Source organism: Leisingera sp. M527 (genome assembly GCF_025141525.1).
GTDB lineage: Bacteria > Pseudomonadota > Alphaproteobacteria > Rhodobacterales > Rhodobacteraceae > Leisingera.
Genome location: NZ_CP081038.1, coordinates 57,672 through 115,342, shown reverse-complemented (window position 1 = coordinate 115,342; position 57,671 = coordinate 57,672). Strand labels below are relative to the sequence as shown.

Genomic DNA, 57,671 nt, shown 5'->3' with positions numbered 1-57,671 from the left:
CGGAGCAACTGGAAGGGTTGGGCTGCAGCCGGAGCCGGGTTCAAGGCTGGGGGCAGGACCGTTTCGCGGCTTACGCCTGTGCGCAGCGGCAGCTGGCAGAGCTGTTTTGCAACCCCGCGCTTTGGCTGGCTGAGCGTAAGCGGCTGGGGGCGGCGGTGAAATCCGCTTTGACCGGTGTTCTGGACGGGCAGGGTGAACAGTATCCGGGCAGCGGCACGGCTGCCTAATTTATCGTCAGAGGCTCAAGCTGCCGGAAGGTTGCCTGGAACTGCGCGGTTTGAAAGAACAGATTGAACTCACAGCCGCTGCTGCGGGCGAGCAGGCTTGGATCCACAGGGATATGCGACAGCTGCTCCAGCGCGCCGCCGGCCGCGACAACAGGGGCGGCTGCAGTCTCGGCAAAGCCGCCGCTGCTCAGATAATAACGCAGGGTGGGGGTATAGATCAGCAAGTCTTTGCTTTCGGCTGCGGCGAGCAGGCCCAGATAGCGGGCGGTGCGTAATTGAGCCGGTTCCAGCCGGAATCCCAGACTGGCCCACAGGCCGCTGTCTCCGTCTTCCAGCGTCAGTGTGAAACCCTCTGCGGCAGGGGCACACGTCAATTTTGCCTGGCCTTCGGGGTCGGTGGACAGCCACAGTTTTGCGTCGGGGGCAAGCGGGCGATGCCCGGCTGCAGCGGTTTGCGCGGGGGCATTGTGCAGGGCTTGGAGCTGCGCAGTAAGGGACGCAAAAACTGATTTTGTCACGGTCTGGCTTTCCAGTCGTCTGAATGAGGCGGGAAGATGTGCTTGCGGCGGTTTCTAAGTCAGTCGGCCGGTGCTGGAAACATCTATTGTGAATTAAGAAGATAGATCATAAGCACAAGCAAAGAGCGTTTTTTCAGGCGCGTTACGCGGACATTTTGGAGTGAGAGCATGATCCATCCCATCCTCCTTTGCGGCGGCTCGGGTACCCGGCTGTGGCCCTTGTCGCGCAAGAGCTACCCCAAGCAGTTTGTGCCGCTGACCGGGGAGCAGACCCTGTTCCAGGCCTCGGCGGCGCGGTTGTCGGGGGAAGGCTTTGCGCCGCCCCTGGTGCTGACCAATTCCGATTTCCGCTTCATTGTCACCGAGCAGCTGGCCGGTGCCGGCATTGACCCCGGTGCCGTCCTGATTGAGCCTGCAGGGCGCAACACGGCGCCTGCGGTGCTGGCGGCGGCCTTGTGGCTGGAGAAACAGGATCCAGACGCGTTGATGCTGGTGGCGCCCTCGGATCATGTGGTGCCGGATGCGGCGGCGTTCCGCGCGGCTGTCACGGCAGGCGAGGCAGCCGCACGTGCCGGGCAGCTGGTCACCTTCGGCATCAAGCCGGATCGGGCGGAAACCGGTTACGGCTATCTGGAACTGGTGACGGATCCCGGCGATTTCACCCCGCGCCCGATCGGGCTGAAACGGTTTGTCGAGAAACCGGATGCACAGACTGCGGCGCAGATGCTGGCCTCGGGGCAGTACCTGTGGAATGCGGGGATTTTCCTGTTTTCGGTGAAAACCATTCTGGCGGCGTTCCGCGCCCATGCGCCGGATCTGCTGGCGCCGGTGCAGGCTGCGGTGGATCAGGGCCAGCCGGATCTGGGCTTTTTGCGGCTGGACCCGGCGGCCTGGCAGGGGGCGGCGGATATCTCGATCGACTATGCGGTGATGGAGAAGGCAGCCAATCTCAGCGTTGTTCCCTTTGCGGGCGGCTGGTCCGATCTGGGCGGCTGGGATGCGGTCTGGCGCGAGAGCGGTCCGGATGCGGCGGGTGTGGTGACGTCCGGGCCTGCCACCGCGATCGACTGTGCGGACAGCCTGTTGCGGTCCGAAGGCGAAGGGCTGGAGCTGGTCGGTATCGGGCTGGAAAACATCATTGCCGTGGCGATGCCGGATGCGGTGCTGGTGGCGGCGGCGGACCGCGCCCAGGATGTGAAGCAGGCTGTGGCGGCGCTGAAGGAAAAACAGGCCAAACAGGCCACAGAATTCCCCATGGATCACCGCCCCTGGGGCTGGTTTGAAAGCCTGGCCGTGGGCGATCGCTTTCAGGTCAAGCGTATCCATGTGCATCCCGGTGCGGCGTTGTCCTTGCAAAGCCATCACCACCGCTCGGAGCATTGGATTGTGGTCGAAGGCACCGCCAAGGTGACGGTGGATGGCAGCGAACAGCTGGTGACCGAGAACCAGTCGGTCTACATCCCGCTTGGCGCGGTGCACCGGATGGAAAACCCGGGCAAGGTGCCGATGGTGCTGATCGAGGTGCAGACCGGCAGCTATCTGGGCGAGGATGACATCATCCGTTACGAGGACGTCTATGCCCGCGGCCAGGGCGCCAAAGGGTAGGGCGGCAAAGGGCAGAGGGTAAAGGCGGGGGCTCCCGCGCCTGTGCGCCGCATCATAGATGCGTCTCAAAGCCTTGGGCCCGGCGCCGCTGGCGCGGCGCAGCGCCATGCGAATGCATGGCGCCGGACCCAACGGGGAGGATCAATCTGTGATTGTTCCGGGACGGGCGGGAGCCTGCCGCCCAAAGAGGCGCTCGAAAGAGAGGCCGCAAGATCCCGCCGGTTTTCAGCGGACCAGCCATTCCTCGACCTCTGCCGAGACCTGCCGCATCCGGATCCAGTCCGGCGCCACGGGCTGGCCTGTCCTCAGCCGCAGCTTGCCGGTCAGTCCCAGCAGCGCCCATTCCGGGCGGGCGGCGCGCGGCAGGTAACGCTGTGACGGGTCATAGGCGGGGTTTTCCCGCGGGCGGCCTGAGACATCGCGCAACAGGCTGCCGTAAGCGTCGCGCAGCCAGCGGTGTTTCCACTCCCCCATGTCGCCATCTCCCACCACCGCCGGATTGCCGCTGATCACGCCGATGGGGGCCTCATTGGGCTGTGCAGGGCGGATCTTGGCGCCTTCCAGCACCACCGAGACCCCGCGGCGGTCCTCGGCCTCTGGGTTGCCATCCGCCCATTCAAACCATTCGGCGTAATCGGCGCCGCCGCCGGACCAGGCGCCGGAGCAGCTGCCGTTGCCGTCCGATCCCAGCCGGAAATCGGCGCTGCCGTCGCCTGCCAGCAGGTAATCGGCGCTGCCGCCCAGGATTTCCAGATGCGCCGCCGGGCTGGCGGTGCCGAAGCCTGCGCGCCCGTCTGCGGTCAGCGCCAGCGCGGTGCTCCAGGCGCTGCCGTCGGCGGAGATCTTGATGGAGAAATCATCAGAACCCGCCAGCCCCATTTCGGCCCGGCCGCTCCAGTTCGACTGAAACAGCAGCGCGGCGGTGTCGGCGGCGGCGGCCTTGTTCACCTTGAGCTGATGGCCCGCGCCGCCATGGGTCAGCAGCGTCGCAGGCCCCGCAACCGACAGCGGATTGGCGGCATCCGCGGCGGTGCCCACCCCGAGGCGGCCGAGATTCTGGGTTTCAGCGGGCGGCAGGATCCAGCTGCTGCCGTCCCAGACCCTCAGCTCTGCGTCCGCCAGGCTCCAGGCGCGCCAGCCGGGGGAGGGCGCCAGGAACAGCCAGCCCTCGCCCTGCCAGACCGCAATCTCGGCCCCGTGGCCGGCCCAGGCGCCGGTTGGCGCTGCCGCCAGCGCATGGGTCTCGCCCACAGCCGGGGCGGCGGGCGGGGCGGCGGCATCGAACCCTTCGACGCGGAGCTGCACCAGCGCATCCAGCATCTGCAGCGCCTCGTTATGGGTCACATGTTTCTGCGCCTGGGCAGGCATCAGATAGGGCAGGGCAAGGATCGGCGAGGTCTGGGTCATGAGCAGGGCTCCGGCAGCGGCAAAAAACGGGTTCCGCGCCAGAGTGCCAGAGCCGCGTCAAACTGCGGATAACGGGGCGTGCGCTGCTTGCGCAACGGCGGATCGGGGGGGGCGGGGAGCGGGCAAACAGGGCAGGAGGTATGACCGCAGCTGTTCCCGGCCCGTTTCCGGCCTGTTGCGGGTCTGTTCGTCCAATTGTCGTCAATCTGTAAACAATGTCCCTGATTTTGCCCGCTTTGCTTCCCGCTTTGCGCCCCGCCCCCCGGCCAGTTTCAGCCCCGGGCCTCAAGCGCAAGGGAGCGGGTTATGGCACTGGCATTCACCGGACGGTTCGGCACGGACGACATGATTTTCGGCACTGACCTGCGTGATCTGGACATCGCCGTGCAGGACGGCCAGGCGGTGCTGTACGCGGCCACCGGCATGAACGGCGGCCTCAGCCGCTGGCAGCTGGATGATACTGGCGCCCTGCCGCAGCTGGCGGGCCAGCAGCTGCATGGCCAGGCCGGGATCCGCACCGGGGATTTCCACCTGGCCGAGACCGGCGGCGGGCTGCGGCTGCTGCAGGGCGGAACCGGCCAAAGCGCGCTGACCTTCTATGAAATTGCGGAGGATGGCAGCCTGGGCAGCCAGGACAGCGATGCGCTGGCAGGCGCTGATGCGGGCGGCTTTGGCGCGGTGGCGGTGCTGCAGCTGGCAGATGGCAAATCCGCGTTTTATGCGGTGGGGGCGGCCAGCGGCGGTCTGCAGGGCTGGCAGCTGGATGCGGCGGGGGATGTGCAGGGCCAGGCCGGTGCCGCGGGCGGCCATGCGGCTTATGGCCTGGATCCGGCGGCGCTTTTGGCCTTGGTGCAGACGGCGGGCGGCCCGGTGCTGCTGGCGGCGGATGCGCGGGGGCTGCACAGCTTCCGGGCCGATGCCGCCACCGGCGCGCTGAGCCCCGGCAGCGACCTGGGGGCGGACCAGGGGCTGGCGGTCTCCGGCGTTACCGTGCTGGAAGGGTTTGAGGCCGGCGGCAAGGCCTGGGCGCTGCTGGGGGCGGCGGGCAGCAGCTCGCTTACTCTGATGCAGGTGGGTGCGGATGGCGGGCTGCAGGTCTCAGCCCAGCTGCAGGATACCGCGATGACCCGTTTCGGCGGCCTTAGCGCGCTGGAGGTGGTGGAGGCAGAGGGCCATGTGCTGGTGCTGGCGGCGGGCAATGACGGCGGCCTCAGCCTGTTCACCCTGACCCCGGGCGGGGCGCTGATCCATCTGCAAAGCCTGGAGCACACACCGGGGCTGGGCTTGCAGAATGTGACCGCGCTGGAGGCGGCGGCGGTTGGCGGCGAGCTGCAGGTCTTTGCCGCCTCGGGCGCGGCAGGCGGCATCAGCCGTTTCACCCTGCCGCTTGACAGCCTGGGCGAGCTGCATCTGGCGGCGGCGGGCGCGGCGCGGCTGGACGGCAGTGCCGGCAATGACGTGCTGGAGGGCGGCCGGAGCGGTGCAAACCTCTATGGCCAGGCCGGCGATGACGTGCTGGTTGCGGGGGCGGAAGGCGGCTGGCTGACCGGCGGCAGCGGCGCCGATACCTTTGTCATCAATCCGGCGGCCGGGGCGGTGACGGTGCGCGATTTCACCCCCGGCGAAGACCAGCTGGACCTGTCGCTGTTCGAAGGGCTCTACAGCACCGGCCAGCTGGATGCGCAGGCGCGCAGCAGCGGCATGGTGATGGAAGCGGGGGGCACCCGGATCGTGCTGATCAGCGATGCGGGCACGCCGCTGGAGCTGGCGGATGTGTTCGGCCCGGATCTGCGGTTTTCCTTTCCGCAGCGGCAGGAGGCGGGGGAGACCCTGCCGGGCGGCAGTTTCTACGGAGGCAGCGGCGCCGACCGGCTGGACGGCACCGGCGGCGATGACCTGCTGAGCGGCGAGGGCGGCAATGACCGGCTGGACGGGGCGCGCGGCAATGACAGTCTTGAAGGCGGCAGCGGCGCCGACAGCCTGAAGGGCGGCAGCGGTGATGATCTGCTCGACGGCGGCACCGGCAACGACCGGCTTTATGGCGGCGGCGGCAGCGACAGGCTGAAGGGCAGCAGCGGCAACGACCTGCTGAAAGGCGGATCCGGCGATGACCGGCTTTATGGCGGCAGCGGCGCTGACAGTCTCAAGGGCGGCGGCGGCAGCGACACCCTGTCCGGCGGCGGCGGCAAGGACCAGCTCAAGGGCCAGGGCGGGCATGATGATTTGAAGGGCGGCGGCGGCAATGACAGCCTGAAGGGCGGGGCGGGGCGCGATACGCTGGACGGCGGCAAGGGCCGCGACCAGCTGTCCGGCCAGGGCGGCGATGACCGGCTGGAAGGCGGCAAGGGGCATGATCTGCTCAGCGGCGGCGGCGGCGAGGATGTCTTTGTCTTTGCCCGCGGCCACGGGCGCGACACCATTTCCGACTTCCGCCCCGGCCGCGACCTGATTGATCTTGAGGGGGCCGCGGCGGACGGGTTTGCGGATCTGGACATCAGCCGCCAGGACGGCGGAGCGCTGATCCTTACCGGCTCGGGCAGGATCTTTCTGGAAGACCTGAACCCGGGCCGGCTGGATGCGGATGACTTTCTGTTTTGAGGATGGCCGGGGCTAAGGGTGACGCTGGTTGAGGGTGGCACCGGCTGGGGATGACATTGGCAGGATATGCCGAACGTATACACTTTTGACATTGGGGTCCTGCGGCTGCGGAACCTGAACCCGGGCCAGCTGCCGGCAGAGCAGTTGTGTGATGTCAGGAAGACCAGGGGCTTGCCGTTTGCCGGGCTGTTGGCGGCAGCCCGTCAGCGGCATCAGGTGATGCTGCACTTGCGCTGGCTTGCCGCGTTTGTAATCAATTTTTTATCATAATATGGATTACAGGATTCCCGTATGCAGCCGCAAAGCAGTGTCGGAGTACGTAAATAATGAGACCGAGTTATTGAGACTCAACGTCCATAGTTCTCAATCACTTAGGTTTTTTGCGTACCTACAGAGCTCGAAGACAACCGATTGCTTTGCAACGCTTGAGCCCTACAGATCAGCGCAGCCTTGAGATCGTCGTGTGCGCAACACCGAGATCCAATGCGATGGCCCGGCAGGTATCACCGTTGGCCATGCGCTCGCGGGCAAGTTTCTGCTGATGTTCAGTTAACTTGGGTTTCCGGCCAAATTTGACGCCCTGTCGTGCAGCGATGGCTCGGCCCTCGTTCGCGCGCCGAGTGATACGCTCCCGTTCGTCTTCTGCCAAAGCGGAAAGGAAAGCGAGGATGCCTTTGCCCATCGGAGTGGTCAGGTCGAGCCAGGGCTTATCAAGCACCTTCACAGAGGCCCCGCGATCAGCGATCCGCTGAATGATATTGATGCCGTCGATCATGGATCGTGTGGCTCTGTCCCACTCTGCGATCACAAACACATCCCCTGCCCCGAGTGCGTCTATCGCACGTTCGAGCTGAGGCCGTCCCTTCACGGTTTTCCCGGAAACTTTCTCTCGGAAAATCTTATCAACGATGGCGGCGTTTAGTGCACCGATCTGTCGATCAAGGGATTGTCCGTGACTGGACACTCGGGCGTAACCAATAAGCATGACCTCATCGTATATGAACGCCTTTCAATACGCACCTGATTTATGCACCACACCAAGAGGCTTATGTCATGGGGTTCCTGAGCATGGTGCAAATATCATGAATTACGCAACAAGCTGTCTTTCGCTGCATCGTGCATGAAGTGAAAAGATGCTGACGCAGCATCCCCTCGCATGTGCGCACACTCGCCGTTGCGTTGCAGCGGATTTCGCCAGAGCGGTCATTGAAAGCTAGTCTGAGGGGCGAAATTCAAACTGTTCTTTCGCTGCAACCGAGACCGACCATCGAGGAGCGGACGTAGCCGCCTTTTGCTCTTGCAGCTATTGCTGCCGCAGAAAACTCTCGCCCCCGCAGCGCGAGATTTTCGGCAGCGCAGCGAACTTTCCGTTTGCGGTCATTCAGGCCCGCGAATACCGGCGGAACCCAAACCACCCTTTCGCTACAGTCAGGTCGGACAAACGAGACGCGGACTATCCGGTCATTCGCCGCTGGTGCAGAATGGAAAGTACGGCGCGCCCGGTTTGCGCGCCAAGCGGGCATTGCAAAGACAAATGAACGGTCCAAAAGCAGGGGCGCCAAGGGAAAATGCCGAGGTACTGCAAGGGCGACTGAGGCATTTACCCGGTCTTGGATTGAGCTCTGACTTCAAGGGTGCTGACGGAAGCCTTCAGAATGTCGCAAATTACATTGCAAACAGGCACGCCCGGGTCGGGTCGGCCTGCGTGGCGGGCTCTTCATTGTAGTCCGGGTGCGGACCCCGCCGTCGAGAGAATCAGCTTTGCCAGTTTAGTTGAATAGGTCTTCGTGATGTGGTTCTGGTCAAAGATAACCAGTTTCCCTTCGCCATCGACTGACGGGCAATTCTCTGGCCCGCAAAAGAAGTCAACGGTGCCGACAAAGCTGTCGAACTCGTTGGCCAGCCGGTGCGTCGGGGTGGTCCTGGCTTCCTGCACGGTCCGTGGAATGGATTGCGGTTCAGTCAGATTGCTCCGCAATCGTTGAAGCTCATACGCTGCAACGGGCTCGTCAAAGATCGGGCCTTCCTGGATCAATACTGTCTGCAGACCCGCTTCTTTGAATGTTTCCAAGGCCAGGCGGATTTTCTGACGGACAGCTCCGGGAGACACGCCCTGCCCGTCAATCAGAACATTTCCCGCGGAGGAGGCGACAGACAGGTTTCCAGTGATCAATACAGTCTTGGCATCCGGAAGATTCATGATCCGTTTCATGGCCTCTTCATGGGTTTTGGCCGAGCAGGTTGATACACTGGTGTTGCGAAGTCCCAGCACTGGAGGGCAGGCATCGGAAACAAAGGCCATGCCGGCGATGCCGTTTTCATCAGCAATCAGATCCATCCCGTGCAACAGCGCCCCGGCCAGGCTGTCTCCCCACAATACCAAGGTCACTGGCTGGTCTGCGGCACCAAACCGGCAGTATTTCAACCCGACGTTTTCCACAGAATCTGCGCAATCCTGCCAATGGCCGGATTGTCCGCTGTATTCAACAAGGTCAGCCGGCGCGTGGTCCAGCGCCCATTTGTAGGAGGGAATGGCCAGATGATTGTGCCGCACAGTCACCATCAAAGCCGCGGTAGCCCCTGCTGTCAGGACGAAACAGGCTGACATGCAAGCGGTGAATTGTTTCAGAGAGGCTGTGCGGCGGAACGGCTTCTCAACCACCCAGTAGCTGAAAACAGCCAGTAGAAACGTCAGTGTAATCAGCTCAAAAACATGCTGATCGAAAGACGCCGAACCGAAGCGGTGCTTAAAAAATGCGAAGATCGGTTGATGCCACAGATAGGCACTGTATGAGATCAAACCAACTGATATCATCGGCTTGGCGGAAAGCAGCCGGTGAACCAGGCTTCCCGGTGCTGCAAAAAGTATGATCAGTACGGTACCCAACACGGGAGGCAAAGCATAAGCGCCTGGAAACCTGGTTGTTTCCGTGTAGATGAACACCGGAGCCAGGATCATCAGCAGCCCCATCGCTGCCAGCATCCCGGCATGGCTTGCCCCTGGAACAGCGCCATCGCGGCGCAGAAGCATGGCCGCAAATACGCCGGCCAAGAGTTCCCAGCCCCGGGGCGGGAGCAGGAAAAAGGTGGCCGAAGGGTGGTGCGAAAGCCCCCAGTGCGACAGCGCCAGGCTGATGGCAAACAGCAGTGCCAAAGCTCCCGTCACGGCTCGCCCGCCAAGGGGCATCAACAGCATCAGCAGCAGTGGATAGATAACGTAATACTGCTCTTCAACCGCAAGGCTCCAGGTGTGGAGCAGGGGCTTGAGCTCGGCTGCAGTATCAAAATACCCCGCTTCCGACCAGAAGTGGAAATTCGACAAGAAAAACAATACCCCAATCAGGCTTTCCAAAAAATCCTTGAGGTCGCGCGGCATCAGCCAGCTCCAGGCGAAAGGCAGACTTGCCAGCACCACGAAGAACAGAGCCGGCAGAATGCGGCGCGCACGGCGCTGATAGAACCGAAGGACAGAGAATTCCCCGCGCTCAAGCTCGTTAAAGATGATTGAGGAAATCAGGTAACCGCTAATGACAAAAAACACATCAACACCGATGTAGCCGCCCCCAAACGGCGCAATGCCGGCATGGAACAGGATAACGGGTACGACCGCTAAGGTCCGGAGGCCATCAATTTCGCTGCGGTATTTCATTGTACAATCCGGCTTGGTTCCGCGGCGATATACATGTGCAACCCACCTGCCGCGAGCAAAAATTACCGGTCGGCCAGCGCCTCAACACTGTCTTCGACTAAACGAGCATACCAATTGTAGTAGGTACGTGACCGTCCGGTCAGGGCGCTCTGGCGCAATGGTGAGGAACGTTGCTACGCTGCGATGGCAGTGTTTCCCACCCATTAGGTAGGGTTCTCCGGGCGGACATCATTATTGCGCCGCGGCTTGAGTTCGTTTTGCGGCGTCCTGAAAATCTGCTTAGCGCCGTACGTGGCGTACTACACATGCGTGGAAATGCTGGGGGGCCAATGACTTCAATGGTGAAGGTTTTCTGATGCGGGCCGCGGTGTGAGGGTGCGGCTTGGCGCGACATCGGCCCGCGTTGGAAAACCTCCCAAGGTGGAAGCCGCGGGACTCTTGGGGCTGTCTATGGGGAAAGAGCGCAGACGGCGGGGTCTGCGGTTGGAGCCAGCGGCCAAGCCGGAGGCATTCCGATGCCGGTTGGGATGCTCTTAACGGGGGCCTCCGGACAATTGCTGCGACGAAAGCGGCGTTTCGGCGTGGTTCTGAGCTTGCAGGAGAGTACAGGCGTAAATGGAGACAGCCGGGCGGCTGCGGATGCCCGGTGTTCACAATACCGGAATGACGGGCGTTTCGTCATGCCGCCTCCTTCCGCGGTGGCGCGCGCGACCGGGGTTTTTGCCCGCGCCGGAAGATCTCGATGATATGCATTGTTCCGCCACAGCACGGGCATGGCTCACGCAGGGTGAGCGGGAGAACCTCGGCGGCTTCTGGCGGTTCTTGAGCCGGGCACCTTGTCCCGAGCAGGGCACGGCACCGGGCGATGTTGGCCTTGCGCTGCGCTGAGGCGAGCAAGCCGTAGTGCCGGATGCGGTGGAAACCAGCGGGCAGGACGTGGATCAGGAAGCGGCGGATGAACTCGGGCGTGGCCAAACGCATGACTTTCTGCCTGTCGCCGCGCTTGATCCTGTAGTCCTTCCAACGGAATGCCACGGTGCCTGCGTCGGCGCTGACGAGGCGTGCGTTCGAGATGGCCACCCGGTGGGTGTACCGGCTGAGATAGGCGAGAACGGCTTCCGGGCCTCCGAAGGGCGGTTTGGCATAGACCACCCATTCGGACTTGCGCAAAGGAGCCAGCCACTCTGCGAAGGCATCGGCCTGCGCCAGCGGTTCCAGGTCGCCGAAGAAGGCCAGCTCCCCGGCGCGGTGAAGCGCCATCAGCCCCTCCAGAAACAGCCGCCGGAACAAGCGCGACAGGACCCGCACATGCAGGAAGAACCCGGGCTTGCAGGCAATCCATCTCGCGCCGTCCAGAGACAGGCCGCCACCGGGAACGATCATATGGATGTGGGGGTGATGGGTCAGCGCCGATCCCCAGGTATGCAGCACGCTGGTCATGCCCACCCGAGCACCAAGGCGCTTGGAGTCCGCTGCGATGGTCATGACCGTTTGTGCCGACGCCCGGAACAGCAGACCGTAGACCGCCCGCTTGTTCCAGGAGGCGATCCGGGCGATCTCTGCGGGCAGGGTGAAGACCACGTGGAAATACTCCACGGGCAGCAGGTCCTCGGCGCGGGCTTCCATCCAGTCGCGCGCCGCTGGCCCTTGGCACTTCGGGCAGTGCCGGTTCTTGCAGGAATTGTAGGCGATGTGGCGATGGCCGCATTTGGCGCACCCGGCCACATGCCCGCCGAGCGCTTCGGTCCGGCAGGCTTCGATTGCCGACATCACCTTGAGCTGGGTCAGGCTGACATGCCCTGCATTGGCCCGCCGCCACGCGGCACCATGGGCACGGAATATATCAGCAATCTCCAGCCCCGGGCGGGACACCCCAGTGCCCCGTCACTTCAGGCTTCGCTTGATTGTCTGATCCTGCAACTGCTCCAGCATCTCGTAGGGGCTGACCGTGTCACGGATCGTCTTGGTGGCGACATGGGTGTATTGGGCCGTCGTGCTCAGCTTGGCATGGCCGAGCAGCACCTGGATGACCCGGACATCGGTGTTGGCCTCCAGCAGATGCGTCGCAAAGCTGTGCCGCAGGGTATGCAGAGTGGCGGCCTTTTTGATGCCGGCCATGTTCTTCGCTGACGTGAAGGCGCGGTTCAGCTGCCGTGGCGACAGCGGGTTGATCTTCGGCTTGCCGGGGAACAGCCAGCCCTCCGGCCGCGCCTCGCGCCAGTAGTCGCGCAGCAAGCTCAGAAGCCCGGGTGACAGCATCACCTTCCGGTCCTTCCGCCCTTTGCCCTGTTCGACATGGATCAGCATCCGGTTGCTGTCGATATCGCCGATCTTGAGGTTACAGACCTCGGCGGCCCGCAGCCCCGCGCCGTAGGAAATGCTGAGCGCGGCACGGTATTTGAGCCCGGGCCCCGGCGCCGCCATCAGGATGTCCGATACCTCTTCAACGCTGAAGACTACAGGCAACCTCCTGGGCTGGGTGCGGAACTGCATGTAGCGCTTCATCTCCTCGCGCCCGCAGGTCATGCCGAAGAAGAATCTGAGCGCCACGATCCTGGCGTTGAAAGTCGCCGGCGTGACCCCTGTATCCGTCATGTGCAGTTGATAGGCGCGGAGTTCCTCCGGTGAGGCGGTATCCGGCGGGTGCCCGAGGAAAATGGCGAAATCCTTGACCGCCCGGATATGCGCTTTCTGCGCCTTGTCGCCCATCCCGCGGATGCGCATGTCCTCGATCATCCGCTCTCGAAGCGGGGTTGATCTCTCCTCTGTCATGGGAGCCTCCTGTCTGATGATTGAGAAGGGCTCAATCGTCAGGCAGAAATGCCGTTCCCCAAATGCACCACTGTCAGATCATCGCTGAACATCAGCCACCCGCGCCAATGCCGCGGAGCGGCTTCGTCCTAGGGCTCTTTTGACACCTTCGCCGCACGTTGGACGAACGGCAGGTTCTCGACTCATGGGTTGAAAACTGGAGAGTTTACGAGTCTCAGAAATTCAAAGACCTAAGTGGCTGATTTTGTTGAAACCGCAGTCTCACCATTAGGGTGATCCGACAAGCAGTACTGTCACTCTCCTTGCCGCCCGCTTTTGCAACTACAATCCGCAGGTGATACGCGGCCGTCTGCCCGGGTAGGAACGAATCGCAACTTTGAATAGCATTGCCAGGGTTTGGAGCGATCTTCCGGGGGGGCCTCAGGTGCCGGGTTTTGACGCGATGACATCCGGCCAGGGGCCGGGCCTGCCTGGAGAGGCCGCAGTTTGCTGCGGGCCGGAGAACGTGCTGGTTGTGGTCCCTGCCCTGAACGAAGCGGCAGCAATCGAGGCCTGCATCGCGTCCTTGCGCGCCGGGGACGGGTTCATGGAGCACGTGCGGATCGTCATTGCCGATGGCGGCAGCAGTGATGGCACCCAGGATATTGTTGCCGGTCTGGCGGCGGCGGACCCGATGCTGCAGCTTGTTCACAATCCGGACCGGCTGCAATCGGCGGGCGTCAACCGCGCAGTGGACAGCGCGGCGCGCCCGGAACATACAATCCTGGTGCGCTGCGATGCCCATTCGGTCTATCCGCCGGGGTATGTCAGGCGGGTGGCCGAAGCCTTTGCGGCGCGCCCTGAGGCGGCCTCGGTTGCCACCGTGATGGATGCCGCAGGCCACAGCGGGTTTGAGCGCGCCTGCGCCTGGGTGGTGGACACGCCGCTTGGCTCGGGCGGATCGCAGCACCGCGGCGGCGGGCGGTCGCAATGGGTGGATCATGGCCATCATGCCGGGTTCCGGCTGGACTGGTTCCGCCGCATCGGCGGCTATAACCCGCGCTTCAGCCATAACGAGGATGCCGAATACGACCGCCGCCTGGTGCTGGCCGGGGGGCGGATCTGGCTGGATGCGGAAAACCGGCTGGTCTACAGGATGCGGCCATCGCTGGCGGCCTTGATGCGGCAGTACTGGAATTACGGATGCGGCCGCGCGCGCACGGTGCTGGAGCACCGGATGCGGCCGCGCCTGCGCCAGCTTGTGCCGGTGCTGAATGTGCTGGGGCTGCTGGGCAGCCTGGCACTTGGCGCAGTGTGGCCGCCCGCGCTGATCTGGCCCGCGGCTTATGCTGCGGCGCTGCTGGCGGTGTCGCTGACGGGGGCGCTGTGCCTGCGCGGCCCGTCCGGCCTGTGGGCCGGGGCGGCGTTGGGGGTCATGCACAATGCCTGGGGGCTGGGTTTCCTGCGCATATGGGCGGCTGCCTGGGTGCCCGCTTGGCTGTCCGGGGTCATGGCGCGGGGGATGCAGCGGGCGCAGCGGATGCTGTCTCGTTCGCCGAGGCCCTGAGCCGGGCGATATCGGCCCTGAGCGGGCGCCAGGACAGCAGCGCTGCCAGGACCGGCGCGGCAGCGGCGGCTGCCAGCACGGCCAGCGCTTCCCAGGCCAGCCCGGGGATCTGCGGCGCGCCCCAGATCCGGAACCCCAGCCCGGCGCCGATGCCGGCCGCCGCCGGCAGGATCAGCTGGCGCGCGCAGGCTAAACGGTCCAGCGGCACGCAGCGCCCGAGATAGGCCCAATAGCGCGGCAGATAGGCGATGGCGAACAGGCTGCGGACCAGGATGGCCGCCTCCAGTCCGAACGGCAGTGCCGCCAGGAACAGCAGCAGCCCGATGGCGAACCGCTCAGCCGCCATGCGCAGCCGCAGATCGGTCCGGTCGGCCACCATGAAGACGCGCGCGCCGCTGGAGGCCACCGCGTCGATCAGGAGGCCGGGCACTGCCAGCGCAAAGACAACGGCCACCGGGCGCCAGGGTTCGGACAGGATCCAGACAAAGGCGGCCTCGCCGGCCAGGGCGATCACCAGGAAAGAGGGAAACAGCAGCGTCGCCAGCAGCCGGGTTGAGGCAAGATACAGTGCTGCGACCTCTGCCGCACCCTTGCCGTCCCGCCACTGCCGCGACATCGACACAAGCGTCACCTGCGACACCGGCCCGGCCAGCGCGGTCCGGGCCAGCCGGGCGGCGCGTTCGGACATTGCCCAGAGCGACACCGCAAGGGTGCCGAAGACCGGCCCGAAGGCCAGCACCGGCGTCTGGTTCTGCAGTGTCATGACGCCGGAAAACAGCAGCGTGTTCTTGCCGAAGTGCAGATGCGGCCGCAGCAAGGGCCAGTCAAAGGCGAAGCGGGGCTGAAACGCGGACAGCCAGGCAAATCCGGCCGCCCGCAACAAGGCTGTGACCACCTGCTGCGCCACCAGCGCCCATACCCCTGCGCCGGCCAGCGCCAGCGCCACTGCCGTCAGCACCCCGGCGATCCCCGCCGCCACGGTCACGCTTGAGATCTGATCAAAGCGGTAGGCGCGCTCCAGCGCAGCCTGATGCGCCGACGTCAGCGATAGCAGGAAGGGCACTGAGGCCAGCACCAGCACAATTGCCGCCAGACCGGGTTCACCCATCACCCCGGCAAACACCGGCGCCGCGGCAGCGGTCATCCCGGCCAGCGCTGCGCCGACCAGAAACAGAAACCAGAACACGCTGCTCCACTCCACCGGATCAAAATGCTGTCTGCGCACCAGCGACCGGCCAAGGCCGGCGTCGCTGACGGTATTGGCAAACAGCGGGATCACCATGCCAAGCGCCATCAGGGCAAAGTCGCGGACGTCCAGCAGCCGGGTCAGCACCGGCAGGCTGAACAGCTGCAGCAGGGCCAGAACGGCGCGGGCGCCGATCAGCGCGCGGATGCTGGCAAAAAACTGCGCCGGTGCAGCGCCGCTGCTGCCGCCCTCAGCCCGGCCGGGCCCGCGCGCCTGAAACGGCAAGTGCACGCGCAGCCTCAGCATGTTTGTTCGTCCGCGGCAGCCGCAGCCGCACGGGTGTCCGGCTGCGGTTGAACGGCGACAGGCGGCGGCACCTTGGGCAGCAGCGTTTCGTCATAGACCCCGATGCCGAAATCCGTCAGCACCCGCGACATGCGGCTGATCTGGCGGTCGCTGAAGGCCTGCTGCCATTTGCCCACCTGCGCCTGCGGGTTGCCCAGCAGGCTGGCGTCGACGGTCATCCGGCTGGCCTTGTCAATCCGGGCCAGCGCAGCGGCAGGCACCGGGCTGCCCCAGGCGGCAAACAGGCGGGAAATCTCCTGTTCCGGATGCAAGGTCAGTGTCTCGTAATGCATCCGGACCGTGCGGGCGCGGGTCACCGGATCCTCCAGCGCGGGCTGCTGGATCCGGCACCACATTGCGACGATACGCTCTTCGTCTGTCTCCAGCGCGCGGATATAGCGGGCAGATTCTGCCAGTTCCCCGGCATAGCGGCCGCGGGCCAGGTCGGCCTCCATGCCATCGGTGCTGAAATTTCCCATACGGATTTGCGAGGCGGCGATGGCAAAGGGATGGCGCAGGAAATGGATCGGCGCGCGCCGGAAGGCGATCCGGCGCAGCATCCAGGGCAAAAAGCCGTTGGCCCGGCAGCATTTCACAATCAGCTGCCGGGCGCGCAGGAAGTCTGCAACCGGGCTGGCCCAGCCGGTCCAGCCGTTGATATGCCGCCCGGCCAGGATATCGCGCACCAGGGTCTCGGCCTCGGGCCAGTCCGCACCGGGCGGGATGATCTGGCGCCAGGCAAAGCCGAAGCCGCGCACCTTTGGCGCATGATCCAGGTGGAACGGCTCCCAGATGACCGCGCTGGGGGCGGCGGCGCACAGCACTTCGCTGAGCCAGGTTGAGCCGCTGCGCGGATCGCAAGACAGCAGCACCGCGTCCTCGGCACAGAAACCGCGCATCTTCAGGGCGGCGGCAATGACACGGGCGCGCAGAAGCTGTTTCACCGGCGGTCCTCCGCGGGCTGCGGCACTGGCACGGGTGCCGCAGGGCCGGTCAGATAGCCCAGGCGGCGCAGCAGTTGCGCCCGTGCTGCAAGGGTGCGGTCGCGGCTGCGGCGGGGGCGCGGGCCGGGGCCTTGCGGCTGCGGCCGGGCGCTGCCGTCCAGCACCGCTGCTGCCGCTTGCGGCACCGTGTGCAGCGCCTGCAGCAGGTTGCGGGTGCGCAGCATCTGCGGCGTCAGCGGCGGCGCCGCATTGGTCCGCTGCTGCAGCACAATGCGGCCGGTGTCGACGCCGGCATCGACAAAATGCACGGTGATCCCGCAGCTGTCCCAGCCTTGCTCCAGCACCTGCCAGAATTCGGCCTGGGTGCCGCGGTAGGCCGGCAGGAGCGAGGAATGCATGTTGAGCGTGCCGAGCCTCGGCAGGCCGAACACCTCCGGCTGCAGCACCGGGGCGCCGGTGACCGCGATCAGGTCCGGCTGCCGGGCAGCCAGCCAGGCCACGCTGGCGGCGGCATTGGGGTTTGCGGATCTATGCACCTTGATGCCCGGCGGCCAGGCCGCGGGCGGGGCGGCGGCGGTGTCAAAGGCCTGGGCGGCCTCCTGTTCGAGGCGGGTTTCCAGGCGCCGGACCCGGCGTTCCAGGAATGAGGCGCGCAAGGCAAAGGCCAGCATCCGGCGCAGTTTTTGGCGCCGCGAGGCCGGGCGCTCAATGGCGAGAATGCCGCATAACTGCGCGCCGGAGCGTGCCTGCAGCGCCGCCGCCATGGCGCGGCCAAAAGGCACGTTGTGGCAGATCAGCAGGATCCGCGCTGGAGGCTGGGCCGGGGGGGGCGGGGGCTGCGTCTGTGGCTGCTGCTTTGGCCCGCTCATCCGGACAGCTCCCGCGGGTCTAGTTTGCGGAACAGCTCGTGCCGGGACTGAAAATGGCGCAGGAAGCTTTGCGGCAGCCCCGACCAATGCGGCTCGGGGCGGTACTGGCCCAGCTGCGAGCAATGTGCCGCCAGCGCATGGGCCTTCTGCGCCCGCAGATCTGTGATCCGGACCGCACGCATCTGCCAGCCGAGCGCCGCGCGCGTCATCAAAGCCACCCCGCGCAGGAAGCCGCCGGTATTGCTGCCCTGCCCGCGCCAGGAGCGGAAATCATAGCTCCAGACCGGGTATTCATAAAACGCGGCAGCCGGGCCGTCCCAGGCGGCCATCGCCCGGCGCGCGGCGCGGGCCAGCGCCTGGTGGTCGGGGTGGCCGTCGCTGAGGGCGCAGACATAGACCTCTTGCGGATGGGTCCGGGCCAGGGTGTCCAGGATCGCCGCACCCAGCTGCTGCTCCTGACCCTCAAGGCGGCTGTCCTGGAACTGCAGGAAGTGCAACGCCCCGGCCTCCACCCCCAGCCGGGCGCAGGCAGTGCGGGTCTCGGTCTCGCGCAGCGCCGCCAGCCGCTCCCTGGTGGTCTGCAGGGTCTGCTCATAGCGGTGCGAGGCGGAGCCGTCGGTTGCCATCAGCACGGTGACCGGGGTTCCGGCCCGCCGTTTAAGCGCGATCAGCCCGCCGCAGCCCAGGGTCTCGTCATCCGCATGCGGCGCCAGCACCAGGGCGGACCGGTGTGCGGTGTGCGCGGTCATATCGCGGGCCTTCAGGCGCAGGGCTGCGTGATAGCCGCGGCAGGCGGCCTGTTCGGCCTGCAGCCAGGCGCGCTGGCGCAAGGGCGGCGGCGCGGCGGGACGGGTCACGGACGGGGCCAGCTCTGTCATCAGGCTGCCCCCGGGCCGCGGCGGCGCGCCGCAAGATGCGAGGGGAAATACTCGCCGCGCCGGATCATCCCAAGGGTCTTGCGCAGCACTTCCAGGGGCGGGGCATAACGCGGACCCGGTGCGGCGGCGGGGCCGGCGCTGTGCAGGGCGGCCAGCCGCTCCGGCACCGAGGCCAGGCTGTGGCGCTGTGCGATGGCAGCCCGCGCCCGGGCGGCAACTGCGCGGGCCGCTGCCGGATCGCGGCGCAGTTTTTCGATCATCCCGGCGGTGCCCTCGGGCGGGCAATACAGTGCCAGATCGCCGAACGTGGGCGCCAGCCGCGGGTCCAGCACGCAGACGGCGCCCATCAGCATCGCCTCGGCCACCGTGCGCCCGAAGCTTTCGCTGGAGGCGGGGTGGAAATGGTAGACAAAGACATCGAGCCCATCAAGGAAGCCGGGGACCGGCTGTGCGTCGAAATCAAGGACCGTCCAGTCCGACAGATCCGCCCCCATCTGTTCCAGATCCGCGCGCGGGCATCCCATCACCCGGATCTCTGTGTCCGGCAGGCGGGGCAGGCTGGCGGCAATACCGGCTGCGGTATCCGGCCATTTCAGCGGATCAGCCCGGCCGTGGCGGCCGATCACCAGCCTGCGGCTGGAAAAAGCCTGCCGTGCGGGCGTCCAGGCCGCAGGGTCAAAGACATTGGGCCAATCCAGAGCGCCGAGGCGGATGAACGGGGTGAACGAGCGCAATTGCTGGCGGCACAGCCCCGACACCGGCAGCCAGAGCGGCCGCGCCCCGGTGGCGCGCGCCACCCGGTGCGCGGTGGCAATGGGATCATACTGCAGCGATCCGTCGCCCCGGAACGGCAGGTGGTGGGCGACCAGAAACGTCTTTTCCGCCCGCAGCCGCAGCGGTGTGCGGATACCGTAGAAAAAGGTCATCGGATGATGCAGAAACACGCTGCGGGCGGTGATTGGGCGGTCCGCAGACGGCTCCAGCCGTTCGATCCGCGGGTCCTGGCACAGCGCTGCAATTGCCGGGCTGCGCCGCTCCGGGGCGCCGTCGAGATAGGGGCTGCGCACCTCGGCCAGGCCAACGCGCAGCCCGGCATTGAGAAATGCCGCAATATCGCTGGCCATGGCGGCGGCGGTGCCGCCGCAGAACCGCGGGTCGATCACGCAGGCAGCATCCAGCATCAGCGGTTTCCCTCCGCGGCGCGGGCTTCGATATGCGGCGGCGCCATGACCGCGTCAAAGGCAGCCCCAAGCAGCGCGGCGCCGGCAGAATTGAGGTGATCATCGTCGTAATACAGCGGCGTTCCGTCCTGGATCACCCGGCAGCGGTTCGCGCCGCACAGGGCGTCCTGGGGAAGGATGCGGGTGGCGCCATGCTGTGCCGTGATACGGTCGAGCGCTGCGATCACGGCAGTGTTGCGGCGGTCATATTCGCTGCGGGCCAGGCCGAACGCCTCTGGATCACGGCCGTGCAGCACCAGTTTGGCCAGGGTTTCTGGCACCTTATGGCCGATCTCGGGGATCGGATAGACAATCGCCACCTGCCGCCCGGCGCCGCGCAGCCGGGCCACCGTAGTGCTGAGCTTGGCGATAAGCCGTTCAAGCCGTTGATCCTCGGGCCAAGAGCCGGTTCCGGTATCGGCAAACAGCGTTGGGCCCCAGTCCCGCTCTGCCAGGCCATAATCCACAAGGTAGCCCTCTGCCGCCATGGCGTAGCGCGACACCAGGATCACGGTTTCGATGGTGTCTGTGCCGGTCAGATAGGCCAGCGCCCCGTTGCCGTATTCGGCGCAGCGCCCGGTCTGGCCGTCCAGCCGTTCGGTTTCCGGGACCGGCAGGCAGCCTGAGCGCGACAGATAGGCCAGCCGTCGCCCGCTGCGCTGCGCTGCGGCCTCGGCTTCGGGCAGAAGCGCTGCGGCATGGCTGTCGCCCCAGATCGCCACCGTGGCCGGGCCCGCGGTTTCGGGGCCGAACAGGCAGGGGGTGCCGGGCGGGCGCCAGACGCTGTCCCGTGCCGTGCATTCGCGCAGCCGCGGGTGGCGGTCAGCGGCAAACCCCGCCAGCCGCACGGCCTCTGGCGGCAGGCGGCTTGGAAAGCCGTTCCCGGCCAGCACTGCCGCCGAAACCGCCGCTGCGGCTGCAATGCCGCCCAAGGCGGTTGCAAGCACCCGCGCCGAAGACGGCGCGTGCCCTGCAGCCCGCTGCGCGGGCGGGCGGCGGAACGGGGTCTCGACGTATTTCCAGCTGGCCCAGGCCAGGACGGTGGAGAGCGCCGCCACCAGGATGCAGCCCGCCGTATCGGGACGGTCAAGGGTGATTTGCTGATAGAACACGATCACCGGCCAGTGCCACAGGTACAGCGAGTAGGAGATCAGCCCTATCCACACCACCGGCCGCAGGGACAAGATGCGGTCGCAGACAGTTCCCGCCTGCCCGCCCGCGGCGATAATCATTGCCGCGCCGGCAACCGGCAACATGGCGGCCGCACCCGGAAACACTGTCGCCTCGTCGAAGCGGACAACCGCATAGGCAATCATCGCCAGCCCGCCGAGGCCCATTGCCTCGCGGGCCAGGCGCCCGAGGCGCAGGCCGGCGATCAGCAGTGCCGTAAGCGCGCCTGCGCCCAGCTCCCAGGCGCGCCAGGGCAACAGGTAATAAGCCATGTCCGGCCGCATCTGGGTGGTCAGCGCACTGAGGCCGAAGGACAGCAGGGTGAGTGCGGCGATCAGCCTGACCGGGCCGCGGCGCAAAGCGGCGAGCAGCATCATCAGCGGCGGAAAGATGATGTAGAACTGCTCTTCTATCGCCAGCGACCAGGTATGCAGCAATGGCTGGTCGTAGATTCCGGGGCTGAAATAGCCGGTCTCGGACCAGAACAGGATGTTCGACAGAAACACCGCCGCGGCCAGCGCGGCGCGGGCCGCGTCCTCGAATTCAGCCGGCATCAGCAGGACATACCCCGCCGCCAGCACCGCCGCAGTCACCGCAAACAGGGCCGGCAGGATACGCCGTGCGCGGCGCTCATAGAAGCGCAGGATCGAGAAGGTGCCCGCCGTGATCTCGCGGTGGATGATGGAGGTGATCAGAAAGCCCGAGATCACAAAGAAGACATCCACCCCCACAAAGCCGCCGGGCAGGCCGCCGGCGCCGGCATGGAACAGCACAACCGGCACAACCGCAACCGCGCGCAACCCGTCGATATCGCGCCGGTAGCCGGTCACGGCAGGGCGTCCGTTTGCGCGGCTGCACCCATGCCCGTCATACAAAGAGATCCGATTGCAGCTGGTACTCCACATCTGTCGTGTTCCAGGCCAGCGTGCCATGGGCCTCGCCTGCACCGGTCTCCTCGAAGATGAAGTCGGGATCGTCGAAGCGGTAATAGCGCAGCAGCCCGGCAGAGGCGGGATCGACCACACCGCCGCGGCCGGCATCGATTTCGGCCTGGCTGCGGGCAATATCCCAGAAGCGCACCTCGTCGAGGGCGCCATCCAGCGATTCATTGGCATGAACGCCGCTGGCCAACCGTTCGACCATTACATCCGAATTGAACACGAAACTGTCCGCTGTATCCAGCACGCCATCGACATAGACATTGAGCGCCCCGCTTTCGCGCACCAGCGCGTAGTGGTGCCAGGATCCGTCAGCCGGCGCCTGGAAGGTTGACACCGCCTGGTCGCCGCCGTTCTCAAACGCATAGAGCCGCATGTTGCCGCCGTGGAAGTTCAGGTCGTTGGATCCGGTCCCTTGGAATATACCGGCCCCGAAGATCGCATCGTCCTTGTTGATCGGCCGCCCGGCATCGAAGCTCGCCATGAACTCGATGGTGAAATCGCCGGAGAGTGTGAAATCGGCGATATCAAGCCCGGTCAGGTTCGGCCCGGACACCAGGACACCGTTCTGTGCGGGCGGCGTCGGGGTGTCTGTGACCTCGATGGTCACGGTTGCGGCATTGGACCAGGCGCCTTCATTGTCCTGCACCCGGTAAGTGAAACTGTCGGTGCCCTCGAAATTGGGGTCCGCCGGCACATATTCCGCATGGCCGTAGTGCCCCGCAGGCAGGCCGCGCGCCAGCAGCTCGGCTTCGGTGTCCATGATCTCAATGGTGCCGTGGCTTGGACCCGAAAGGATCTCGACCATCTGCATGTTGAGGCTGCCGTCGGGATCGCTGTCATTGTCGAGGATATGAAGGTGGCTGGCCACCGGATCAAAGCCCACCGGCAGCACCACGCTGTCGTCCACCGCCAGTGGCGGGGTGTTGCCCACATCGATGGAGGTGCCGCTGAACAGGGTTGCGGCGCCCAGCTCGTCGGTGACGGTCAGGGTGACATCATAGAGGCCATCCGCGTTGTAGGTGTGGCTGGGCGCGGCGCCGGTTCCGGTATTGCCGTCGCCGAAGTCCCAGGCATAGCTCAGCGTGTGCCCCTCGGCGTCGGTCACGTCAGAGGCGAAGGTGACCAGATGCGGTGCCGCGGCGGCCATGTCCTCGCCGGGGTCCAGCAGAATGCCCGGCCCCTGCGGCGCGGTATTGGGCGTGCCGCCGGCCGAAATCGACAGGCTGATCGACGCCATGTCGGAGTTGGTGCCGTCATCAATTGTATAGGCGATGGCGGTGATGATGCTGCTGCCTGCAGTAAGCCCGGTAAAGACACCGTCGCGGTCGCGAAACTCGATGGTGCCGTCCTGCGCCACCCGGAACTGGCCGCCGTTGTCGCCCCAGATCTTGATACGCCCGGTCGAATCCTGGTTGGCGGTGGTTGTCTGCTGGCCGTTTGATTTGTAGCCGTCCAGCTGCACCAGATCGAACGGCGCGCCGCCTTGGCTGATGTCATTGCTAAAGGCGTTGGCGCCCAGAGTGATCCAGCTGCCGCCGGCCAGATCGTCCAGAGCCGTTGCCGGGGCATCATCAACCGCATCAAGCGGCGGCGTCGGGGTGTCTGTGACCTCGATGGTCACGGTTGCGGCATTGGACCAGGCGCCTTCATTGTCCTGCACCCGGTAAGTGAAACTGTCGGTGCCCTCGAAATTGGGGTCCGCCGGCACATATTCCGCATGGCCGTAGTGCCCCGCAGGCAGGCCGCGCGCCAGCAGCTCGGCTTCGGTGTCCATGATCTCAATGGTGCCGTGGCTTGGACCCGAAAGGATCTCGACCATCTGCATGTTGAGGCTGCCGTCGGGATCGCTGTCATTGTCGAGGATATGAAGGTGGCTGGCCACCGGATCAAAGCCCACCGGCAGCACCACGCTGTCGTCCACCGCCAGTGGCGGGGTGTTGCCCACATCGATGGAGGTGCCGCTGAACAGGGTTGCGGCGCCCAGCTCGTCGGTGACGGTCAGGGTGACATCATAGAGGCCATCCGCGTTGTAGGTGTGGCTGGGCGCGGCGCCGGTTCCGGTATTGCCGTCGCCGAAGTCCCAGGCATAGCTCAGCGTGTGCCCCTCGGCGTCGGTCACGTCAGAGGCGAAGGTGACCAGATGCGGTGCCGCGGCGGCCATGTCCTCGCCGGGGTCCAGCAGAATGCCCGGCCCCTGCGGCGCGGTATTGGGCGTGCCGCCCACGCTGATGTTCAGCGAGATCGGTGCGGTGTCCAGATCGTCGCCATCGCTGATCGAATAGCCGATCGAGGTGATGATGCTGCTGCCTGCGGCAAGGTCCGCGAAAACGCCGTCGCGGTCGCGGAATTCAATGGTGCCGTCCTGCGATACCCGGAACTGGCCGCCATTGTCGCCCCAGACCTTGAGCCGTCCGGATCCGTCGAAATTGCTGGTGGTCTTGGGCTGTCCATTTGTCTTGTACCCGTCAAGGCTGACCACATCGAAGGGGTTGCCGCTGGGGTTGGTGTCATTGGCCAGCGCATTGACCGGCAGGGTGATCCAGCCGCCGCCGACCAGATCTGCAGTATCGGCGGCCAGATTGTCCTCCACCGCGTCGACCGGGCCGATCGGCGCGCCCTGGCTATAGACCGGCCGCAGAACGGTATCGGTCTCGGGCACGATGAACTCGCGGGTCGCCGTGGTGATGCTGGGATCATCCTCCCAATGGGAGAAATCCCATTGGAAACCGGCATCCTGATAGCTTTGCTGCACGCCGATGGTATGGCGGAAACCGACGATGTTGTCATAGACGAGATCACCCTGGAAGGCGACGCTGTCGATGGTGAAGGTGAAACCGGCAATATCCGGATTGTCGAAAGTGGTGATCGATTCCTCGGGGCGGATCTGCACCGATTCCGTGGTGCTGAGTCCGTCGCTGTCGATCGCCGTCAGGAAAATCTCAAAGCCGACGTCGCCGAAATAGTCGTGGCCGGTATCGGGAATGTCAAAACTGATGCCGCCCGGCACGTTTTCGATCCCGGCAAACTCGGGGTGCGAATGCTCGTTGTGGTTCAGCACCATGGACCAGTAGACATCCGGCCCCGACAAAGCCCCGTCCTGGGTATCAAAGGCGCTGCCGGTCAGGGTGATGGTGTCGCCGGCCCGGAAGCTGGTGGCCGCGTCCGGGGTGTCGATGGTGACTGTTGGCGCTTCGCCCACGGTGATGGTCTGGGCGTTGTAGACGGTCTGGGCACCGTGTTCGTCCGTGACCACCAGCTCGACGACATAGCTGCCCTCGGAAGTGTAGGTATAGGTCGGTGCGCGTTCGGTCGAGGTGGCAGTGTCGCCGACCCCGTCGCCATCAAGATCGATGCCGTCGCCGAACGACCAGGTGTACGTCAGCGCGTCGCCGTCCGGGTCAAAGGCATCGGTGTCAAACGTCACCGTATGCGGCGCGGTCAGATTGCTCTCTTCGCCGGGGTCCAGCAGGATGCCGGTGCCCCCCGGCGCCTGATTATCGGCGGAAAACTCGATCCGGTTCACCGCGCCTTCAAAGGTGAACAGCGTGCCGGTCGAGAAGGTTGTGATGTAATAAAGCGCGCCATCCGGCCCTTCGGCGAAGGTCAGCACCTGGCCGGTGGCATTCTTGAAGTGATTGTCTGACACAACCACCGGCTCGCCGCTGGAATAGTCGACTTCAAGATAGCGGATCCAGTTGCGCACCCAGTCGCCGTAGAAATAGGCGCCCTGGTATTCATCCGGCAGCAGCGACCCGCGGTAGACGATCCCGCCTGAGACCGACGCGCCGGCATCGCCGAACTGCGGCAGCTGATCCTGGCCCGGACCGGAGGCATGAAAGTAGGAAAAGATCGGGCTGCCTGGGTCGTCCGGGTCGGGCAGGTAACCTTCAAAATCCGGCCAGCCGTGGTCGGCGCCGGGCGCGGCGATGTGGATATCCTCCGAGGCGCCGCGGAAATTGCCGCCGACCTCGCCGATCCAGAGCGTGTTGCTGGGCTGGTCGTATTCCGCCCGGAACGGGTTGCGCAGGCCGTGGCTGTAGATCGTGGTGATCACCCCTTCGGGATCAATCGCCAGGTTTTCCGCACTCGTCGAGATGGCTGACTGTGTGTTCACCGACGGCGTGTAGCTGGCGGCCGCGGCCGCATCGTAATAGGGGTTGTCCGTGGGCACCGACCCGTCGGTCAGGTTGATCCGGTGCACCTTGCCATCGTCATGGGTCAGATCCTGGGCGTTCTCGGCATGAAATTCCTCGCCGATGGTAATGTATATCTTGTAGGGGCTGGGATCGCCGGGCCCTGTCGGTTCATAGGCGATCGCCAGGCCGCCGCCCTGGTGGTCCTCGCCGGAATAGGTGTCATGCTCGCGCCACAGCACCTGTTCGCTGGCCGGGTCGGCACGGCTGGTCGCGCCGCCGCTGTTTTCCTGATGGGTGAAGCGTGACACGGTTGTGCGCTGTTCCTGCTCGTTGGAATAGAACAGGTAGATATTGCCGTTGATTTCGAACTCCGGATCGACCTTGATGTTCAGCAGGCCGGCTTCCCGGTCGTTCAGAACCTGCGACGAGAGATCCATATAGACCGCCGAGGCGCTGTTGGCGGTTGTCGGATCCTCGATGATGCGGACGATGCCATCTTTCTGAGCGACGAGCAGCCGCCCGTCCGGCAGGAAAGCCATGCCGGTCGGCAGCTGCAGGCCGGACACAACCTGGGTATCGATCAGGTTCCCCGCATCGCCGATGTTCACATCAAAGACTGTATCGTCGTTGACAATCGCGGTGCCCGCCGGCGGGTGCAATGTGTGTCCGGTTTCCGCATTGCCGGTCGCATCCACAATGTGATCGGGATCGTCATCGAACCGGTAATAGCGTTCCAGCCCGGCAGGTCCGCCGCCGGTCATGTCGATGGTGCGGGCGGCAAACTCCTGGATTTCCTCAGAGCTGCGGGCAGTCGACCAGATGCGCAGCTCATCCATCCGCCCGTCCAACGCCCCGGCGACGCTGGAGGCAAATTCTTCAATCGTGAAGGTTGCAGTGTACTCATGGAAGGAAGTCGCGTCATTCACCCCGTTGAGGTAGAGCCGGACGAAGTCATTTTCGCGGACAAAGGCCACATGGTTCCATTCGCCTGCGTTCAACTTTTCGGCACCGGTCACGATATCGCCTTCGGCGGAGTCGAACAGCCGCGGCAGCCCCTGGTGGAAATTAATGTCCTGCCCGTTGGCGGCATTGCCCGAGGACACCGCGCCGTCCGCCTTGCTGACAAGCTCAAGCGGATCGAAGAAAATATTGAATTCAATCGTGAAATCCCCGGAAAGCGATATGTCTTGAATATCGATTCCCTGGGCGTTTGTTTCTAAAACATAAGACACTAGTTTACCCTCAACAGACACCAGACGCACAACGGCCGAAACAACCGGACAGGTCAAAGACCCTGCTTCTGCTGCGGAAATGGTAGAGGGCCGGTAATGGAAATCAAGGCCGGTGCCGTTTCCGCATTCCGGGAAATGCTACGGTTTACAAAGGCATCTGAGTGCCAAGTGATTTGAGACAGTTTTGTAAGGCCTGGATACGATATGACCGATTTTTCTGCTCCTGAACCGCCGCACGCCCGCCGCCCTGCAACCACAGGGCAACGCGGCCGGAGAGGCCGCCTGACCGATCTCCTGGCTGCCGCCGCGGTGGTGGCAGTGATGGCGCTGCTGTCCTGGATCCTGGCCGGGGCGCCGGGCACAAACGGCATCGATGATGCGGCGATCACCCGTTCCTATTCCGAGAATATCGCAAACGGGCATGGTTTTGTGTACAATATCGGCGGCGAGCGGGTGGAGGGGGCGACCTCCTTTCTATGGACCCTTGTTCTGGCCATTCCCTATCTGGCCGGCGGCAACCCCGAGACTGCGATCCTGCTGGTTGCGGCAGGGTTTACCGTTGCTGCGGTCTGGTTCAGCCTGCGCATCGCCCGCCGCGCGGCCGGCGGCCCTGGCAGCCCAGGCCGCCCGGGGGGCACAGCGGCGGCGGTGCTGTCGGCGCTGGCGTTGTGCGGATTGCCGTCGTTTTTCATCTGGTCGGTCTGGTCAATGATGGAGATCGCGCTGTGGACGGCGCTGATCCTGCTGCTGCTCGACCGGCTGTCGCAGCTGGCCGAAGGGGCCGCACCGCCGCCGCGCATGGATCTGCCGCTGCTGCTGGCGGCGGCGGCCTTGCCGCTGACCCGGCCCGAGGGCATCGCGGTTGCAGGTGGCCTGGGGCTGCTGGCGATTGTCCTGCGCCCGGCGGCCTGGCGGCCGGCGGGGCTTGCGGTTGTTGCGGCCATCACGGGGTTTGCGGTGCTGACGCTGGGGCGGATGGCCTATTTCGGGTTTCCCTTTCCCAATACCTATTACGCCAAAGTCTCTGCGGACCGGCTGCAGAATATCCTCGACGGGGCCAAGTATTTCATCAGTTTCCTGACCGGGCAGCCCTTTGCCGAGGTGCTGGTGCCGGCCTGGCTGCTGCTGGCCGCGGTCAGCATCATTGGCCTGCTGCGCCGCCCTGCCCCTGGCCAGCGCACCCGGGTCCTGGCGGCGGCGGCGGTGTTTGGCATTCTGTTTTCCTATGTGATGCTGGGCGGCGATCATTTTGCGCTTTGGCGGTTTTACCAGCCGGTGATGCCGATCCTGGCGCTGCCGCTGGTGCTGGGCGGGCTGGCTTTGTTGCGGGCTTTGCAACCGGTTCGGCGCGCCACGGCTGTCGGCCTGGGCCTGGCGGCGCTGCTGGCCTGGAGTGCGGTCAATGCCATTGCCTACCGGCAGGAGCGGTTCCGCATCGCCCGCGAATTCACCCTGTCGGCCCGCGGCGAGGTGTTTGGAACCTATATGAACGGCTTTTCCCCGCGGCCCAGCATGGGGGTTGTTGCCGCAGGCGGCATTGCGCTGACCTACGGCGGGGAGCTGCGCGACCTGATGGGGCTGAACTGGGTCGAAATGGCCCATGCCAATCCCATCAAGATCGGCTTTCGCAACCATGCGAGCTTTGACGCGGATACCTTCTGGAAGCATCCGCTGGACCTCCTGCCGCAATTCCACAAGCCTGGCTGCCAGCGGGAGAATTGGACCGAGGCGGCGCGTGCCTCCGACACCGGCGTGAAGCAGCTGTTTGTGCAGCCGCGGTTTCAGGCCGAATATACTCCGGTGGTGCTGGAGATGGGCGGCGGCCGTTGCACCAACGCCTTTGCTGCGAACCGCTGGCTGGCACAGGTGGACAGCGGCAGGATCATCCGGGCCGGCTGGGACGCTGTCACGTTAACCGGCGGCAAAAGGTAGACGTTTTCGTGGCCGGGTCCGGTTTTGCGCTCTAGTCTCTATAGCAGAACACCAAGGGGAACAGTACACAGTGCCATTGGTAACATTTCAAACCGCGCTTGAACGGCGCTATGATGCCTGCATCGTTGGCTCCGGGCCGGCCGGGCTTGCGGTTGCGCTGCCGCTGGCCGAGGCCGGGCAGACCGTTCTGGTGCTGGAGGCCGGCGGCCATGCGCCCCGCCCCGGGCCCGGGGCCGCGTTCGAATATCCCGGCACCCACATGGATCCCGCTGAGACACATTGCCAGGGGCTTGGCGGCACAACGTCCCTGTGGGGCGGGCGGATTCTTCCTCTTGTGCAGCACGATCTTGAAATGGCGGGCTGGCCGCTGCCGTTCAGCGATCTGGCGTCCTATTTCAGCGCCGCGACCGCTTTTCTTGGCGGTTATGCGCCGGCGGTCCCTTTCCTGCGGCCCGGCGCGGCGGGGGATTTCGATCTGAACGCGACAGAAGTACTGGCCGATTCCGGATCGCTCATGCGTTGGCATCAGGCCCGTATCGATGCCCCGGGCGGCCCTGATGTGGTGCTGCAGGCCAATGCGGTGGGTCTCGAGTTCGGGACGGGTGCCGATGGCCGCCCCCGCTGCGCCGGTGTCCGGGTCCGGCAGCAGGACGGGGCGCCGGCAGCCAGCATCCGGGCCGGGACAACGGTTCTGGCCCAGGGCGGGATCGAAACCGCCCGGCTGCTGCTGGCCGCGCAGGCGCGAGACCGGGCCGAGCTGGGCCACCTGGCGGCACTGGGGCAGTATTATGCCGGGCATTTGACCGGCAGTATTGCCAGTATTGTCTTTCCGTCCCGGGCCGATGTGCGTGCCTACGGCTGGCGGCGGCAGGGCGCACAGGGGCTCAGCCGGCGGGTGTTCCGCAGCACGCCCCAGGCCATGGCGGACGGGGTCAATATGTTCTTCTGGGCCCGCAACTGGCCCGCGGCCAATGCCGGGCACGGTTCAGGCATTCTCTCGGCAAAGCACCTGCTTGCGCGGCTGCGCGGGCGCAGGGTGCGCGATCCCTCGCTGCCGGGACCCAAACCCCCTGAACGGCTGGAACCAAGCCCGGTTCTGCCGCATCTGCGCAATCTGGCTGCAGACGCCGGGCCCAGCCTGCGTGCCCTGCCCGGAATGATCAGCGCCCGCTGCGACCGCAGGCGGGAGGTGGTCGATCATTTGATCCCGAATGGCGCAAACCGGTACAAGCTGAGTTATCACGCGGAACAGGAATCCCAGGCCGGAAACCGTATCGAGCTTGCCGGCCCTGTGCAGCCGGACACTTTGCCGGGGGTCCGTATCCACTTCAATTTCTCGCAGGCTGATGTGGACCGTGTCGTCCGCGGTCACGAGATGCTATCGGCGGCGTTTGCCGCCTCCGGCCTGGCCAGGCTGCAGCATGACATGACTCCCGAAGACCAGGTCCGGGCCATCCGCGCCAGTGCCAGGGATGGCTATCATCAGACGGGGATGGCACGGATGGGGCTGGACCCGCGCGACAGCGTTGTTGACGGAAATTGCCGGGTGCATGGCGTGCAGGGCCTGTACCTGGCAGGCTCGGCGGTCTTTCGCAGCAGCGGTGCACCGCAGCCAACGCATTCCATCGCGGCCTTCTCTATGCGGCTGGCACGCCATTTGGTATCGGTCCATGCCGGGCACCATGCCGCGGCTGGAAGCGGTTGCTCTGCACCGGCGGCCCAATGACCACAGGGGTGCAAGCCGCAATGAGCTCGGCCCCGGCCCGGCCTGTGGAACTGGCCCTGGCCGTGCTGTGGTTCCTGGTCACCTTCACCGTCTTTCAGAGAGATGAGTATATCCTTTATCCGCTGGCGCTCTACTTTTCCTACGCGGTCTGGCGCGATCGCCGGGCCACGGTGCCGATCCTGGCGGGCAGCTGGCCGCTGCTGCTGCTGCCCGCCTGGGCGATGCTGTCATCGCCGCTGGGCGTGGTGCCGGGAGAGGCGCTGCGCACCGGTGTCCAGATGGTGCTGTCCGGGCTGATCTGTGTGCTTTTTGCAGCCTGGATGAGTCCGCGCCGGATTGTTCTGACAGCCTTTTTCGCAACCGGTATCTGCGGCGTGCTGAGCGTTTTCTTCACCTCCTATCAGGATGGCGCGATGACCGGCGTCTTTCCGCATAAAAACATGCTGGGGGCAAAGATGCTGCTGCTGTGGGCGGCGGCGCTCTGCGTGGCTTTCGACCCCTGGTTCCGGCTGTGGCTGCGGTTTACCGCCCTGGTGCTGGCAGCGCTGGCCTTTGTGCTGATCCTGCGCAGCCATTCGGCCACGGCGCTGGTGCTGAGCCTTGCCATCATCACGATGATCGGCGGCTTCGGCTTTTTTGCCGGCGCCGGAGACCGCACGCCTGCCGACAGGATCGCCACCGGGCTGATCACTGCGGGGGTGCTGGCCATTGCCCTGCCGGTGCTGCTGAGCGGTCCCGACTCCCTTGCCGATCTGTTCTTCGACCGGCTGGGCAAAAGCCGCACACTCACCGGGCGCACCCAGCTTTGGGCCTATGCCGAGGATGTTATCCGGGAGCATCCGGTGACCGGATACGGCGGCGGCGGCTTCTGGCGGTATCAGGAGAACGACCTTGTCCGGCAGATTTTTGCGGCGTTCCACAAAAGCCCGAACCAGGTGTTTTCCTTCCACAACTCATTTTATGAAAACACCGTGCATTTCGGCCTGATCGGGCTGGTTCTCACCATCTGCATGCTGGCATGGGCCTTTGCCCGCCTGGCCCTGCAGCTGGTGCGGCGCGGCGGCATGCCGTTCATTTTCTTTCTGACGGTGGCGATGGTCGAACTGATCCGCGCCATGGTCGAAAGCGAGCTGATGCGGCCCTTTGTGCTGGCCCATATGCTGATCTGGATCGGCGCCTGCTACCTGGCCAAGCACCGGCTTGGCAGCAGGCATGGCACCGGGCAGGGCCCGGTGCAGAAACGGCCAGCCCCTTCGGGGCCGGCCGTTGCCTTTCATATCGCGGATCCGGCGGTTCAGAACAGATCGTAAACGCCGGTCTCTGCCGCAAACCAGCTGACGTCTTCACGCTTGTGCCAGGTCTCATTATCTGCGGATTTCTCTTCCTGGGCAAAGATCGAGATACCGTTGCTGTCAAAATCGCGCAGACGCAATGCAGCAGGGTCCTGGCCATTGGTTGACGTCATGGAGGCGAGGAATGCCAGCTCATCGAACGCGTCCGGATCGACATCCACCTGCGAGGCTTTGCGTTTCACGCCGGTCATGTTCCCGGCTTGCAAGCCTTCGCCTTCGCCCACTTCCATTGCCATCACATAGACGGTCTCCGGTGCAAAGGCACCGCCGCTGTTATCCTGCTGCCGCTGCAGCGAGATTTCGACGGAATCGTTGCCGGACACCTCGTTGCGGACGGTGATCGCTTCGGAGGCGTTATGGCTGCCGATCTGGGTGAAGACAGCGATTTCACCGTCAAAACCGGAGAAATCTACGGTGGCCTTGCCGTTTTTGTCCGTTTCCACCTGCACCGCAGTGACCTGGCGCCCGTCTTCCAGCTCGTAGGTGCCGCTCGACATGGCAACCCAGCTCACCGATTCCGTGCCATGCTTGCCGTTGAGATAATCCCATTCCTCAATCTGCATTTTGAACCCGTCGTCGGTTGCCGCCTTGACCCGGGCAAAGGCCGGCGCCCCGCCGTTCGATGTCAGCGGCCCCATGATCACCACCGGATTGTCGATGTCTTCGGCAAACTCGGTGCTGAACCAGTTTTTGCGGGATCCTTGATTGAAGGTTGCGGTGCCGACCTGCAGCACGGCTTCAGCATCGCCGCCTGTATCCGGATCCGGGTCCGGAGTCGGTTTCGGATCCGGGGTGCCGCCGCCGGTGTCCGTGCCGCCGGCTTCGGTATAGCCGTCGAAAATCTCAACCTTGCTGGACGGCAGTTTGAAATCGGTGATTTCATACTGTTTCAGGAAGTCGTCGGTATAGCCTTCCAGCTTGATGTCGATGCGGTAGGAGAAATGCTCGGCGGTGACGCGGTCAGTGATCCAGATCGCAACCGGCATGACCCAGCCGTCGCCATCGCGCATCGCACCATGCAGGGCGAGCAGATCTTCGGGGTCGGGCTGGCCGAGAAGGGTGTCGTTTGTATTGATCCCGTCCTGATCCGCTGTCGGAACCTTCGACCATATGTTCGACGCCAGCCGCAGTTCTCCGGCATTGTCGGTGATGGTGCCGGAAATCAGCAGGTCCTTGTCGCGCGGGCCCAGAGTGAGGTCGGCATCTGCATCCAGCTTCAGCACTGGTTTCGCCAGGGTTTCAAGCGACGACGCGTCCGCTGATACCAGCCGCTCGTCACCATAGTTGCTGCTGTCGATTTTCTTGCCGACGTTTTTGAACGTATTGCCGATGTAAACACCGTCATTGTTCACGCCGGTATCATAAATCGCCGTTTTGAAGCCGTCAAAATGAGAGTTGATGATCGACGTGCTTTCGTGCTTGGACGGCATGACGATGGCCTTGCCTGCACCGTCGTCGTCAGCAATGAACAGGCCATCGCGAATGACATATTCGCCGGTATAGCTGAAGACGTCGAAAACCTTGTCGACTTCCCAGGCTGTCATGCGGATCATGTCACTGCGCAGGTCGGTGGTGGTGGCCATGTCCTGACGGTGGCCGGTGTCGACCATCGTCTCCACCGCAATTGCAGTGTTGTCATGGAAACCGGTGATGGCTGGCTCTTCGTTGTTCAGGACGTCCTTGAACGGCATCGGGTCGAACTGCAGCGCATCCCGGTCGGGATTGTCGACGCTGGTTTCGGCAGCCCGGAACATCCATGCGGTATTGGCGTTTGCGGCAATGTTGTCATGCTGGACGATTTGCCGGGCCTGGTTTTCATAGGCCACGCCGCTGTGGCCGAAATCCGCTTTGTGCTCATCGCGGGCAATCGAAAAATCCTCGCCAGCGCCGGGAATGCCAGTGACAAAGTTGCCGATCCACTGGCCGGTCTCATCGCCGTCTTCCGACACGATGCCGGCGCCCGCGATGTCATGCACAAAATTGAAATCAACAGCCGCATGGCTGGAATGCTGCACAATGCCCCAGCCCGGGGAGCCATGCACCGCGTTGCCGTTCAGCACCGCCATCTGGCTGCCGGCCTCGGTGCCGGTCTCGTGCAGGTGCAGCGGGTAGCGCGCGGCGACATTGGTGCCGACATCCAGCGGCAGCGATTTGTCGGTGCGGCCCAGCTCGCTGAATTCGGCGTATTGGACCACGGCGTCGGGCGTGTGCATCATCATCACATGCCCGCGCACCCCTTCGGGGTTCTCGGAGGAGAACACAACGTTGCGGGTCTCGTTGCCGACAAAAATGTCCAGATCATAGCCCGGCGGGGTTGTATGATCGTAACTCAGCGCCTTGTCCAGGGTGATTTCAACGCCCGTCGAGGTCTCTTTGATCGCCACGATTTCCCGGCTTTCATCCTGGAACTTGCCCTGCTGGGTGCCCATCACGACAAGCGTGTCGCCGACCTGCCAGCCGTCGGTGTTGGCTTCAAAGTTCAGGGTCTTGGTGCCGGCCTTTGCGTTGCCGTCCAGCGCTGAATAGGAATATTTTGTGGCGCCATGGATTTCGACCTTGCCCTGGGCAATCAGGCCGTGGCTCAGCAAGTCAGGGTCGATTTGGGTGTCAATCGGCCCGTCGGCAAAAACGATCGAGGTGTTCACATCCGCCTCAACCGGCTTATCCGCGGTGCCGATGGTCAGATGCGAGTTCAGGCCGGTGACGAATGTCTCGACCCGGATATGGGTGTCCTGATCGGTGGCGAAATCAAGCCCGCCGTCGACGCGGACCCATTCCAGCCGGGCGTTGGATGTGGAGTTGTACTCGACAGACACGCCTTCCGGTACGTGGACTTTTGCGTCTGTTCCCGGGACCTTACCGTTTTTCCAGGTTGACGGGTCATTCCAATTGCCGGATTGTACTGCGACGTGGGTTGCGTCCGCGGGATTCGTAAACGGCATGGTCATATCATGATGGGACATCATGGTGTCGTGGGTCATTGCATTCATCGAACTGGATCTCCGGATTGCCAGATCAGGCGCGTGTTAGCGGTCTGGCAGATGATTATGTTTTGCGGATGCCGTGAGAAAGGAATGTTGACGTTGCTTTAACGGCATCTTCAGGGCATGTTCTTTGGCCGCCGCGCTGCTGCGCGACTGGCCGCTTTCCCCCCCTGCCTGCCTCCGGAGACGCAGGCCGTGTCTTTCACCAGCCCTGCTGACCTAGGGGAGCAGGGTGCAAAAAAACAGATGCCTCAAGGCGTTGTGCTTGAGGCAGGATCCCGGGGCTCAAAACTGCCGCCCGGTAACCGTCGGTATGATGCGCGGCTATGCCACGCGCAAAGCGCGGAAGCGCTGCGCTTGAACTGCATCGATGTGTCCCTCGTTATCCGAATTTTTTGCGAACCTGCCCCAACTCGCCGCCCATTTCCAGCGTGTTCAAATAGGAATTCGAAGTTTGCTCCCGCATGGGCAATAATCCGAGCGCGGGCAGCGGGCGTGCCGGCGAAATTATGCCGAACCATTCGCGTCATGGTATTTCAGAGCGCACGTTAATGCTGTGTTAACCAAATGAAAAAACCATTCCGGAATACGGAGTGTTCGGGGAGAAATGTTTTGTTTCAGGTATTTCAAACATCCTGGCAAATTGAATCGCCTGCCTGGCTGTCAAGGATGCCGGTCAGCTCCGGATTACGGAGTTGCGAAATTGCCGACGCGGAAGCCATTGACAGCTTTTCGCGTTCCGAATCGTTGCGCAGCAGGGCGCAGACCATGGCCGCATAGCCGGCATCCGAGTCGGAAACGGCCGCAAACCCGTCCAGCGCGCCGCCAAAAGCATCCAATGTCCCGGGTGTCACCGCCACCGGCATGGCCAATGAAAGGTAGTCCACCACCTTGATCGGAATGCCGCTGCCGGTCTTCATAGGCGCCAGCCCGACCGCTTGCGGCCCGCCAAGGGTGGCCAGATCGTCCACCGGCCCAAGCAGCACCAGCCCTTCGGCCTGCGCCTCCCGGGCGGAAACCGTGGCTGCAATTGACCCGGCAATCCATAGCTTTGCCTCCGGGAGCCCGGCGCGCACCTTTGGCCAGACGTGCCGGCGCAGGAAACCAAGCGCTTCGGTGTTGCCGCCGTGGACAGAGCCGAGAAACAGCCCGTGCGGCTCTGTGCCGGGCTCTGCGCGGGGGCGGACGGCCTGTGCCGCGGGCGGCATCCATTCATGCCGGGCGCCGGGCAGCAGCGGCCGCAAGCGGTCGCGCTCGATGCAGCTGGCATGGATCAGGAGATCCGCCGCCCGGCAGCGCTGCGCCTCTTCGGCCAGGGTGATCACCGTATGGTCGGGCTGCAGCCCCTGCGCGGCAAAGTTTTCGGCCCGCAGCGAAAACAGATCATGCAGAAACACAACACGCGTGCGCGCCTCCAGCTGGTCCAGCAGCGGGCCGAGGCTGCTGTATTCCACGGTCAGCACCTCGGCGTCAGCTCTCCGCGCGCGCGCCATCACTTCCTCGGATTCCCGCGGCGGCAGCTCAACGCCAAGCAGGCTCGGATAGGGGCTGCGGCCCTGCCCGCTCAGCCGCCGCCACCCTTCTGCGGCGGCCCTGCGGGCCATGCGCAGCCAGACCGCCGGCGACAGCGAAACCCGGGTGCTGCCGATGCGGACCGTCTGCGCCCAGTCGATCTGATCCGCAAGATCTGCAATGCCGGGGTCCAGACGGGCCCAGGCCAGGTTGCCGAAGGACCGCCGCGGCGCAAAGACAATCCGGGTCGACAGCCCGGCGTCCCGGCACAGTTGCAGATAGACCTTCAGATAGGTGTTGCTGCCCGATCGCGCCCCGTCGAGCCGCCGCGCGACGATCAGGGTTGCGGGCCGCTTGCCCTCTGTCCTGCCGCCTGTCCTGTCCCCTGCCCCGCCGGTCACGCGCGTGCGCCGATGCGTTTGCGCAGGGCCTCAGCCAGATGCCCGGCCACCCGCCCCAGGGCGCCGGGGTGCCGCGCCAGGCGGGCCGCCGCCGCGCTAGGGCGCATGGCTTTCAGCTCGGCCAGCACCTCTTCGGTGGTGATCAGGTTCTGCAGGTTGCGCCGCCGCACCGCCAGCAGCCGGGCGGTGGCGCCCTGCTGCTGCGCGGACAGCCTGGCCGCCACCGCCTTGTCCGCGGCCAGCAAGGCCCGCATGTGGCTGCCTTGCGCCCGGCGCGACACGGACCCTGCGCGGCGGGTATAGCTATAGCCGGCCTCGCCGGTGAAATAGAGCCGCGCCCCGGCTGCAAGCGCCTCGAGGATCAGGTGGAAATCCTCTCCGTTGCGCAGGCTTTCATTATAGCGCAGGCCGTTTTTCAACAGAAAGCGGCGCGACAGCAGCGGCTTTGCATATCCAAAGCTCAGCTGCGCGCGGGCCATGTCGTTCAGCCGCAGCCAATCGGCCATATCCAGAACCCCCGCAGGGTGCCGCGCTGCCAGCCCTGGTCCGGGGAGGGTCTGGCCAGCGGCATCCACCGAGATAAAATCGTCGATCACGATATCCGCGTCCTGCTGCTGCGCATGGGCGTGCATCCGTGCCAGGCGGCCGGGCCGAAAGCTGTCATCGCTGTCCAGCACCGCGATCCAATCATCCTCTGCCGCCGCAAAGGCCAGGTTGCGGGCGCCGCCGGGCCCCAGGTTGACCGGGCTGCGGACCAATGACACCCGCCCGTCATGCGCTGCGATGCGGGCCACCGTCCCGGCAGTGCCATCGCGCGAGGCATCATCCGCCACAATGACGCTGACGGCAGCCCGGTCCTGGGCCAGAGCCGACTGAACCGCGGCGGTGATGCAAGCGTCAGTCTCATGAGCGGCAATGGCCACGGTGATCCTTGGCAGTTCAGGCTGAGCATGCGGCATTGCTGACTGTCCCGATGATATCATAGTCCATGGCATAAAGTTTCCGCAGCCGGGCTGCCACTCCGGCGGGCAGCAGGCTTGCGTTATCGGGCATGCAGCCCTCGCGGGCGTAAATTTCCCGCAGCTCTTGCACAGGCCGGTCGGCGGCATCGGACACCGGCTGCAGCGGCACGTCGGAGGTCCGGTTGACCGGTTGCAGAAAATACTGGTCTGCCAGCTCTGGCCCGATCACCCGGCACATGCCGGCATGAAGATTCTGCACCGGTATGGCGTCGGTATAGCAGACCCGCTGCAGATGCATCCGCTGCGGCAGCACATGGCGGTCAAGTCGGGAGAACCGGCGTCCCAGATAGTCTTCGGTGAAACTGCGGAAGGTTGCGGCTTCCGGCGGCTGGCCGGTAATCCGGGTGTAGCTTGCACTGATATCAGTGGCGCCGGTCTGTGCGATGAATTTGTTGCGGAACATCGACAGCGTTCGCTCGGCCGGGTCGCGGTAGGCAAAGATCAGATGGTCGCAGGCGGCCAGCGCACCCGGCGCCAAGCGGTGATGCTGGCGGATAAAGTCGATCGGGTGCTGATCCGGGCGCTTTTGCGCCCGCTGCGGGGAGCGGTCGAGAAACATTGTCTTGAAGCTGGAGCAGGCATTCTTGCGGATATAGCAATACCCGATCATCCGGCCGCCGATTTTCAGGCCAAAATGATTGCGGCCGATGCCGCGCACCGCGTCAAACCGCTGCTGCAGCCTGCCGAGGCCCGCCTTGTCTATTGCGGTGCGGTTGTCGAACATCCTCTTTACCTTGACCTGGGATGCATGCGCGCCGGCATCATCGCGGGTATTCCTGCATGCGGGCTCCGAACAGGCCTGAAAGAACGCCGGCAGCCCGGGCAAACAGGGCGATGCCATTGGCAAAACCGCGCTTGCCCTTGAAGATTGAACTGGCAAGCCAGCCAAACCCCACCACGATCATGCCTGCGCCGCGCACCAGGCAATAAGCCATCGAGCGCCCCCGCGAGCGGCGCAGCAGCATGGTCAGCGCCCGGGTGTTGCCAAACCGGAACTGGCGGCTGACCGCCCACCGCCAGGACAGCCGGTACGGCGGCTGTATTTCGCAGACCCAGGCATTTTGCGCATAAGCGCCAAGGCCGCCCGCCCGCACCACATCCTGAAAGAACATCGTGTCCTCGCCGCCGGTGAAGCTGAGCCGTTCGTCGAACCGGCAGCCGTGCCGAGTGGTAAAGCCAAGGTCCAGCAGCACGTTGTTGGTCCAGCTTTCCGTCCGTTTGCTGCCGTCCGCATACTGCCGCTGCTTGAAAAACAGCGTCTGCAGCCACCAGGCATCGCTGGCATCATCGACCAGCATCTGCACCGGTCCCTGCACAAAAGCGGCGCCTGTGCGTTCAGCCACACCCACCAGCTCGGTCAGCCACGATGGTGTCACTGTCTCGTCGTCGTCCACAAAAGCAAAGAACCCTTCGCTCCCGGCTTCCGTCAGCCCGCGGTTGCGCGCCATGGGTATCCCTGGCCGGGGTTCGTGCACATAACGGCAGGGCCAGGGGAAATCGCGGGTTTCCCGCTCGAATACCTCCTGCGAGGAAGGGGTGTCATCATTGTCCACGATGAGGAAAGTCAGCTCCATGTCGCGGCGCACGTCAAGCGTGCGATAGGAGCGCAAGAGTGCGATGAGCTCGTCAGGACGTCTGAAAGTGCACGCACAAACGAAAATCTTCAAAGACACACTCCGAAAAGGGGCTCTTTAACAATCCGGTCAAGGCCGGCACTCATGGGCTGCAGGAAAATTATGCACAAGTGATCAGGCTGTTGCAAGACGCAATGCCCTGCCGGAGCGTGCTGGAAAACTGCGCCCGGCATTGACCAGCCGGCACATCAGCGCGGTTGCCGGGACCGCAGGGAAGCTGTCCCGGTTTGCAGAAAAAACTCGCCGAACCGGCCTGCGGCCATATTATTTGATAGGTTGAGGTGCCGGATGGTGCGGGTGGTTTTGTTCTTAGGTAATCGTAAATGATCGTTTCGCATCGTCACAAGCTGATTTTTGTGAAGACGCTGAAGTCTGCAGGAACAAGTATCGAACTGGAGCTGGCCCGCCATTGCGGGCCGGATGATATCGTGACGCCGATCTTCCCGGGCATCCCCGGGCACAGGCCGCGCAACTGGCGGGGCTGGTTTGCGCCCTGGCGCGGGGTGCGCACGCGCAGCGATTTGCATAAGAATGTCCTGGAGTGCCTGCGGCGCGACCGGATCTACAACCACATCCCGGCCCGTTTTGCCCGCGCCCGGTTGCCGGCGCGGATCTGGGACAGCTACCTGAAGGTCTGCGTCGAGCGGAACCCCTGGGACAAGACGCTGTCGCATTTCCACATGTTCCGCAATGCGGCCTGGCACCGCCATCACGATCCGGAGCTGACGCTGGACCGCTATCTGGAGAACCGCATCTTCTGCCATAATGCGCCGTTTTACTGCGACACCAAAGGCAAGCCGCTTGTCGACCGGGTGCTGCGCTATGACCGCCTTGACGCGGAGCTTGCCAGCCTCTTTGCCGAAATAGGGGTGCCGTTTGAAGGGCTGCCGCGGGCAAAATCCACCCTGCGCCCGGACAAGCGGTCCTACCGCGAGGTCTTCGCCCCGCAGCAAATCCGCATCATTGCCGATGCATTCGAACATGAAATTTCCTTACATGGATGGGAGTATTGACGTGGCTGCCATAACGACCCGGGGCGGACCTTCTGTCCGTCTCAAAAAGAGTATTCTCACTTCCGCAGCGCTTGGGCTGTCCTGCCTGCTGATGACGGGGGCTGCTGCCGGCCAGATAGAAGGCAAAACGGCAGGGGTGCCGTTCCGGACGGTATTTCCGATCAGCGGCCCCGGAGCCAACTGGTGGCGGGCCGAGTATGACCACCCGGCCGGCTGGTTTCAAACCGCCTGGCGCAAGGAGGCGGTCGAGTTCGGCGCAGCGGGCGCGCGGATGCACCTCGCGCCTTCGGACCCGGTAGACCGCGTGGACGGCAAGGAGATGAAGACGGATAACGGATCGCTGCTGAAAGCCGGAAAAACCTCAAAGGAGTTTGTCAGCGGACAGGTGCAGCGGCGCAACTGGTACGGTTACGGCCGCTATGAGGTGGTGATGCAGGCGGCGGCCGGCAAAGGGCTGATCTCAGCCTTCTACCTTTATACCGGCCCGCATTTCGGCCACAGCCACGAGGAAATCAATATCGAGATCCTCGGCAAGGACACCGCCAGGGCGCATTTCAACCGGTTCCGTGATGGCGCGCCGCTGGAGCAGCCGCCCTGGGTTGATCTGGGTTTTGACGCTGCTGCGGCGCCGCGCCTTTATACAATCGACTGGTCCCAGGACGCCATCATTTGGTCCGCGGGCGGCACCGAGCTGTTCCGCCTGACAGGGGCGGAGCATGTGCCGCGGCCGCCGATGAAGATCTACTTCGAGCTTTGGGCCGGCAGTGAAAAGCAGGCCCATTGGTCGGGTATTGCGCCCAAGGACACCCATGCCTCGGCGCTGGTGCAATGCGCCTCCTACACGCCGCCCGAAGGCGGCACGCCGTCCTGCAGCGAGCTGATGACAACGGAATAGAGCCTGGATCCGGGCCTTCCAGCCGCCCGCAGCGCGCGTGCAGGCCCCGGTTCCAGCCTCACGGTTCCTTAGCCTCCCAGGGCGGCCTCCGGGAGCCTCGGGGCGTCAGGCCGCAGCGGGCATTCACCCGGAGCATTCACAGAGAGCATTCAACGAAGCGGCACCACTGGAGCGGCGGCGCGGGGGCAGGATCACCGGGGTCGGGATCACTGAGGCAGGATTACTGGGTGGTGAGGGTGAAATCCAGCGACACCTCAAAGACGTCGCCCGGCCGGACCGCATCATCAGGCCCCACCGCGATCACCTCCACCCCGCCGGCAGTGCTGCGGCGGACTTTCATACTGACGCTCAGCGGCAGATCCCCCAGCGCAGAGCCTTGCGAGGCCGCCAGCCCCAGGAACATCGCCTCGCGCTTGGTTTCCAGCTCGATCTTGCGGCGGGTGTCCTGCAACTGGGCGACCACCTCGTGGCGGCGGTTATCCACCGCCTGCAGCAGGTCGCGCCGGGTTTCGCCGATCCGCTGGCGGGCGCGGAAGATCGCGGTGTTCAGGTCCAGTTCCTCGGCGTTGAGATTGGCCAGAATGCGTTCGGCATCCACCAGACGGCTGGCAACCACGGCGCCGCGATCCACCAGGCCGCGCAGTTTATCGGCCTGGTCGCGGGCAATCTCAACCTGCCGCCGCTGCCCCTCCAGCTTGCCGTTCAAAGCCTCAAGCTCGGTATGGTACAGCGCGATCAGCGCCTCGTTTGATTCAATGGTGCGGATCTGCGATTCACCCCGGATATCAAAGATTGCGGTTTCTTCGGTCAGGATCCGTGCAACAGCCTCCGGACCGTCGGGATGGCGCAGGCCTTGCGGAAAGGCGATCCTCTCTGCGCCCGCCTGCTCGGCCATAAGCCGGGCCTGCCGCGCCCGCATCCGCATCAGCTCTACCTGGGTTCCGCGCAGCGAGTTCACCAGCCGGTACTCGGTATCTTCACCCGGCAGCTGGCTGCGGCTGCGGTAGAGCCCGCCGGCCAAGGCCAGCGCCTTGCTGGCCGTCAGCCCGGGACGCCAGGCATAGGCGCCGGGCGCGGCGGCATCGCCGCTGACATAAAACGGCCGGTAGGCCAGGATCTGCATTGAGACCGCCGGCGGCTGGTACAGGCCTGCCGCGGCCTGCAGCCTTGCCGCGATTTCGGCGGCAAGGTCCTCGGCGGTGGCGCCGCCGGCGGCAATGCTTCCGGCAATGGGGATTGCCAGGCTGCCATCCGGCGCCACGGTATAGTTTCCGGCCAGCGCCTCCATCGATTGATAAGAGGCGCTCTCGTCGTTCCAGGCAACCACCCGCAGTGACACGGTGTCCTCGGGGCCAAGCTGGTAAGGGGCGGCGGCAGCTCCGGCTGCGGCCAGCAGGGCCAGCAGCACCCAGGCCAGGGCTGCGGCAGATCGCAGGGTCTGCATCATGTCTGTTTCCACCATGGTTTGACGGTTTTCATAAATCCGGGATACTCGTATTTCCGCTCGGCGCGGCGCTTGACCCCGGTCATCACCGCATAGATGTTCTGCGCCCGCAGATCGCGGAGCCGCTCAATGCAGGTTTCCACGGTTTGCTGGGCTGTGGCGTTCCACCGCGAGGCCACCACCAGAGCATCCGCATGGCGCAGGAAGCTTGACACGTTGCCCAGCGACAGCACCGGCGTGGTATTGATAAGAACATAGTCGTATTTGTCTGCCAGGCTGGTCACCGCGGTTTCGATCCAGCGGTCCGGCAGGCAGTCCAGACCGGTCCGGGCGGTCTCGGCAACCGACAGGAACCAATAGCCGGCCGGGGAGCGGACAACGCCGCCCGGAACCGGCCCCGCCGCCTCTGTGTCCCCGGCAGCCGGGGAGGGCGCGCGGCTTGCCTTGGCACTGTCCTGTGCTGCATCAACCAGGATGACCGACTGGCCACGCGCCGCCAACGCATGTGCCACCAGCGCTGCGGTCATGGCCTTGCCTTCACCCGGCAGCGCCGAGGTAAAGACGATGGTGCCGCGGCCGCGGTCGGCGGCGCCGGACAGAAACAGCGCCAGCTTGCGCCCCTCTTCGACCAGGGTGCGTTCCGCGGCGGGCAGCTGTGCGCCGCTGCCCAGGCGGCCAAGCAGCTGTGCCGCCCGTTTTTTGCGCAAATGCGAAAGGCTGCCGATGACCGGCAGGCCGGTCGCCTGGCGCAGGGCGCGGGTGGTCTTGATGCTGTTGCTGGTCAGCTCAAGCAGCAGCGCCGCCCCCAGTCCGATGGCCAGCCCCGCCACACCCGCGATGGCCAGCCGCAGCAGCGACCTTGGCGCACTGGGGGTCTGCGGGACTTCGGCAAAGGACAGCAGCCGCACCGACGGCTGCTGCAGCGCTTTCAGCTGTGCCGATTCTGTGGCCACCTTGAGAAATTCCTCATAGGCGATCCGGTTGGCATCGGCGATCCGGCGCAGCTTGGCCAATTCGACCATATTGCGCGAGCGGGCGTTGACCAGCTGCTCCAGCCCCGTCAGTTTCTCTTCGATCGAGGCCACCACAGCTGAGGCAATGCTGGCCCGGGTTTCATACTCCGCGACGATGCGGGCGGTCTCCAGCGCCGCCTCTTCCTTGACCCGTGCAATCACCGCATCCAGCGCCGCCACCTGCGGCGCATCGGCGCCAAATTGCCCGGCCGCGCGGCTGCGCTCAATCCGGTGGCCGGACAGCTGCAGGCGCAGGCCGTTCAAAATCGGTGAATCCAGCACCTGCGAGGCTGCGGCGGGGCCATCGGCCGCCACCAGTTCCAGAACCTGGAGACGCTGCGCTTCGACGGTCACGATTTCGGTCCTTGCCTCGATCAGTGCCCGGCCAAGATTCTCGATCTGCCGGTTCAGCCGGTCGGCATTGTCCTGGTTGACGCCGGCCACGCGGGTCTGGAAGTCCACCACTGCGGTTTCGGCCTCTTCCAGGTTATGCCCCAGCTCCTCGACGCGTCCGCTCAGCAGCTGCACCTGTTCTTCGATGGCCTGGCTGCGCAGGCCCAGGCTGAAGCGCGGGTATTCGGCGGCCACCGCATTGGCGATGGCGGCTGCAAACAGCGGATCCGCCGCCTCGGCCGACAGGCTGATGCCATAGCCGTTGCCGCTCTGTTCGATCTGCAGCAAGGCAGCCAGACGGTCGGCGGCGGGACCGTATTGCAGCATGTCTCCGGCCAGGACCTGCGCTGCGGCCTCGGTTTCCGGCGCGGTTTGCGGCAGCGGCACACTGGCCGCCGAGGGCTTGCCGGCAGCGCCCGCTGCAGGTTTGGAACGGATCAGCCCGGATACGAACCGCTTGACCGAGCCCAGCACGCGCAACGGCAGCGGCGGCGGCCCGCCGGCCTTCAGCATCGGCGAGGTTTCATCGACGCCCAGGCGCTTCACCACCTCGATCATGAACGCCTTGGAGCGCATCGTCGCAATTTCCTGCTCGACCACCTGGCGGCTCAGCGGCACGCCGGTCAGCAGGTCGGCAATCGGGGTGCTGTTCTGCCGCGGATCCACCAGGGTCACCTCGGCAGTGGCGGTGTAGCGCGGCTGGATCTGCATCAGCATCACCCCGTTCACCACCACCACGGCCAGAAAGATCAGCCCGATCAGCAGCCAGCGGCGCCAGAAAAACAGATAGATATCGGACAGTTTGACCGCGCCGTCGCGCGGCGTGGCATCAAGCGGATCATCCGCCATGAAACTGAAAACCCCGCTGCGCCGGTTCAATGGCCCGGTCCTCCGTTGCCCGGCTTTGCGCCGGGGTGCATTGCTTGTGTTCCATGTCTCATTTCAGCACCTCATCCCTGGCCAGATTGACGGCAGATCGCGGCCCAGCAGCGTTGAGAGACCGGCATTGCGGGCCGACAGATGCTGTTCCAGATAGGCTTGTGTGGCGGCGGCCATCGGCGGCGGCCGCCCGGCGGTCATGAAGCGCGGGCTGACATGCGCGAACCACCAGTAATGCAGTTTGTTCTCCACCCGCCGCGCCAGCGTGGCGGAACCGCCCATATGCTGCCGGTAGCGGCCGCGCACCAGATGCCGCCCGATCCGGTTCGCCATCCGGTGCAAGGCCGGGCGCGCGGGATATCTGGTGCGGTTGAACCAGGCCCGCTCGGGGTCGACCCGCATCGGACCGGCCCCCAGAAAATGCGTCACCCCGTCGACGCAGCCCTGAATATCGGCGCGGAAATCCTCGAACAGGCAGACATGCACCCGGTCCCGGCCAAGCGCGCTGATAAAGCGCTGCAGGCCTGCGGCGTAGCTCGACCCCAGCAAAATGTGGGGATAGCGCAGGATCGCGACCTCAAAACTCTCGGCGGCGCGGGAGGTCTTGATCAGATGCCAGTACTGCGAATAGGCGCGCTGCACCGGGTGGCGCAGCATGAACACCAGCCGGGCATCGGGCAGCTGTGCCGCGATCCGCCGGGCCGCCAGTTCCGACATCAGATAGGTGGTTGAATCCTCTCCCACCAGCCCGCCCGGCGCCGGGCTGGGAAAGCGGTCTGCGTACCAGTCCTGATTGGCCTGCGCCCCGGGCCGCGGATCCCACCATTGCAGCGCACCGCCCTGCACGCTCAGGAAATCGGGATGCGCAATCGGGTCGTCGGCATCAAAGAAATGCACCTCATCCTGCGGCAGCGAAATCGCCGGGTGCTGATCGAGGATGAAATGCAGCGACGTGGTACCGCATTTCGGCGCCCCGCCGATGATGAAATCGGGACCCCGGCGGGTGCCGGGCCCGGCATCAAAACGGATCGGCGTTTCGTCGGGCTGCGGAACAATTTTATTCACCGGAACCGGTACCTCAAACTAAGCCTGATCAGCCGCGCGGCAGAGAACGCGTTGCGGCGGCAGGAAAATGCGACTGCATAGAAGACTAGGGCAACACGAGAGGCCGGCAACGCGATTGCGGCGGGCCTGTGGTCTGCGCGCCGCAGATCGGGCTGTTCCGGCCCGCTGCACTCACCGTTCCCGGCATCAGTGGCAGGCCTCCGGCGCGATTGGACATCGCCTGTGGACAAATCGCCGGCCGGGCCGGATAGTAAACCGGTAAGGGATTTCAACAGGCTGCAGTGTGCCGGCAATTTCCGTCATCGTTCCGACGTTCAATCGCAGAGATTACCTCCTGGAAGCGCTGACGGCGCTGCAGCAGCAGTCGCGGCCGGTTGATCAGATCATCGTCTGGGATGACGGCTCTTCCGATGGCACCGGTGAGGCCGTGGCCGCCATCCGCGATCCGCGGCTGCAATACCACCGGGCGGAAAATGCAGGCAAGGCGGCAGCGCTGAACCGGGCGCTGGCGCTGGCCCGCGGCGATTACATCTGGATTTGCGACGATGATGACATTGCCGCCCCGGACGCGGCAGAGCGGCTGGCGGGGATACTGGACGCAGCCCCTGAAGCCGGCATCGCAGGGGGCAGCTACAACCGGTTCCGCGATACCCCGCAGGGCCGCGAGGTGACCGGCCCCGGCTATTGGCCCGATCTTGGCACCGGCACGCCGCTGCGCCATCTGCTGGAGGATATCTTTCTGTTCCAGAACGCCACCCTGGTGCGGCGCCAGTGTTATGACCAGGTTGGCCCGTTCCGCGAGGATCTGCCGCGCTCGATTGATTACGACATGATTGTGCGGCTGGCGGTGCGCTTTCCTATAGAGATGACCAGCCGGGTGCTGTTCCTGCAGCGCAAGCACGATGGCGCCCGCGGGCCGGCCGGCCACCGCCATGCCGCCAGCGCCGCCGACCGCGTCTGGGCCGAGCAGGACAGGGCCGTGTTCCGGGGTTTGCGCGGTCATCTGCCGCTGCCGCTGATGGAGGCGATGTTCACAGGCGCACCGGCGCAGGTGCGCCGCGCCGCGCATCTGCAGCGCGGCGGCGTCTTTGCCCGGCACGGGCTGTGGCAGGAAGCGCTGGAGGATTTCGAGGCTGCCGCCGCCGCGGCGCCTGCGGTGCCGCTGGCCGCGGCTGAGATTGCGGTCTGCCGCCGGGCGGTTTCCGGCAAGCATGGGGTTGTCTTCAGCCCGCAGGACAGCGCCCGCCTTGTGCAGCTGCGCCGCAGCGGGCGCAGCGGGCAGGACATAACCGCCAGCCTGGGGCGCGGTCTGCTGTGGTCGCTGCGCCGTGCGCTGACCGGCTGCGATGCGGGAGAAACCCTGCGCCTTGCCCGGATGCTGGGCACCACCCGTCTGCAGCTGCAGCCTGCCGCCGCCTCTGTTCCTGGCAGCGCAGAGCTGCACGAGAACAGCACATTGCCACCCAGCGCCTATAACTGGTGATTTGCAGGGGCCGCCCCTAGCTTTCCCTCCGCCCCAGGCCCAGCCTGCGCCGCCCGCGCAGCCAGGCCTGTTCCAGCAGTTTTCCCAGCAACGCAGCCGACACCGCGGGCGGTGACAGCCATAGCGCCGCCATGCTGCGCAGATCCCTGGCCCGCACGGCATCAATCATCCGCCGCCAGACCCATTCCTTATGCACTTCCCGGCAATGGCGGCGGATGGCGGTGCGGGCGCTGCGGTCCAGCCCCGGCGTGCTGAGCAGCCGCCGGTCGGCCTGCACCAGCGCCCCGAGATCATCTGTGCTGTGGCAGCCGCTCAGGGAGTTTTCCCGGTAAACGGCGAAATAGCCCCGCGGATCCACCAGCCGGAAGGCCGCCCCGGCGGCCAGCGCCCGGGCATAGAGAATATAATCCTCGGCCAATCGCAGATCCTCGGCGTAGCGCAGCCCGTTCTCCTGCAGAAAGGCGCGCCGCATCAGCGGTTTGATAAAGCCCAGCTCGCCCCGCTGGCCGCGGCTGCCATGCGTATTGGCGTCCGCAAAAAACGCCAGCGTGATCTGCATCCGCCCGAAGTCATCCGGGCTCCAGAGCCGCCGTGCGGTTGCGGCAGGATCATCCTCGGTGACCATATAAAGATCGTCCGCCAGGCAATCGAGCGCCCCGGCCTCGGCCTCATCCGCCAGCCGGGCGATGCGGTCCGGGGCCATGTGGTCGTCGGCGTCCAGCACTGCGATCCAGGGCGCCGTGGCGGCCTCAATGGCGCGGTTGCGGGCTGCGGCAGGCCCGGCATTGCACGGCTGGCGCAGCACCGTGGCCCGCGGCGTGCCGCGGCACAGCTGCTCGGCCAGATCCGCAGTGCCGTCCTGCGAGGCATCGTCAACCACCACGACCTCAACCGGCACTGTCTGGGCAAAGGCGGAACGCAAGGCCCGCTCCAGCGTGGTTTCGGCGTTATAGGCGGCAATCACGATGGTTGCCCGCGGCGGCGCTACGGGTGCAGCCGGCTTCATGCCGCCCGCACCCGCACCGTCTCGCGGAACACAAAGCGGCGGTCGAGCCGGTATTTGACCGCATAGCCCACAGCAAGTCCCAGCACCGCGCCCAGCTCGCGCATTGCATCGCTCTGCCACAGCAGCCAAAAGACGGTCTCTGTGCCCCAAAAAATCGCGGTCGTGACCAGCCCCATTGCAGTATAAAGCGTGAATTTGCGCCCATGCGCGGCCAGTCCCCGGGTCGCATCGGCAAAGATCCAGCGCTTATCCAGGACATATTTCAGCGCCAGCCCGGCAAGTGTGCCGCAGCCCACCGCAGCGGCAAAGCCGCCCGCGCTGCTGCCGCTTGCGGCCAGCACCAGCCGCTGCACCGCCAGATTGGCAAGCACCGCCAGCACCGCAAAGGCGCCATAGCGCAGGGCCAGCGCGGTGCCGCTCACAGCATCACCCCGCCCAGGGCAAACAGGAAAATCAGCGCCAGGCAGACGATGGAAACATAATCCCGCGCTGCAAATACCACCGGATCATCATGCATCCAGCCGCGGTGGGTGATCATCACCATCCGGCTGAGCCAGAACAGCAGCACCAGGCAGATGCCCCACAGCGCCTCCGGATAGGCATAAAGCTCGCGCACTCCGCCGGTGTTGAGATAAAGCGCCATCACCAGCACCGACATATAGCCCGAAGACACCGCCATATTGGCGACCAGCGGCGTGTCCGATGTGCGGTAGCCGCGCCCGGCCACCGTCTTGTCCCCGCCGCCGCCTTCGGCAACCAGCTCGGCCTGCCGCTTCATCGCCGCCAGGGCAAAGAAGAAGAACATCGAAAACGCCAGCAGCCAGACCGACAGCGGGATCCCGGTGGCCACCCCCCCGGCGATGATCCGCAGGGTGTAAAGGCCGGCCAGCGCGCAGATATCCACCACCAGGCGGCGCTTGAGCAGGAAAGAATAAAGCGTGGTGACCGCATAGTAGAACGCCATCACCGCCGCAAAAGCCGGCCCGAGCGCAAAGGCGATGGCAAAGCCCGCCAGCAGCAGCCCCGGCGCCAGCACCGTGCCCCAGGCCAAGGGCAGCCGGCCGCTGGCAAAGGGCCGCAGCCGTTTGCGCGGGTGCACCCGGTCGGCGGCCAGATCCAGCAGGTCATTCAGCAGATAGACCGAGGAGGCAATCAGACTGTAGGCGGCAAAGGCCATCAGCGTCTGCACGATGGCTGCAAGGCCGAACTGATGCGCCGCCATCAGCGGCAGGAACACCAGGACATTCTTCAGCCATTGATGCGGCCGCATCGCCCGCAGCAACGGCCGCAGACGGTCCTCCCTGGGGGTCAGGTGCAGCACGGTCCCGGTGGTGCGCTCCGCCTCTGCCGCCAGCCGCGGCGGCAGACCGACGGTGATCGCCTGGGCGGCACTGCGCCAGACCGCCAGATCCGCCCGGGAGTCGCCGATATAGGCGTATCCTTTGTCGCCATAAAGCGTGCGCAGCCGCGCCGCCTTGGCCTCTCCCTTCAGGTTTTCCTGCCCGTCCGAGCCGATCGCCTCGTCGAACAGCTCCAGATGATCCGCGATCCGCGTCACGATGTTCTGATCCGAGGCCGAGACCAGCGCCGTGCGGCCGCCCTGCTGGCGCCATTCGGCGACATAGGCGATCACTTTTTCATTATAGGGCAGCACCGCCGCATCAACCGGGCCGGCGCGCTCCAGAAACCGCTTCAGCGGCGCCCGCCCCTGGCCCAGCTTGCCCAGTACCGGCAGCACGCTGGTCCATCGGTGCGACAGCGCCGACCAGGCCGTTTCAAACAGCATATCTGTCCGCAACAGGCTGCCGTCGAGGTCGACGACAAGCGTCAAATCCGCAATTCCGGCTTTGGTAAGGGTCCCGAGCCCCCGTGAATCATCCATCGCAATCCCGCAATAAAACAGAGTGGCACACACCCGGCATCCTGACATGTGTTTCCGGCGCGCCGCGCGTTCACGCTGCGTGTGGATCCGGCGTACGATCTAGAAATCTAGAGCAATATTCCGGGTTGTCTGCAGAAAATGCACAGGTTTTCTTGCAAGGCGCCAGCTGCGACGCTGCTTCTTCTTCAAGTAAAAAACTCGCGCGCGTCAGGGGGCCTGGCCGCGAAGCCGTCCGAACAGTTCCGCTATTGGAGCCGCTACAAGCGAAGGACACTCTGCTGCCAATGCGGTGATTTTGAAACGTTTGCCCCAGGACCTGCCCGGGCGCGGTTTTTTGCCGTGCAGCCGGGGCCTGGCGGCAGGCCGGCAGCAGGATTTTGCTGAAATAGGGCGGACCGGCCTCATTCGATTGCGCCGCCGCGGAAAATAGTGTCCGAAAGCGCATCATGGAACCGGCGCACAGCCGCACGAGGGCCTTACAAGACCTATTCATGGGGTGTGCTTGGAAGATAACGTGTGCTCAAGCCAATGTGAACACAACATCTTGCGGGTTTCAGGGAGAGGCCGTAAGATTTGACTATGGGAGGGGATCGCGCAATGATTGCAGTTGTGGCGTGTATCCGCAACCTTGAATGGAGTCGCCTTGTATGAGACACCTGCCCGTAAGCGCACCAAGCTTTGCCCTCTGCCTGGGCCTGGTTCTGATATTGTCCGGTGCCTCCTGGTGGCTTACTGCCGCGGGATTGCTGCTTGGGGCGCCGCTTTTCGCGGCGGCCTGCTATGTCGTCTGCACCGCCATTCTGCCTTGTGACCCGGCCGCACGGCGTTCCCGCTCTCCGTCCCGGCCCTCTGCCCGACCCGGCCGCTAGCAGCCGGTGCGCCTGATCACCACCAGCCAGGTCTTGAACAGGATCCGCAGGTCCAGCAGGAAACTCATGTTGCGCAGATAGTCGTCATCCATCGACACGCGCTCGCCATAGGTGACGCTGTTGCGCCCCGAAACCTGCCAGAACCCTGTGATTCCCGGAACCTGTGCCAGGTAGGACCCGGACTGGCTGCCGTATTTCCTGATCTCATCCGCAACCACGGGACGCGGGCCGACAAAGCTCATCTCGCCAGTCAGCACATTCCAGATTTGCGGCAGCTCATCCAGGCTGGATTTGCGCAGGAAATCCCCGAACCGCGTCACCCGCGGATCCTTGGCCAGTTTGCGGTTGCGGTCCCATTCCTTGGCGGCCTCGGGGTGATCGCGCAGGTAGGCCTGCAGCTTCTCCTCCGCCCCCATCACCATGGTCCGGATCTTCCAGCACTTGAAGCTGGCGCCGCCCCGGCCGATCCGGGTATGCCCGAAAAAGCCCGGACCGCCATCCCGCCGGGCTGCCAGCCATAGGATGGCAACCAGCGGCGCAATCAGCGGCAGCAGCACACTGGCCAGCAAAAGATCAAAGACCCGCTTGCCGGCGCGTCGGTAGATTCCCCCCGTTTTTACAAGCCTGGCAACAGCCGTGTCGGTCCCCCCGCAGGTCCCCGAAGCATCGAAATTTCGTAGCGGGACCTGGTACTCAACAACATTTTTCATACTCACTACCCAAAACACCACATCAGGGCAAACTAGAACAACTTGATAAAATTTCCCCCCTGACAGACGCCATTCTAAGCGCGATTCTCAAAAAAAGTAAATTTTTAACTAAGAATTCAAGGCAAGCCAGAAAACAGGAAATGGCTTAAGTTTCAGAGAAATTGCCTTTTCAATATCTTACGATCCAGATGCTGGTCTGCCCGGCCCTGGGGGAGCTTGCAAAACGTCTCAGGGCGCTGAAACAGAAAACGGGCCCCGAAAGAGGCCCGTTTCCCTGAATTCATGCCTGCGCCAGCGGCGCAGTCAAAATCAGTTGGTGGTGGTGGTGGTGGTGGTGGTGCCGACTTCGTCGTCGTCATTGGCAACCACGCCCAGCACAGCCAGGCCTGCCACGGCACCTGCAACGGCGCCAGCGCTCAGGCCACCGGCAGCACCGATGCCGCCGCCTGCGCCGCCGCCGCCTGCACCGGCTTCAACGCCGTTCGGTGCGGGAGCGGTCTGGGCCGAAACGGCGGTTGCGGAAGCCAGTGCGGCCAGGGTCAGGGCGGTCAGAATGGTTTTCATTTTCAAACTCCTCTGGAGAACTGTGGAAACATGTGTTGAGGCGACCTTATGGGAGGCGGTTTTTCTTTTCAACGTATGGAATAGCCGCAAAACTGTTGAAATCCGGTTTGTTCCGCGGATTTTTTCTGCCCGTTGCCGCAAAGCCGCGGGAAACCGGCGGAATCCGCGCGCCAGTCACAGCCGCAGCTGGCGGATCCGCACATATCCGGTCTCTGGTCCGGCCCATTGCCGCGACTGCCAGACCTGATTGCGGCCGGGGCGGGAATCAACCCAGTAATCATTGATCACCACGCCGCCGCTGCCCTCGCAACGCTCTTGCAGGCGGCGGGCGGGATGGGTCACGTCGATAATCTCCACCGGCTCCGGACCCAGGTCCTGCAGGCTGCAGGCCATGCTGAGGATCGCCTGGCCGTTGCCCTTGGCACGCACCGTATAACGCCGCGCACCGCCGCGTGCCGGGCCTGCCGCGCCGTCCGCAGCAGGCACCTGCGCCGACAACAGCCCGCCGCCAAGGCCGCGGGTGGCAATCACCATGCCGCTGCGCAAGGCCAGCGAGACATTGTCCTGGGTGCGCCAGACCTCAACCGTGCCGGGGCTGCTGTCGCGGCGCGTCAGGGCGCGGGTCAGATAGGCCCTGGCATCGCGGTTTTCGATGGTGACCTCGATATAGGCCTGGCTTTGCTTGTCCAAAAGCGCCCGGGTCAGCTGCACCGGCGGCGGCGCTGCGCTGCGGCGTTTGGTGATCTGCGCGCCCACCGCCCGCAGCACTTCCAGCTCCGCCGGGGTTTTCTCGGGGCCTTTGGCACAAGCCCCCAGCACCAGCACCAGCCCGGCCAGGGCGGCGGTCATCCTGATCATGTTCATTCCCAGAACCTCGCGCGCTGTTCTTCCAGGCTCTTGCGGTGGGCCTCGCGCACCGACCCGTACAGCCGGTCCGGCACCGCCACCCGCTGGCCGCCGTCTCGCTGGGTCGGGCGGATAGTCAGGCCGAAGCCCGACCGCGACGGCTTGCCCAACAGCCAGTCGACGGGGATGCGGAAGCGGAACCCCTTGTCAAAGGAGCCTTCGCCGAAATCCTCGGCCGAGACATTGGTCAGCGTAAAGAAGGCGCCGATCAGGAAACCGTTGTTGAATTCGCGGTTGAGGCTGAAGGTGCCGCCGTAATCGCCCGCCAGGTAGCGGCCCGCATCGACCTGCATCAGATAGCCCTTGCCCAGTTCCGCATAGGCCGAGGCATGGCCGGTGAAGACGCGGTAATCGCGAAAACCAAAGCGCTGGTCGAAATCGCGCTGCACCACGTAATTGCCTTCCACCCCCAGGCCGATGCGGCTGTTGACCGGTTTCCACAACAGCTCGCCCGAGACACCGCCGTACATGCTCTCGAACAGGCCCGCGGTGGCACGGGCATAAAGATTGCGGCCCGGCTTCCACAGGCGGCTGGCATAGAGGTTTTCCAGGGTGGTGCCGAACTGGGCATATTCGCGCTGGTCGGTGCGCACATGCGGCAGCACCGAATTGGAGGCGCGGCCGTTTTTCACATTGCCCGCCAGCCGCTGGCGGATGGTGCCGGCAATGCGCCAGCCCGGCGCCGGCGCATAAGAGGCGGCGAAATCAAGCCCGGCATCCAGCCGGAACGGCTGCGCGGGGTCAAAGTAAGCCGGTTTTGTAAAGGGGCTGACCGAGGTGGCAAAGGCCGGATACAGCTCGCCCGAGAAAATCGCGTCTTCCGGCAGCGGCCCGGCATCGCGGACACCGGCGGCAGCACTCAGCGCATCCGCTGCATCCGCATCGAACTCCAGCGCCTCCAGATCCGAACGCCGCACTTCTATCGCCGCCAGGCCAAGGCCGCGGCGCACCGGCACCAGGCGGAAGGTCTCGACCGAGGGCGGCAGCGCCTGGGCCAGGGCGCGGGCGGCCCGGCCTGCGGCCTGCGCCGCTGAGCGGTAGCGCGGATTGCGGTAGCGCAGCTCGGCTGTGGTGCCGGTGAGGGTGATCGCCTCCAGCACCAGCCCGTCCGCCTTCAGCGTCTCGGCGGTCAGATCCCGGAACTGCCGTTTTTTGGCCTCGCTGGCCACCCAGTCCTGGTCCCAATGGCTGGCTTCAGTGGCCCATTGCGTGCGCGGGATAATGGGGTGCGGCGCGGGCACCGCCATCGGGGTCGGCGGGTTGTTCGGGTTCAGCTGGATCTGCGCATTAAAGCCGATTTCCGAGCCGTAAAGGTAATAGGCGCCCAGCCGCAGCCGGTCGGAATACTGGTATTCCACCCCGTAGTTGACCGAGGATTTACGCTCAAACACGTTTGAGACCTGGGTTTCGGTCACATAGGCGTCGGTGGAATATTCCGCCTTCAGGCTCCAACGCTCATCCGGCTGCCATTCAAAGCCGCCAAAGGGCGCGAAATCGCCGCGGAACCATTGATCGGTGGCCAGCTCGCCGCCGGTGCTGCCGCCCACAAAGGTCGGGCGCACGCCGCCGATATTGCCAATGGCGCCGCTGCTGCCCAGCCGCCCCCAGCCCAGGCCCGCAGAAAGCTTCAGCCGCCCCGGCGTCTTGCCCCAGCCTAAGGCGGCGCCCTCAAACCGTTTGGTGGCGACAAAATACTCTGCCGCATAGACCCCGGTGCCGGCAAAATCCTGCAGCCCCATGGTGACCTCGGGCAGCCAGCCGCGCTCGCGCCATAGCCGGGCGCGCACGTCAAAGCCGCGGTCGTAATAGGTGTCAAAACCGAACAGCCCCAGATTCTGGATGCCGTTGTAGCGGAACGAGGCGCTGAGCCAGGGCAGCGCCTGCACGGTGATGTTGTAGCGCGAGGTGCCGCCGAACCAGGAATAGGTGACCGCATACTGGCCGTCGGGCAGCATCTCGGAACTGGGGGTGTCGATGATCCCCGGCGAGCCGTAAAAGTTGAGGCTCGGCGGCGGCAGCGGCTTCAGCCGCGGCGCGGCAGCCTCGGTTCCGGGGGCGGCGCCATGGCCTTTGCGGGTGATCTCCGGCCCCAGGGCCAGACCCGGCCCGGCCGCCAGGCACAGCAGCGCAGCCGGCGCGGCTCTGCACACAAGTGTCTTGATCGGGATCACGGGAAAACCTGCCTTTTGGAACTGCCTCTGGCCGGGTCTCTTTGCCCGGGCTTGCCACCTGTTGCCCCGTTTAGAGCATGATTGGCAAGGCCGGATCAATTGCCGCAGCCCCGGCGGCGGCAGTTTCACCGCCACTGCAGCCCCAGAGCCGCACCTGTGCCGCACCTGTGCCGCCGCTGCAATGCGTCCCCGCGCAGGATATACGGGTCTGATTAAGGGATTTTACAGGGTCAGGAGCTTTTGCGCTCCGGGGCCGGCGGCTGGCAATAGCCCTCGACCCAGCGCTTGATCACCTGCCGCGCTGCCGCCTCGTCGCCGGAGGCCACCGCCTGGCGCAGGCTTCTGAGCAGCGCTGCCACTTCGATCTCCGACAGCACGGTTTCGCGGGCGCAAAAGATCTTCTGATGGCGGGTGTGGACCAGCTCCCCGGTCAGGGTCAGCTCCTCCTCCATCTTCTCGCCGGGGCGCATCCCGATGATCTCGATGGCGATATCGCCCTCCGGATGGTCTGCGTCGCGCACCGAATGGCCCGCACTTTCGATCACCTGGCGGGCCAGTTGCAGGATCGGCACCGGCTCGCCCATATCCAGCACAAACACCTCGCCGCCTTCGGCCATGTCGCTGGCCTGCAAGACCAGCTGCACCGCCTCGCTGATGGTCATGAAGAAGCGTTTCACATTCGGGTCGGTGACCGTCACCGGGCCGCCGCGGCTGATCTGTTCCTGAAACAGCGGCACAACCGAGCCGCTTGATCCCAGCACATTGCCGAAGCGCACCATGGTGAACACGGTTTTGCCGCCGAACCGGGTGGACAGATCCTGCACGATGAGTTCCGCCATCCGTTTGGAGGCGCCCATCACATTGGCCGGGTTCACCGCCTTGTCCGAAGATATCAGGATGAAGCGTTCGACCCCTGCGCGCGCGGCAGCGCGGGCCAGGGTCTGGGTGCCAAAGACATTGTTGGCCAGGCCCGGCAGCGGGTTCGCCTCGACCAGCGGCACATGTTTATAGGCCGCCGCATGCAGCAGCACCTGCACCGCATGGGCATTCAGCACCATCCGCACCTGGCGCGGATCGGTCACCGATCCCAGCACCGGCACCAGATCAATGCCGGCAGCCTCGGCCAGCGGCCCCAGCTCCTGATGCACATTATAAAGCGCCAGTTCGCTGAGTTCGAACAGCACCAGTTTCGCAGGCCGGCAGGTCAGCACCTGGCGGCACAGCTCCGAGCCGATCGAACCGCCCGCCCCCGAGACCAGCACCACCTTGCCCTGATAAGACCCTGCCGCCTCTTTCAGCGGCACGTTGCGGGCCGCGCGGCCCAGAAAGGCCTGCGGCGCCACCGGCGTCAGCTTGTCGACCAGGGCTTCCTCGCCGATCAGCTGGGCAAAAGAGGGCAGCGCCTGCACTTCCAGCCCCAGCTTCTGCAGCCGCTGGGTGATCTGCGCCTGGCGCGGCTGGCCTTGCGACGGCATCGCCAGCAGCACCCGGCGGATCCCCCGCGCCTGGACAATTTCGGCAATCCGCGACGGCGCAAACACCGGCAGCCCGACCAGGGTCAGCCCCTGCAGC

The 57,671-nt window shown here is 64.8% G+C and carries 39 protein-coding genes (2 of these 39 cut by a window edge); 10 read left to right on the top strand and 29 right to left on the bottom strand.

Annotated features, from left to right (window positions below):
- Positions 1–227 carry the 3' end of a glycosyltransferase family 10 domain-containing protein gene (locus K3555_RS21615; protein WP_260008627.1) on the top strand. Its footprint begins 862 nt before the window's first position, so 227 of the gene's 1,089 nt are visible here — the last part of the coding sequence; its start codon lies beyond the left edge, outside the window; the stop codon is at positions 225–227.
- Here the strand turns inward: K3555_RS21615 and K3555_RS21610 are convergent.
- Positions 224–745 (bottom strand): hypothetical protein, encoded by a 522-nt coding sequence (locus K3555_RS21610; RefSeq protein ID WP_260008626.1) that lies wholly within the window; start codon positions 743–745, stop codon positions 224–226. The genes K3555_RS21615 and K3555_RS21610 overlap by 4 nt on opposite strands.
- Before the next feature lie 168 nt (positions 746–913).
- Here K3555_RS21610 and K3555_RS21605 point away from each other — a divergent pair, with 168 nt between their 5' ends.
- Complete coding sequence (locus tag K3555_RS21605) at positions 914–2,350, top strand: mannose-1-phosphate guanylyltransferase/mannose-6-phosphate isomerase (RefSeq protein ID WP_260008625.1); 1,437 nt, start codon at positions 914–916, stop codon at positions 2,348–2,350.
- Between the two features lie 225 nt (positions 2,351–2,575).
- Here K3555_RS21605 and K3555_RS21600 read toward each other — a convergent pair whose 3' ends face one another.
- The gene (locus K3555_RS21600) at positions 2,576–3,757 is read right to left on the bottom strand and encodes a peptidase G2 autoproteolytic cleavage domain-containing protein (RefSeq protein ID WP_260008624.1); all 1,182 of its coding nucleotides are present in this window, start codon (positions 3,755–3,757) and stop codon (positions 2,576–2,578) included.
- Between the two features lie 306 nt (positions 3,758–4,063).
- On the opposite strand from K3555_RS21600, the gene K3555_RS24855 reads away from it, so the two are divergent.
- Positions 4,064–6,355, top strand: coding sequence for a calcium-binding protein (locus K3555_RS24855; RefSeq protein WP_311200043.1), 2,292 nt, complete (start codon positions 4,064–4,066; stop codon positions 6,353–6,355).
- 439 nt (positions 6,356–6,794) lie between these two features.
- On the opposite strand, the gene K3555_RS21585 is transcribed toward K3555_RS24855, so the two are convergent.
- The 4 genes from K3555_RS21585 to K3555_RS21570 all read right to left on the bottom strand — a co-directional run bounded on the left by K3555_RS21585 (position 6,795) and on the right by K3555_RS21570 (position 12,776).
- Positions 6,795–7,340 carry a recombinase family protein gene (locus tag K3555_RS21585; RefSeq protein WP_260008622.1) on the bottom strand — a complete coding sequence of 182 codons (546 nt, stop codon included), beginning with the start codon at positions 7,338–7,340 and terminating at the stop codon, positions 6,795–6,797.
- Positions 7,341–8,072: 732 nt separating this feature from the next.
- Positions 8,073–10,004, bottom strand: a complete 1,932-nt coding sequence (locus K3555_RS21580; protein WP_260008621.1) for an acyltransferase family protein — start codon at positions 10,002–10,004, stop codon at positions 8,073–8,075.
- Positions 10,005–10,682: 678 nt separating this feature from the next.
- Entirely contained in the window at positions 10,683–11,876 is a 1,194-nt protein-coding gene (locus K3555_RS21575; protein WP_260005205.1) for an IS91 family transposase, read from the bottom strand.
- 12 nt (positions 11,877–11,888) lie between these two features.
- Entirely contained in the window at positions 11,889–12,776 is an 888-nt protein-coding gene (locus K3555_RS21570; protein ID WP_260005203.1) for a site-specific integrase, read from the bottom strand.
- 424 nt (positions 12,777–13,200) lie between these two features.
- On the opposite strand from K3555_RS21570, the gene K3555_RS21565 reads away from it, so the two are divergent.
- Positions 13,201–14,322 (top strand): glycosyltransferase family 2 protein, encoded by a 1,122-nt coding sequence (locus tag K3555_RS21565; RefSeq protein WP_260008619.1) that lies wholly within the window; start codon positions 13,201–13,203, stop codon positions 14,320–14,322.
- Here the strand turns inward: K3555_RS21565 and K3555_RS21560 are convergent.
- From K3555_RS21560 to K3555_RS21530, 7 genes are read right to left on the bottom strand one after another with little or no spacing between them, the layout of a single operon-like run.
- Positions 14,264–15,814 carry an oligosaccharide flippase family protein gene (locus K3555_RS21560; protein WP_260008618.1) on the bottom strand — a complete coding sequence of 517 codons (1,551 nt, stop codon included), beginning with the start codon at positions 15,812–15,814 and terminating at the stop codon, positions 14,264–14,266. The genes K3555_RS21565 and K3555_RS21560 overlap by 59 nt on opposite strands.
- Complete coding sequence (locus K3555_RS21555; RefSeq protein WP_260008617.1) at positions 15,808–16,797, bottom strand: sulfotransferase; 990 nt, start codon at positions 16,795–16,797, stop codon at positions 15,808–15,810. Before K3555_RS21555 ends, K3555_RS21560 begins: the two co-directional genes overlap by 7 nt.
- Positions 16,794–17,666, bottom strand: a complete 873-nt coding sequence (locus K3555_RS21550) for a formyltransferase family protein (protein ID WP_260008615.1) — start codon at positions 17,664–17,666, stop codon at positions 16,794–16,796. Before K3555_RS21550 ends, K3555_RS21555 begins: the two co-directional genes overlap by 4 nt.
- Entirely contained in the window at positions 17,663–18,544 is an 882-nt protein-coding gene (locus K3555_RS21545; protein WP_260008614.1) for a PIG-L deacetylase family protein, read from the bottom strand. Before K3555_RS21545 ends, K3555_RS21550 begins: the two co-directional genes overlap by 4 nt.
- Entirely contained in the window at positions 18,544–19,725 is a 1,182-nt protein-coding gene (locus tag K3555_RS21540; RefSeq protein ID WP_260008613.1) for a glycosyltransferase, read from the bottom strand. Before K3555_RS21540 ends, K3555_RS21545 begins: the two co-directional genes overlap by 1 nt.
- Complete coding sequence (locus K3555_RS21535; protein ID WP_260008611.1) at positions 19,725–21,764, bottom strand: acyltransferase family protein; 2,040 nt, start codon at positions 21,762–21,764, stop codon at positions 19,725–19,727. The genes K3555_RS21540 and K3555_RS21535 overlap by 1 nt, the downstream gene beginning before the upstream one ends.
- A gap of 37 nt (positions 21,765–21,801) precedes the next feature.
- A complete protein-coding gene (locus K3555_RS21530) occupies positions 21,802–27,243 on the bottom strand; it encodes a PKD domain-containing protein (RefSeq protein WP_260008609.1) in 5,442 nt (1,813 codons plus the stop codon).
- Between the two features lie 204 nt (positions 27,244–27,447).
- Here K3555_RS21530 and K3555_RS21525 point away from each other — a divergent pair, with 204 nt between their 5' ends.
- The 3 genes from K3555_RS21525 to K3555_RS21515 all read left to right on the top strand — a co-directional run bounded on the left by K3555_RS21525 (position 27,448) and on the right by K3555_RS21515 (position 32,211).
- Positions 27,448–29,175: a hypothetical protein gene (locus tag K3555_RS21525; protein ID WP_260008607.1), complete on the top strand. Its 1,728-nt coding sequence runs from the start codon at positions 27,448–27,450 to the stop codon at positions 29,173–29,175.
- Positions 29,176–29,245: 70 nt separating this feature from the next.
- Complete coding sequence (locus K3555_RS21520) at positions 29,246–30,901, top strand: GMC oxidoreductase (protein WP_260008605.1); 1,656 nt, start codon at positions 29,246–29,248, stop codon at positions 30,899–30,901.
- A 20-nt stretch (positions 30,902–30,921) separates the two neighbouring features.
- Positions 30,922–32,211, top strand: a complete 1,290-nt coding sequence (locus K3555_RS21515) for an O-antigen ligase (RefSeq protein WP_260008603.1) — start codon at positions 30,922–30,924, stop codon at positions 32,209–32,211.
- Here K3555_RS21515 and K3555_RS21510 read toward each other — a convergent pair.
- The 5 genes from K3555_RS21510 to K3555_RS21490 form a co-directional block, all read right to left on the bottom strand.
- Positions 32,196–35,243: a G8 domain-containing protein gene (locus tag K3555_RS21510; protein ID WP_260008602.1), complete on the bottom strand. Its 3,048-nt coding sequence runs from the start codon at positions 35,241–35,243 to the stop codon at positions 32,196–32,198. The genes K3555_RS21515 and K3555_RS21510 overlap by 16 nt on opposite strands.
- Before the next feature lie 620 nt (positions 35,244–35,863).
- Positions 35,864–37,150, bottom strand: a complete 1,287-nt coding sequence (locus K3555_RS21505; RefSeq protein ID WP_260008600.1) for a glycosyltransferase family 4 protein — start codon at positions 37,148–37,150, stop codon at positions 35,864–35,866.
- Positions 37,147–38,109 carry a glycosyltransferase gene (locus K3555_RS21500; protein WP_260008598.1) on the bottom strand — a complete coding sequence of 321 codons (963 nt, stop codon included), beginning with the start codon at positions 38,107–38,109 and terminating at the stop codon, positions 37,147–37,149. The genes K3555_RS21505 and K3555_RS21500 overlap by 4 nt, the downstream gene beginning before the upstream one ends.
- On the bottom strand, positions 38,090–38,896 hold the full coding sequence (locus K3555_RS21495; RefSeq protein WP_260008597.1) for a sulfotransferase family protein: 807 nt from the start codon (positions 38,894–38,896) through the stop codon (positions 38,090–38,092). The genes K3555_RS21500 and K3555_RS21495 overlap by 20 nt, the downstream gene beginning before the upstream one ends.
- A 37-nt stretch (positions 38,897–38,933) precedes the next feature.
- On the bottom strand, positions 38,934–39,782 hold the full coding sequence (locus K3555_RS21490; protein WP_260008596.1) for a glycosyltransferase family 2 protein: 849 nt from the start codon (positions 39,780–39,782) through the stop codon (positions 38,934–38,936).
- Positions 39,783–40,129: 347 nt separating this feature from the next.
- Here K3555_RS21490 and K3555_RS21485 point away from each other — a divergent pair, with 347 nt between their 5' ends.
- Entirely contained in the window at positions 40,130–40,819 is a 690-nt protein-coding gene (locus K3555_RS21485; RefSeq protein ID WP_260008595.1) for a hypothetical protein, read from the top strand.
- 1 nt (position 40,820) lies between these two features.
- A complete protein-coding gene (locus tag K3555_RS21480) occupies positions 40,821–41,714 on the top strand; it encodes a family 16 glycosylhydrolase (protein WP_260008594.1) in 894 nt (297 codons plus the stop codon).
- 220 nt (positions 41,715–41,934) lie between these two features.
- Here K3555_RS21480 and K3555_RS21475 read toward each other — a convergent pair whose 3' ends face one another.
- From K3555_RS21475 to K3555_RS21465, 3 genes are all read right to left on the bottom strand, one after another.
- Positions 41,935–43,161: a polysaccharide biosynthesis/export family protein gene (locus K3555_RS21475; protein WP_260008592.1), complete on the bottom strand. Its 1,227-nt coding sequence runs from the start codon at positions 43,159–43,161 to the stop codon at positions 41,935–41,937.
- On the bottom strand, positions 43,158–45,443 hold the full coding sequence (locus K3555_RS21470; protein WP_260008591.1) for an exopolysaccharide transport family protein: 2,286 nt from the start codon (positions 45,441–45,443) through the stop codon (positions 43,158–43,160). The genes K3555_RS21475 and K3555_RS21470 overlap by 4 nt, the downstream gene beginning before the upstream one ends.
- 63 nt (positions 45,444–45,506) lie before the next feature.
- Positions 45,507–46,508 (bottom strand): sulfotransferase, encoded by a 1,002-nt coding sequence (locus K3555_RS21465; protein WP_260008710.1) that lies wholly within the window; start codon positions 46,506–46,508, stop codon positions 45,507–45,509.
- Positions 46,509–46,791: 283 nt separating this feature from the next.
- Between K3555_RS21465 and K3555_RS21460 the strand changes: the two genes are divergently transcribed.
- Entirely contained in the window at positions 46,792–47,991 is a 1,200-nt protein-coding gene (locus K3555_RS21460) for a glycosyltransferase family 2 protein (protein WP_260008708.1), read from the top strand.
- A 16-nt stretch (positions 47,992–48,007) separates the two neighbouring features.
- On the opposite strand, the gene K3555_RS21455 is transcribed toward K3555_RS21460, so the two are convergent.
- The 8 genes from K3555_RS21455 to K3555_RS21420 all read right to left on the bottom strand — a co-directional run.
- Positions 48,008–48,997, bottom strand: a complete 990-nt coding sequence (locus K3555_RS21455; protein WP_260008707.1) for a glycosyltransferase family 2 protein — start codon at positions 48,995–48,997, stop codon at positions 48,008–48,010.
- The gene (locus K3555_RS21450; RefSeq protein ID WP_260008706.1) at positions 48,994–49,419 is read right to left on the bottom strand and encodes a GtrA family protein; all 426 of its coding nucleotides are present in this window, start codon (positions 49,417–49,419) and stop codon (positions 48,994–48,996) included. Before K3555_RS21450 ends, K3555_RS21455 begins: the two co-directional genes overlap by 4 nt.
- Entirely contained in the window at positions 49,416–50,879 is a 1,464-nt protein-coding gene (locus K3555_RS21445) for a UbiA family prenyltransferase (protein WP_260008705.1), read from the bottom strand. Before K3555_RS21445 ends, K3555_RS21450 begins: the two co-directional genes overlap by 4 nt.
- A gap of 865 nt (positions 50,880–51,744) precedes the next feature.
- A complete protein-coding gene (locus K3555_RS21440; protein ID WP_311200048.1) occupies positions 51,745–52,458 on the bottom strand; it encodes a sugar transferase in 714 nt (237 codons plus the stop codon).
- Between the two features lie 309 nt (positions 52,459–52,767).
- The gene (locus tag K3555_RS21435; protein WP_260008704.1) at positions 52,768–53,022 is read right to left on the bottom strand and encodes a hypothetical protein; all 255 of its coding nucleotides are present in this window, start codon (positions 53,020–53,022) and stop codon (positions 52,768–52,770) included.
- A gap of 174 nt (positions 53,023–53,196) precedes the next feature.
- A complete protein-coding gene (locus K3555_RS21430) occupies positions 53,197–53,886 on the bottom strand; it encodes a YjbF family lipoprotein (protein WP_260008702.1) in 690 nt (229 codons plus the stop codon).
- A complete protein-coding gene (locus tag K3555_RS21425; RefSeq protein ID WP_260008701.1) occupies positions 53,883–56,099 on the bottom strand; it encodes a YjbH domain-containing protein in 2,217 nt (738 codons plus the stop codon). The genes K3555_RS21430 and K3555_RS21425 overlap by 4 nt, the downstream gene beginning before the upstream one ends.
- Before the next feature lie 230 nt (positions 56,100–56,329).
- Positions 56,330–57,671: the 3' portion of a nucleoside-diphosphate sugar epimerase/dehydratase gene (locus tag K3555_RS21420; protein ID WP_134831454.1), read on the bottom strand. 539 nt of this gene lie beyond the right edge of the window; 1,342 of the gene's 1,881 nt are visible here — the last part of the coding sequence; its start codon lies beyond the right edge, outside the window; the stop codon is at positions 56,330–56,332.

Coding starts and splice junctions, on each gene's coding strand:
- K3555_RS21605 (WP_260008625.1), top strand. CDS start 914: ATGATCCATCCCATCCTCCTTTGCGGCGGCTCGGGTACCCGGCTGTGG.
- K3555_RS21600 (WP_260008624.1), bottom strand. CDS start 3,757: ATGACCCAGACCTCGCCGATCCTTGCCCTGCCCTATCTGATGCCTGCC.
- K3555_RS24855 (WP_311200043.1), top strand. CDS start 4,064: ATGGCACTGGCATTCACCGGACGGTTCGGCACGGACGACATGATTTTC.
- K3555_RS21585 (WP_260008622.1), bottom strand. CDS start 7,340: ATGCTTATTGGTTACGCCCGAGTGTCCAGTCACGGACAATCCCTTGAT.
- K3555_RS21580 (WP_260008621.1), bottom strand. CDS start 10,004: ATGAAATACCGCAGCGAAATTGATGGCCTCCGGACCTTAGCGGTCGTA.
- K3555_RS21570 (WP_260005203.1), bottom strand. CDS start 12,776: ATGACAGAGGAGAGATCAACCCCGCTTCGAGAGCGGATGATCGAGGAC.
- K3555_RS21560 (WP_260008618.1), bottom strand. CDS start 15,814: ATGCTGAGGCTGCGCGTGCACTTGCCGTTTCAGGCGCGCGGGCCCGGC.
- K3555_RS21550 (WP_260008615.1), bottom strand. CDS start 17,666: ATGAGCGGGCCAAAGCAGCAGCCACAGACGCAGCCCCCGCCCCCCCCG.
- K3555_RS21545 (WP_260008614.1), bottom strand. CDS start 18,544: ATGACAGAGCTGGCCCCGTCCGTGACCCGTCCCGCCGCGCCGCCGCCC.
- K3555_RS21540 (WP_260008613.1), bottom strand. CDS start 19,725: ATGCTGGATGCTGCCTGCGTGATCGACCCGCGGTTCTGCGGCGGCACC.
- K3555_RS21525 (WP_260008607.1), top strand. CDS start 27,448: ATGACCGATTTTTCTGCTCCTGAACCGCCGCACGCCCGCCGCCCTGCA.
- K3555_RS21515 (WP_260008603.1), top strand. CDS start 30,922: ATGAGCTCGGCCCCGGCCCGGCCTGTGGAACTGGCCCTGGCCGTGCTG.
- K3555_RS21510 (WP_260008602.1), bottom strand. CDS start 35,243: ATGAATGCAATGACCCACGACACCATGATGTCCCATCATGATATGACC.
- K3555_RS21500 (WP_260008598.1), bottom strand. CDS start 38,109: ATGCCGCATGCTCAGCCTGAACTGCCAAGGATCACCGTGGCCATTGCC.
- K3555_RS21495 (WP_260008597.1), bottom strand. CDS start 38,896: ATGTTCGACAACCGCACCGCAATAGACAAGGCGGGCCTCGGCAGGCTG.
- K3555_RS21485 (WP_260008595.1), top strand. CDS start 40,130: ATGATCGTTTCGCATCGTCACAAGCTGATTTTTGTGAAGACGCTGAAG.
- K3555_RS21475 (WP_260008592.1), bottom strand. CDS start 43,161: ATGATGCAGACCCTGCGATCTGCCGCAGCCCTGGCCTGGGTGCTGCTG.
- K3555_RS21455 (WP_260008707.1), bottom strand. CDS start 48,997: ATGAAGCCGGCTGCACCCGTAGCGCCGCCGCGGGCAACCATCGTGATT.
- K3555_RS21445 (WP_260008705.1), bottom strand. CDS start 50,879: ATGGATGATTCACGGGGGCTCGGGACCCTTACCAAAGCCGGAATTGCG.
- K3555_RS21440 (WP_311200048.1), bottom strand. CDS start 52,458: ATGAAAAATGTTGTTGAGTACCAGGTCCCGCTACGAAATTTCGATGCT.
- K3555_RS21435 (WP_260008704.1), bottom strand. CDS start 53,022: ATGAAAACCATTCTGACCGCCCTGACCCTGGCCGCACTGGCTTCCGCA.
- K3555_RS21430 (WP_260008702.1), bottom strand. CDS start 53,886: ATGAACATGATCAGGATGACCGCCGCCCTGGCCGGGCTGGTGCTGGTG.